The sequence below is a fragment of the Pseudomonas sp. Pseusp9 genome (assembly GCF_059491265.1).
The window spans coordinates 3,579,387-3,637,057 of record NZ_CP168500.1 but is presented as its reverse complement, the minus strand read 5'-3'; the positions used below and the strand labels follow the sequence as shown (position 1 = coordinate 3,637,057).

The 57,671-nt window shown below is 61.3% G+C and carries 42 protein-coding genes (2 of these 42 cut by a window edge); 13 read left to right on the top strand and 29 right to left on the bottom strand.

What is annotated here, in order from left to right:
- From ACEN8E_RS16215 to ACEN8E_RS16175, 9 genes are all read right to left on the bottom strand, one after another.
- Positions 1–1,113 carry the 5' portion of an AAA family ATPase gene (locus ACEN8E_RS16215; RefSeq protein ID WP_495588965.1) on the bottom strand. Its footprint begins 2,529 nt before the window's first position, so only the first 1,113 of its 3,642 coding nucleotides appear in the window; its start codon is at positions 1,111–1,113; the stop codon falls past the left edge of the window.
- Positions 1,110–2,354, bottom strand: coding sequence for an exonuclease SbcCD subunit D C-terminal domain-containing protein (locus ACEN8E_RS16210; RefSeq protein WP_495588964.1), 1,245 nt, complete (start codon positions 2,352–2,354; stop codon positions 1,110–1,112). Before ACEN8E_RS16210 ends, ACEN8E_RS16215 begins: the two co-directional genes overlap by 4 nt.
- Positions 2,355–2,500: 146 nt before the next feature.
- The gene (locus tag ACEN8E_RS16205; RefSeq protein ID WP_495588963.1) at positions 2,501–4,150 is read right to left on the bottom strand and encodes a BatD family protein; all 1,650 of its coding nucleotides are present in this window, start codon (positions 4,148–4,150) and stop codon (positions 2,501–2,503) included.
- Complete coding sequence (locus ACEN8E_RS16200; protein ID WP_495588962.1) at positions 4,147–5,880, bottom strand: vWA domain-containing protein; 1,734 nt, start codon at positions 5,878–5,880, stop codon at positions 4,147–4,149. Before ACEN8E_RS16200 ends, ACEN8E_RS16205 begins: the two co-directional genes overlap by 4 nt.
- Positions 5,877–6,959, bottom strand: a complete 1,083-nt coding sequence (locus tag ACEN8E_RS16195; RefSeq protein ID WP_495588961.1) for a vWA domain-containing protein — start codon at positions 6,957–6,959, stop codon at positions 5,877–5,879. Before ACEN8E_RS16195 ends, ACEN8E_RS16200 begins: the two co-directional genes overlap by 4 nt.
- Positions 6,952–7,446: a DUF4381 domain-containing protein gene (locus tag ACEN8E_RS16190; RefSeq protein WP_495588960.1), complete on the bottom strand. Its 495-nt coding sequence runs from the start codon at positions 7,444–7,446 to the stop codon at positions 6,952–6,954. Before ACEN8E_RS16190 ends, ACEN8E_RS16195 begins: the two co-directional genes overlap by 8 nt.
- Positions 7,443–8,387 (bottom strand): DUF58 domain-containing protein, encoded by a 945-nt coding sequence (locus ACEN8E_RS16185; RefSeq protein ID WP_495588959.1) that lies wholly within the window; start codon positions 8,385–8,387, stop codon positions 7,443–7,445. The genes ACEN8E_RS16190 and ACEN8E_RS16185 overlap by 4 nt, the downstream gene beginning before the upstream one ends.
- A gap of 5 nt (positions 8,388–8,392) precedes the next feature.
- On the bottom strand, positions 8,393–9,352 hold the full coding sequence (locus ACEN8E_RS16180; RefSeq protein WP_421140906.1) for an AAA family ATPase: 960 nt from the start codon (positions 9,350–9,352) through the stop codon (positions 8,393–8,395).
- 288 nt (positions 9,353–9,640) lie between these two features.
- Entirely contained in the window at positions 9,641–9,994 is a 354-nt protein-coding gene (locus ACEN8E_RS16175) for a hypothetical protein (RefSeq protein WP_495588958.1), read from the bottom strand.
- A 504-nt stretch (positions 9,995–10,498) separates the two neighbouring features.
- Between ACEN8E_RS16175 and ACEN8E_RS16170 the strand changes: the two genes are divergently transcribed.
- The gene (locus tag ACEN8E_RS16170; protein WP_495588957.1) at positions 10,499–15,391 is read left to right on the top strand and encodes an NAD-glutamate dehydrogenase; all 4,893 of its coding nucleotides are present in this window, start codon (positions 10,499–10,501) and stop codon (positions 15,389–15,391) included.
- An 84-nt stretch (positions 15,392–15,475) separates the two neighbouring features.
- Here ACEN8E_RS16170 and ACEN8E_RS16165 read toward each other — a convergent pair whose 3' ends face one another.
- The 5 genes from ACEN8E_RS16165 to pdxR all read right to left on the bottom strand — a co-directional run bounded on the left by ACEN8E_RS16165 (position 15,476) and on the right by pdxR (position 19,729).
- Positions 15,476–16,051 (bottom strand): hypothetical protein, encoded by a 576-nt coding sequence (locus ACEN8E_RS16165; RefSeq protein ID WP_495588956.1) that lies wholly within the window; start codon positions 16,049–16,051, stop codon positions 15,476–15,478.
- 143 nt (positions 16,052–16,194) lie between these two features.
- Positions 16,195–16,905, bottom strand: coding sequence for an ATPase (locus tag ACEN8E_RS16160; protein ID WP_495588955.1), 711 nt, complete (start codon positions 16,903–16,905; stop codon positions 16,195–16,197).
- A 228-nt stretch (positions 16,906–17,133) separates the two neighbouring features.
- Positions 17,134–17,544, bottom strand: a complete 411-nt coding sequence (locus ACEN8E_RS16155; RefSeq protein ID WP_495588954.1) for a cupin domain-containing protein — start codon at positions 17,542–17,544, stop codon at positions 17,134–17,136.
- A 334-nt stretch (positions 17,545–17,878) separates the two neighbouring features.
- On the bottom strand, positions 17,879–18,172 hold the full coding sequence (locus ACEN8E_RS16150; protein ID WP_495588953.1) for a putative quinol monooxygenase: 294 nt from the start codon (positions 18,170–18,172) through the stop codon (positions 17,879–17,881).
- Between the two features lie 123 nt (positions 18,173–18,295).
- Complete coding sequence (pdxR, locus tag ACEN8E_RS16145) at positions 18,296–19,729, bottom strand: MocR-like pyridoxine biosynthesis transcription factor PdxR (protein WP_495588952.1); 1,434 nt, start codon at positions 19,727–19,729, stop codon at positions 18,296–18,298.
- Positions 19,730–19,932: 203 nt separating this feature from the next.
- Between pdxR and ACEN8E_RS16140 the strand changes: the two genes are divergently transcribed.
- The 3 genes from ACEN8E_RS16140 (at position 19,933) to ACEN8E_RS16130 (ending at position 22,033) form a co-directional block, all read left to right on the top strand.
- Positions 19,933–20,373 (top strand): carboxymuconolactone decarboxylase family protein, encoded by a 441-nt coding sequence (locus ACEN8E_RS16140; RefSeq protein ID WP_495588951.1) that lies wholly within the window; start codon positions 19,933–19,935, stop codon positions 20,371–20,373.
- A 73-nt stretch (positions 20,374–20,446) separates the two neighbouring features.
- Entirely contained in the window at positions 20,447–21,427 is a 981-nt protein-coding gene (locus ACEN8E_RS16135; protein WP_495588950.1) for a LysR substrate-binding domain-containing protein, read from the top strand.
- An 84-nt stretch (positions 21,428–21,511) separates the two neighbouring features.
- Positions 21,512–22,033, top strand: coding sequence for a GNAT family N-acetyltransferase (locus ACEN8E_RS16130; RefSeq protein ID WP_495588949.1), 522 nt, complete (start codon positions 21,512–21,514; stop codon positions 22,031–22,033).
- Between the two features lies 1 nt (position 22,034).
- Here ACEN8E_RS16130 and ACEN8E_RS16125 read toward each other — a convergent pair whose 3' ends face one another.
- A complete protein-coding gene (locus tag ACEN8E_RS16125; protein ID WP_495588948.1) occupies positions 22,035–22,727 on the bottom strand; it encodes an aspartate/glutamate racemase family protein in 693 nt (230 codons plus the stop codon).
- A 158-nt stretch (positions 22,728–22,885) separates the two neighbouring features.
- Between ACEN8E_RS16125 and ACEN8E_RS16120 the strand changes: the two genes are divergently transcribed.
- Positions 22,886–23,380 carry a hypothetical protein gene (locus tag ACEN8E_RS16120; protein ID WP_495588947.1) on the top strand — a complete coding sequence of 165 codons (495 nt, stop codon included), beginning with the start codon at positions 22,886–22,888 and terminating at the stop codon, positions 23,378–23,380.
- 106 nt (positions 23,381–23,486) lie between these two features.
- Here ACEN8E_RS16120 and ACEN8E_RS16115 read toward each other — a convergent pair whose 3' ends face one another.
- From ACEN8E_RS16115 to ACEN8E_RS16060, 12 genes are all read right to left on the bottom strand, one after another.
- Complete coding sequence (locus tag ACEN8E_RS16115) at positions 23,487–25,853, bottom strand: tetratricopeptide repeat protein (protein ID WP_495588946.1); 2,367 nt, start codon at positions 25,851–25,853, stop codon at positions 23,487–23,489.
- Between the two features lie 157 nt (positions 25,854–26,010).
- Complete coding sequence (locus ACEN8E_RS16110) at positions 26,011–28,524, bottom strand: fused MFS/spermidine synthase (protein WP_495588945.1); 2,514 nt, start codon at positions 28,522–28,524, stop codon at positions 26,011–26,013.
- A 185-nt stretch (positions 28,525–28,709) separates the two neighbouring features.
- Positions 28,710–30,284: an arylsulfatase gene (locus tag ACEN8E_RS16105; RefSeq protein WP_495588944.1), complete on the bottom strand. Its 1,575-nt coding sequence runs from the start codon at positions 30,282–30,284 to the stop codon at positions 28,710–28,712.
- Positions 30,285–30,356: 72 nt separating this feature from the next.
- Positions 30,357–31,385 carry an HAD family hydrolase gene (locus tag ACEN8E_RS16100; RefSeq protein WP_495588943.1) on the bottom strand — a complete coding sequence of 343 codons (1,029 nt, stop codon included), beginning with the start codon at positions 31,383–31,385 and terminating at the stop codon, positions 30,357–30,359.
- The gene (locus ACEN8E_RS16095) at positions 31,382–32,809 is read right to left on the bottom strand and encodes a BatD family protein (RefSeq protein WP_495588942.1); all 1,428 of its coding nucleotides are present in this window, start codon (positions 32,807–32,809) and stop codon (positions 31,382–31,384) included. The genes ACEN8E_RS16100 and ACEN8E_RS16095 overlap by 4 nt, the downstream gene beginning before the upstream one ends.
- Positions 32,806–34,386: a VWA domain-containing protein gene (locus ACEN8E_RS16090; protein ID WP_495588941.1), complete on the bottom strand. Its 1,581-nt coding sequence runs from the start codon at positions 34,384–34,386 to the stop codon at positions 32,806–32,808. Before ACEN8E_RS16090 ends, ACEN8E_RS16095 begins: the two co-directional genes overlap by 4 nt.
- Position 34,387: 1 nt before the next feature.
- The gene (locus tag ACEN8E_RS16085; RefSeq protein WP_495588940.1) at positions 34,388–35,380 is read right to left on the bottom strand and encodes a vWA domain-containing protein; all 993 of its coding nucleotides are present in this window, start codon (positions 35,378–35,380) and stop codon (positions 34,388–34,390) included.
- Positions 35,367–35,936: a DUF4381 domain-containing protein gene (locus tag ACEN8E_RS16080; protein ID WP_495588939.1), complete on the bottom strand. Its 570-nt coding sequence runs from the start codon at positions 35,934–35,936 to the stop codon at positions 35,367–35,369. Before ACEN8E_RS16080 ends, ACEN8E_RS16085 begins: the two co-directional genes overlap by 14 nt.
- Positions 35,933–36,877 carry a DUF58 domain-containing protein gene (locus tag ACEN8E_RS16075; RefSeq protein WP_495588938.1) on the bottom strand — a complete coding sequence of 315 codons (945 nt, stop codon included), beginning with the start codon at positions 36,875–36,877 and terminating at the stop codon, positions 35,933–35,935. Before ACEN8E_RS16075 ends, ACEN8E_RS16080 begins: the two co-directional genes overlap by 4 nt.
- Complete coding sequence (locus ACEN8E_RS16070; protein ID WP_495588937.1) at positions 36,877–37,857, bottom strand: AAA family ATPase; 981 nt, start codon at positions 37,855–37,857, stop codon at positions 36,877–36,879. Before ACEN8E_RS16070 ends, ACEN8E_RS16075 begins: the two co-directional genes overlap by 1 nt.
- 93 nt (positions 37,858–37,950) lie before the next feature.
- Entirely contained in the window at positions 37,951–38,898 is a 948-nt protein-coding gene (locus ACEN8E_RS16065) for a SphA family protein (RefSeq protein ID WP_495588936.1), read from the bottom strand.
- Positions 38,899–39,533: 635 nt separating this feature from the next.
- A complete protein-coding gene (locus ACEN8E_RS16060; RefSeq protein ID WP_495588935.1) occupies positions 39,534–39,959 on the bottom strand; it encodes a YciI family protein in 426 nt (141 codons plus the stop codon).
- Positions 39,960–40,271: 312 nt separating this feature from the next.
- Between ACEN8E_RS16060 and tpx the strand changes: the two genes are divergently transcribed.
- The 7 genes from tpx to ACEN8E_RS16025 all read left to right on the top strand — a co-directional run bounded on the left by tpx (position 40,272) and on the right by ACEN8E_RS16025 (position 53,186).
- Positions 40,272–40,772, top strand: a complete 501-nt coding sequence (gene tpx, locus ACEN8E_RS16055) for a thiol peroxidase (RefSeq protein WP_495588934.1) — start codon at positions 40,272–40,274, stop codon at positions 40,770–40,772.
- Positions 40,773–40,950: 178 nt separating this feature from the next.
- Positions 40,951–42,267, top strand: a complete 1,317-nt coding sequence (locus ACEN8E_RS16050; protein WP_495588933.1) for an MdtA/MuxA family multidrug efflux RND transporter periplasmic adaptor subunit — start codon at positions 40,951–40,953, stop codon at positions 42,265–42,267.
- Positions 42,264–45,368, top strand: a complete 3,105-nt coding sequence (locus ACEN8E_RS16045) for an MdtB/MuxB family multidrug efflux RND transporter permease subunit (RefSeq protein ID WP_495588932.1) — start codon at positions 42,264–42,266, stop codon at positions 45,366–45,368. Before ACEN8E_RS16050 ends, ACEN8E_RS16045 begins: the two co-directional genes overlap by 4 nt.
- On the top strand, positions 45,365–48,472 hold the full coding sequence (locus tag ACEN8E_RS16040) for an efflux RND transporter permease subunit (protein ID WP_495588931.1): 3,108 nt from the start codon (positions 45,365–45,367) through the stop codon (positions 48,470–48,472). Before ACEN8E_RS16045 ends, ACEN8E_RS16040 begins: the two co-directional genes overlap by 4 nt.
- On the top strand, positions 48,469–49,950 hold the full coding sequence (locus ACEN8E_RS16035) for an efflux transporter outer membrane subunit (RefSeq protein ID WP_495588930.1): 1,482 nt from the start codon (positions 48,469–48,471) through the stop codon (positions 49,948–49,950). Before ACEN8E_RS16040 ends, ACEN8E_RS16035 begins: the two co-directional genes overlap by 4 nt.
- A gap of 286 nt (positions 49,951–50,236) precedes the next feature.
- Positions 50,237–52,354 carry a putative bifunctional diguanylate cyclase/phosphodiesterase gene (locus tag ACEN8E_RS16030; protein ID WP_495588929.1) on the top strand — a complete coding sequence of 706 codons (2,118 nt, stop codon included), beginning with the start codon at positions 50,237–50,239 and terminating at the stop codon, positions 52,352–52,354.
- 85 nt (positions 52,355–52,439) lie between these two features.
- A complete protein-coding gene (locus ACEN8E_RS16025) occupies positions 52,440–53,186 on the top strand; it encodes an SDR family oxidoreductase (protein ID WP_495588928.1) in 747 nt (248 codons plus the stop codon).
- A gap of 147 nt (positions 53,187–53,333) precedes the next feature.
- Here ACEN8E_RS16025 and mapR read toward each other — a convergent pair whose 3' ends face one another.
- Positions 53,334–54,743, bottom strand: a complete 1,410-nt coding sequence (gene mapR / locus ACEN8E_RS16020) for a GntR family transcriptional regulator MpaR (RefSeq protein WP_495588927.1) — start codon at positions 54,741–54,743, stop codon at positions 53,334–53,336.
- Positions 54,744–54,873: 130 nt separating this feature from the next.
- Entirely contained in the window at positions 54,874–56,286 is a 1,413-nt protein-coding gene (gene ccoG / locus ACEN8E_RS16015) for a cytochrome c oxidase accessory protein CcoG (RefSeq protein ID WP_495588926.1), read from the bottom strand.
- A 628-nt stretch (positions 56,287–56,914) separates the two neighbouring features.
- On the opposite strand from ccoG, the gene ACEN8E_RS16010 reads away from it, so the two are divergent.
- On the top strand, positions 56,915–57,671 hold the 5' portion of the coding sequence (locus tag ACEN8E_RS16010) for an alpha-1,4-glucan--maltose-1-phosphate maltosyltransferase (protein ID WP_495588925.1). Its footprint extends 1,238 nt past the window's final position; 757 of the gene's 1,995 nt are visible here — the first part of the coding sequence; its start codon is at positions 56,915–56,917; the stop codon falls past the right edge of the window.

Below are 57,671 nucleotides of genomic sequence, written 5' to 3'. Positions count from 1 at the left end.
ACGTAACAGTGGCGTGCTGTGGCTGAGTTGGCCCTGCGCCGTGGCCAGTGCCGTTTTCGCCGCGCTCAGGCTGTGTTCGAGCTGAGCCTGACGCGCGTTCAGTCCGGTTTGCTGTTGAACATGCTGTTGAATGTGTGCCGCCAGCGGTGTGAGCTGGGCGGAGAGTTCGGCCTTGCGTGCAAACTGGTGCCGTTGCGGGGCCAGTTGTTCCAGACGAGTCAGTTTCAAACGCTCGCCGGTCAGGCCGTCCCAGTGTTGTTGGGCCGATTGCAGTTGTTCGGTTGCGCTCTGTTGTGCGTCCTGCAACTGCTGCAAGACCTTGAGCCAGGTGTGTTGCAACTCCAACTGTTTGAGCTGCGCCTGGTGGGTTTTAAGTTGCCGCTGGGCTTCATTGAAGCGCTCATCGAGCTCGGCTCGGGCTTCAGGCGGCAGTGGCGTCACTCCGCTGGCCTGGTCCTGCAGCAACTTGTGAGCCTCGCGAGCCTCCTTGGTCTTGTCGAAGGCCCGACGACCGAGGCGCGTGTAGAGCGCCGTGTCAGTGAGCTTCTCCAGCAGTTCGCTACGGTCATTGTCGTCGGCCTTGAGGAACGCGCTGAACTCGCTTTGCGCCAGTAGCACGGCGCGGGTGAACTGCTCGAAGTTCAGCCCCAGCGCGGCTTCGAGCTGAGTCTTGTATTCGCCTTTCTGGCTGGCGAGCAATTGATCCTGATCGATGTCACGCAAGCTCTGGCGGCTGGCCTGCAGCTTTCCGGCGGCCTTGTCCCGGGCGCGATTGGCTTCCCAGCGGGCGCGGTAACGACGGCCGTCGACACCGACGAAATCCACTTCCGCATAACCTTCGCCCGTGCCGCGACGCAGCAGGTTCCGCGGGTCACCCGTGCCGATTTCGCCATCGGCGTCCGGCACCTTGGCGTCGCGGCCGGTGTTGTTCAGGCGTGGCACGGCGCCAAACAGCGCCAGGCACAGGGCATCGAGCAGGGTGCTTTTTCCGGCACCGGTCGGCCCGGTGATGGCGAACAGTCCGGCACTGGCCAGGGGTTCGGCAGTAAAGTCGATTTCAAACGGCCCGGCCAGCGAGGCGAGGTTCTTCAGGCGGATCGCGAGGATTTTCATGGCTGTTCGCTCTCCATCTGTACGTCCTGCAACAGTTCGGCAAAGTCCTTGAGGGTCTGCTCGTCGACCTCGCTGCCGTAGTTGTCCTGCCAGGCGCGGCTGAACAGTTCCTGAGGCGTGAGCTGGTCCAGCTCGATCAGCGTGTTGCCGTCCTCGTTACCGTTTCGGCTGCCATTGCCGGCGTATTCCGCGGCGATGCGCACCAGGCGCACGGCCTTGCCTTGCAGGGCGGTTTCCACTTGATTGCGCAGATCAGGCTGGGGTTCGTCGAGGCGAACCCGCACCTCCAGCCACGGCTGGCGCTGGATATCGGCCAACAGATCGATGTTCGGCAGATCCGCCAGTTGCAGCAGGATCTCGCTCAATGGTGCCGGGCCGATGCGTTGCAGGTTGACCGAACGGGGGATCAGCTTCGGCTCGACGCTGACCAGGGTTTCGCCGTCGAGCCTGATGTCCAGTATCTGGTGTTGATAGCTGATTTCGGAGAACGACAGCGGAATCGGCGAGCCGCTGTAGCGGATGCGCTCCTCGCCGTTGACCTTCTGCGGTTTGTGCAAATGACCGAGGGCAACGTAGCTGATGCTCGGCCCAAACAGGCTGGCGGGCAGGGCTTCGGCATTGCCGATGATCAGGCTGCGCTCGGAGTCTTCCGACACCGAACCACCCGCCATGTGCGCATGGCTGATGGCGATCAATGCCTGGCCTTTCTTGCGTTTTGCGTTCGCCGCCTCGATCAGCCATTCATGGACCTGGCCAATGCCACGCAGGTAGTTGTCGCCCAGATGCGCGCCGGTGACTTCGGCAGGGCGCAGGAAGGGCAGCGCCAGGCACCAGGCGACGGTTTTGCCCTTGGCGTCCGGCAGCGGCAACAGCAAGCGCTCGGCATCCAGTTGCCCGTCATCCAGCCACAGCACACGACCGAGCGCATGGGTGCGCAGGCGGCGCATCAGCGGCGCGGGTAGCTCGATCCGCGAGCCGGAATCGTGGTTGCCGGCGATCATCACGATGGTCAGCAACGGCTGCTGTTCATGAGCGCTGACGATGAAGTCGTAGAGGCGTTCCTGGGCTTTGACCGGCGGATTCACCGTGTCGAAGATATCGCCGGCAATCAACAGCACATCCGGCTGATCGAGCTTCAATTGACGCAGCAGCCAGTCGAGAAAACAGCCGTGTTCGAAATCGCGATCCTGGCCGTGCAGGTTCTGCCCAAGGTGCCAGTCGGAGGTGTGAAACAAGCGCAAGGCGGACTCCGCTACAAAATAGGTAATGGCCGCGTGAAAAATGAAGGCGGCGAAAGGGGGGGAGAGTTTACTGGCAAAAATGCCCGGTAGCGCGATGGAATGTTTTGTGGAGAGGGAGCAAGCCCCCTCGCCACAAGGATCAGTGTTTACTTCGGATAAAGCGGCGGCAACCCACTATCACCGACCACGTCCTGAACCCGTTCGGCCATCGGGATCGCCTTGATCGCCCGCCACAATTCGTCGCCTTGCCAGTGCTGGCCGGTTTCGCTGTACAACGCGCCGTTCAGGCCGTCGAGGGCGTTGGACAGCGGCACGAAGCGGGCAGCCATGTCGGCCAGGGTTTCCGGTTGTTGGCGGGCCCAGGCGTCGAGGGCCTGGCGAGTGGCGTGGGAGTCGTTGGCCTGGCAGGCGCGTTTGAGGTCGTCGAGTACGGTGCGCGGGCTCGGGCCGGTTTGAGCGACACGCATCACCGCCGGTTGCCAGCGGCCACGCCACCAGAGGCCGAAGCCGAGCAGGGTGGTGCAGGCCAGAATCAGGGTGCTGAGCTTCCAGCGCCAGAGCGCTTGGCTATCGGCGCTGGCATCGACCGGTGAGGCGCCGACCGGGGTGTCGGCCACCAGGCTCGGGTTGGTGGCCACATGCAGCGTGCGAGCGGGCAGGCTGCTGTGTTCCAGATGGTCTTCGAAGGTGTTCCACCAGACCACGTCGACGGTGGGCAGCTCGATGGCACCGGTCCGTGTCGGCACCAGGGCCTCGCGGTCTTCACGACTGCCGACCAGGCCGCGTTCGCTGTTCTGGTTGCCGAGCACCGGTTGATCGGGGTAGCGGCGCAGACCGCCGACATCGGTGCCGGGCATCGGTGGCAGCTGGGTGCTGGACAAGCCTTCGGCCTTCACCGTCAGGCTACGGGTCAGGGAGTCGCCAACCTGGGCATGATCGGGCTCCGGGTTCCAGCTTTCGCTCAGGGACAGGCTGCGCGCGGGCAGCCAGGGGGCGTCGGCCGGATAGGTGATGGGTTTGGCCTTGACCGTCAACAGCAGTTCGGCCGAGGTGACACGCATCAGCTTGCCGGATTTCGGTCCCTGGGCGGTGTCCTGTACCGGCTGTGCATCGACTAGCGCGGCGTTGAAAACCTGCGCAGGAATGATCAGTTCGCCGCTGTGTTGCGGGTAGATCGCGTAGCGCATTTCGATCACGCCATGGCGCAGGCCGTCGATGTCTTTTTCGTAGGTGCGTGAGTCGCCCAGTTGTTCGATGCGTGCATCAGTTATCTGCAAGGGTGGCAGGCTGCTGTCGTCGTACAGCGACACCGAATGGTAGATGCGCAGGGTCAGGATCGCCTGGGCCTGAACGTACACGCTGGATTGATCGAGGCTGGCATCAATGAACACCGCGGCCCGCTTGTTCGGGTTGTCCGGTGTTTCGCTCTCGACCACTTGCAGGGTGATCGGCTGGCTCTGCAGTTCGCCCAGTTGCAGCGGCGGAATCACCACGCTGCCGTTTTGCCGGGGCAGCAGGGTGACGATCCAGCGGGTGGTGGCCCGGTTTTCGCCACTGAGGGTGTTCAACTGGTTGACCTGGCGTGTGCCGCGCACTTCGAACAACGGCTCCAGCGGAGTCATGTCGGGTTTGCCGAACTGTGTCACGTCGGTGGATTCCAGGGTCAGCTCGACCGTCTCGCCCGAGCTCAGGCGACTGCGGTCCACACTGGCGACCAGCTCTGCTGCCTGCGCCTGAGCGGTGCAGAACAACAGGCCATGCAGCAGCGCGAGCAATACTACGGTGAAGCGGGTCATCGAGTTTTTTCCTGATCCTGATGTTGTTGCTGTTCGTACCAGAATTTGCGCCGCAGCAGCTCACCGGGGTCATCCGGGATCTGCCGCAACCACTGCTCCAGTGCCTGGCGCTGTTCACCTTCGATGCTGTCGGTGGCCGGGCGCAGGGGCGGCGTCGTGTGCTGCTCGTCACCCAGCTCGCTGCCCGGCACTTCATTGGTTCCGGACTTGTGCGGCGATGTGGGCGGATGTCTGGTGTCGGCGCCAGCCTGCGGTTCTTGTGCCTGCGGTTCGCCGCCGTCCGAAGGCTGCGTCGTGGCGCCGGGCGGTGTTTGCTGTTCATTGGCCTGGGGTTCGTCGCTTCTGGCCGGTTCCGGTGCGGGCGGGTTGTTTTTCTGCTTGAGCAATTCCTCCACCAGCGCCTTGTTGGTCAGTGCCGGGCGCAAATCCGGTTGGCGTTCCAGTGCCTGTTCGTAAGCGTCCAGGGCGGCCTCCAATTCACCATTTTTGGCCAGGGCATTGCCTCGATTGTAGTGGGCATGGGCATCGTTGCCCTCGGCAAACCGCTCGGCGGCGCCGGCGTAGTCTCCGGCCTCATAGAGCGCCACGCCTTGCCACTGATGGTCTTCGAAGCGCCGCGCGGCCTCGGCCGGACGCTTGAGCTTGAGTAATTGCACGCCCTGTTGATCAGGGCGCAGCCACAGGTCGGCGAGGTCGAAGGCGTAGCCGGGTTGCGGCAACGCCAACAGCAGCGGCAGGCAGAGCAGCCAGCCGCGACGTCCCGCGCAGGCCGCGAGCAGCAACAGTGGCAGCAGCAGCCAGTAACCCTGGTCGGCCCAGGTGTCGAGACGTAGCGTCTGGCCGTCATTGCGCAAGTGACGCGGACCGTCGAGCAGGCCGAGGGCGCTCAGGTCACTGTCGTCCAGGCGGGCGTGGCGATAGCGTCCGTCGAGGTCACGGGCGAAGCCTTTCAGGCCGGGCTCGTCCAGGCGCGGTACGAGGATCGCGCCCTGTTCGTCCTTGAGGAAACTGCCGTCTTCCTGGGTGATTGGCGAGCCTTCGGCGGTGCCGATGCCGAGCATCAGCCATTGCGTGGGTTTGCCTGCCATGGCGCGGCGAATCCCCAGACGTTCGTCTTCCGTCAGGGACGAGCCGATCAACAGGATCCGCCCGTCACCGAGCGCGCCCTGTTCCAGCAGGGCCAAGGCCTTGATGACCGCCAGATCGGCACGATGGCCGGCCTCGGGCATCAAGGACGGCTTGAGGGCGTCGAGCAGGTTGCGGCTGGTGGACAGGTCATCGGAGAGCGGCACCAGCGTATGCGCGCTGCCGGCGTAGACGACGATCGCAGTCTGCGCATCGCTGCGAACCTGCAGCAGGTCGAACAGCTTGCGCCGGGCCTGTTCCAGGCGATTGGGCGCGACGTCGGTGGCGAGCATCTCCGGGGTCAGTTCAAGAATCACCACCAACGGGTCGGCGGGCTTCTGGCTGGTTTGCTCGACGCGTTCCCAGCTCGGGCCCAGCAGCGCGAGCACGGTCAACAGCCACGCCACGCCGAGCGCGACCCAGGGCAATTTACTGTCGCGACCACTGCCACCGCTGAGCAGTGCTGCGTGAAAGGCTGGCGGTAGAATCATCTGCCAGCGCCCGGCGCGCTTCTTGCGGTGCCAGAGTTGCCAGAGCAACCAGCCAAGCATCGGCAGCAACAGTAGCCACCATGGACGGAACCAGTAGGGCCACAGCGCACTCATCGGCGCCTCCGCAGGCGCAGGCGTTTGAGGCGCTGGCGCCAGTCAGGCAACAATTGCGTTTGCAAAAACAGATCCTTGGTAAACAGCCGTTGCAACGGGTTATCCGGCCAGAGTACGGGGGCCACCAGCAGCATGCTCAACAGCAGTGCCAGCGCCAGCGGCCATTGATACAGCGCCTGGGCCGGACGGGCCTGGGTCGGTTGCTGGGCCACGGGCTCCAGTTGATCGAGGGTTTCCTTGATCGCTTGCAGTTCCTTGCCATCGTGGGCGCGGAAATACTGGCCGCCGGTGGCTTCGGCAATGGCTTTCAGGGACGGCTCGTCCAGGTCCAGGCTCGGATTGACGCCGAGAAAGCCGACCGTGCCACTTTGCTCCGGATCGGCACCGATGCCGATCGGGTAGATCTTCACATCTTCCTTGCCCGCCAGTCGAGCGGCGGTGAGCGGATCGATTTCACCGGCATTGTTGGCTCCGTCGGTGACCAGAATCAGCACGCGGCTCTGTGCCGGACGTTGGCGCAGGCGCTTGAGGGCGAGGCCGATGGCGTCGCCGATGGCGGTGTTTTTTCCGGCAATACCAATGCGGGCCTCATCGAGCCAGACGCGCACGGTGTGGCGGTCGAAGGTCAGCGGCGCCTGCACGTAGGCCTGGCTGCCGAACAGGATCAGGCCGACCCGGTCACCTTCGCGGCTTTCAAGAAAGTCTCCGAGCAGATGCTGGACCAGCGAAAGGCGGCTGACGTCTTCGTCCTGCCACTGCATGTCGGGAAAATCCATCGAGCCCGAAACATCCACTGCGACCAGCAAGTCGCGGCCACTGGCGGCGATCGGTAACGGTTCACCCAGCCACTGCGGGCGCGCGGCGGCCATCAGCAGCAGCAACCACAGCAGAATGAACGGCGACTGCTGACGCCAGGCCGGCAGATTGGCGCGAGCGCGGCGACCGGCAAGCCCCTCCAGATCGTTTAGGAAACTGACTTTGAGCGCCGGTTCGCCACTGTCAGCGACCGGCAAGACGAGGCGCATCAACCACGGCAAGGGCAACAGGGCGAAGATCCACGGCCAGGCGAACTCAAACATGCTTGCGAATCCATGTTTCGACGGCTTGGGTCAAGCCGGCGATGGCCTTGTCATCGAGTTTGCATTCGGGTTTGTAGGCGCCTTCCACGAGTACCATCCAGCGAGTCAGGCCGGCTGCCGGGCAGCGGTTGTCGAGGAACGCCAGCCACTTGCGGCCGTTGAGGGTATGGCTCTGGCTGTAGGGATAGTGGTTGCGGCACAGGCGCTTGAGCAAACCGTTGAGTTGCTGCAGCCAGGCGCCGGCCGGCGCACCGTCATACGGCTTGGGCATCAGCGCCAATTCGGCCAGCGCGGCCAGGCGAACCGGGTCCAGCGGCTGCTCGGCGCGCACCACGGGGCGTTTGCGGGGAATGAAGCGCCGCAGGTTCCACAGCCCGAAACCGAGTAGTGGCAGCAACAGCAACAGTAACCACCAGCCCGGCGCAGGCGGCCAAAAGTCGATCGGCGGCGGAGAAATCAGCGGTTGCAGTTGTTCCAGTCCGTTCATCGACCTTTCCCCGGCTTCTGTGGGTTCAGGTACTCGCGCAGTTGTTCGACCATCTCGCTCTGGGTACTCAGGGGCATCAGCAACACGCCCAGCTTCTGCGCGAGCAGCTCCCAGCGCGCGATGCGTGCTTCGGCCTGGGCCCGGTAAGTCTGGCGCAGTTCGAAATTCAGCGTGTCGAGCTCCAGTTGCGCGCCGCGTTCGGCGAAACGCAACAGGCCGGCGGCGGGCAGGGCATGATCCAGCGGATCGGACAACGGCAGCAGCAACAGGTCGCAATGGCGCGATAGCAGGCTCAGCTGTTGTTCGGCACTTGCCGAAAGGGCGCGTTCGTCGCAGATCACGATCACCAGGCTACCCGGGCGTGACACTTCCCGGGCACGGCGCAGGGCGATACCGAAGGCGTCACGGTCCGGCTCGACCTCGCTGTTGAGCGACTGATTGACCCGCACCAGCCGATTGAGCAACTGCAGCAGGCTTTGCTTGCTGCGCCGAGGCTTGATTTCGTAGTGCACATTGTCGCCGTACACCAGCCCGCCGACCCGATCGTTGTGGCCCAGGGCCGCCCAGCCGATCAGGCTCGCGGCCTGTGCGGCGAGTACCGACTTGAACATCTGGCCCGAGCCGAAAAACAACCGGCGGCTTTGTTCGACCATGATGTAAATCGGCCGCTCGCGTTCTTCGTGGAACAGCTTGGTGTGGGGCTCCTGGGTGCGCGCCGTCACGCGCCAGTCAATGGTGCGCACATCGTCGCCGGCCTGATAGACCCGCACCTGGTCGAAGTCGACGCCACGGCCGCGCAATTTGGAGTGGTGCAGGCCAATCAGCGGGCTGCGCTGGCTCGGCGTGGAAAACAGCTGCACTTCGCGCACGCGATGACGCATCTCGATCAGGTCGGCGAGGCTGACACGGATGCCCGGCTCGGGCGGCAGGCTGGCGTTCATCGGGGTCAAGCGACGGCTACGACGTCGAGAATCCGCTGGACCACCCGGTCCTGGTCGATGCCGGCGGCTTCGGCTTCAAAGGAAAGAATGATGCGGTGGCGCAGCACGTCGAACAGCACGGCCTGGATATCTTCGGGGCTGACAAAATCACGCCCGGCGAGCCAGGCGTGGGCGCGGGCGCAGCGGTCCAGGGCAATCGATCCGCGCGGGCTCGCGCCGTAGGCGATCCATTCGGCCATTTCCGGGTCGAACTTGGCGGGGGTGCGGGTGGCCATGACCAGTTGCACCAGGTATTCCTCCACGGCGTCGGCCATGTACAGGCCGAGGATTTCCTTGCGCGCTGCAAAAATGGCCTGCTGGCTGACCCGGCGCTCGGGCTTGGTTTCGCCATTGAGCGCTTCGCCACGGGCCTGTTGCAGGATCTTGCGTTCAACCGTCGCGTCCGGGAAGCCGATCTTCACGTGCATCAGGAAGCGGTCGAGCTGGGCTTCCGGCAGCGGGTAGGTGCCTTCCTGCTCGATCGGGTTCTGCGTGGCCATCACCAGAAACAGGGGCGACAGCTCGTAGGTGCTGCGCCCGACACTGACCTGACGCTCGGCCATGGCCTCGAGCAGTGCCGACTGGACCTTGGCCGGGGCGCGGTTGATTTCGTCCGCCAATACCAGGTTGTGGAAGATAGGCCCTTGCTGGAACACGAAACTACCGGTTTCCGGGCGGTAGATTTCCGTACCGGTAATGTCGGCCGGCAACAGGTCAGGGGTGAACTGGATGCGGTGGAACTGGGCTTCGATGCCTTCGGCGAGTTCTTTGATGGCCTTGGTCTTGGCCAGGCCAGGAGCGCCCTCGACCAGCATGTGGCCGTCGGCGAGCAGGGCGATGAGCAAGCGCTCGATGAGTTTTTCCTGGCCGAGAATCTGCGTTGAAAGAAAGGTTCGCAGCGCGAGCAGCGCTTCACGATGTTCCATCGATGACTGTTCCTGCAAAAGGGTGGCCGAGGACGTTCGAAATGCGCCAGGGCTGGGGGCGTTACTTTAATCCATCGTGGGGGGCGGCGACTAACGGCATTTTGTGCAAAGTGCGGGAAATGATTGGCAAAGTTGCTGGAAGTTTGCACTGCTTGTTGGGTGGCGGTGTTTCTCCGGGCCTCTTCGCGAGCAGGCTCGCTCCCACAGGTAACCGGGTTCCTTCAGAAAAGACGCGATCAATTGTGGGAGCGAGCCTGCTCGCGAAGAGGCCGGCACAGCTGTTGAAGTCTAGAGCTGGCGGATATAAGTCCCGGTGCCGTTGAGAATGTTCTGCAACGTTTCTTCCAGCTCGGCCAGATCGGTCATGTCGGCATCAAAGGTGATCTCCAGCACATCATCCCCATTCAACGCATCAGCATCCGCCGCCGCAATTTCGATCTTCAGCAGGGAAGGACTCAGGGTGACTTTCACGCCGTCCAGGGTCGAGGGTTCGCCGTCGAGGGTGATCTCCAGCTCGTCCTCATCGGGGTAGCGGCTCATCAGGAACATTTCGCCCTGTTCGCTGTGGCAGCACAGCATGGCCATGTTGTCTTCTTCATCATCACAAGGGTTGACGATCAAGAGGGCGGTTTTCATTTTCATGAGTAATTCCTGGCTCGACGGGCGTGGTAAACGCAACAAACAGCGATTCTGCCAGCCCGAGAGCATTTCTGCTCGTCCACGTGTCAATGACCGGGTCGCGAACGGGCAGAGTGTTACTGGTCATTTCTGGTACGTATGTCCCGTAAAACCGGACGGAAAACCGTCATTTTTCTGTGCGGATGCTAGTGTTGTTCGATGCGCATGCCTTGAGCTGCGTGCCGATGACCGAATATGTCGCAGCACCGCAAGCACGGGCCTTGCCGCACTCGTTAAGCTGCGCAACGGATGAGCACCCGTAAAGACATTGCGCTGCACGCAGCCCAGTCGTTTTTGCAGATGCCCATTCACGGAAGGTGAATGTGACCTGAGTGTCTCGTCCGGCTTCACCCACCTGTCGCCCTGTTTCCTCTGCCCGAGAATCAGGAACAGGGTGACGGGTAGCCCCTGAACGGGGTTTTGCACGCGACGCTTTCATCAATAACAAGCCCAAGCGGAGTACCACAGATGGCGTTCTTCACCGCAGCCAGCAAAGCCGACTTCCAGCACCAACTGCAAGCGGCACTGGCGCAGCACATCAGTGAACAGGCACTGCCACAAGTGGCGCTGTTCGCTGAACAATTCTTCGGCATCATTTCCCTTGACGAGCTGACCCAGCGTCGGTTGTCCGACCTTGCTGGCTGCACCCTTTCTGCATGGCGCCTGCTTGAGCGCTTCGATCACGCGCAACCGCAAGTGCGCGTCTTCAACCCCGATTACGAACGCCACGGCTGGCAGTCGACCCACACGGCGGTCGAAGTGCTGCACCACGACCTGCCATTCCTGGTGGATTCGGTGCGTACCGAGCTCAATCGCCGCGGCTACAGCATCCATACCCTGCAAACCACCGTGCTGAGCGTGCGTCGTGGCAGCAAGGGCGAGTTGCTGGAAATCCTGCCCAAGGGCACCCAGGGCGACGACATTCTGCAAGAGTCGTTGATGTACCTGGAAATCGACCGCTGCGCCAACACCGCCGAGCTCAATGTCCTGAGCAAAGAGCTGGAGCAGGTGCTCGGTGAAGTTCGCGTTGCCGTCGGCGATTTCGAACCGATGAAGACCAAGGTCCAGGACATCCTGACCAAGCTGGACAACAGCCAGTTCGCCATCGACGCCGACGAAAAGAGCGAAATCAAGAGCTTCCTGGAATGGCTGGTGGGCAACCACTTCACCTTCCTCGGCTACGAAGAGTTCGTGGTCAGCGACGAAGCCGATGGCGGCCACATCGTCTACGACAAGGATTCCTTCCTTGGCCTGACCAAACTGCTGCGTGCCGGCCTGACCTACGATGACCTGCGCATCGAAGACTACGCCGTGAACTACCTGCGCGAACCAACCCTGTTGTCGTTCGCCAAGGCCGCGCACCCAAGCCGTGTACACCGTCCGGCTTACCCGGATTACGTGTCGATCCGCGAAATCGATGCCAACGGCAAGGTCATCAAGGAATGCCGTTTCATGGGTCTGTACACCTCGTCGGTGTATGGCGAGAGCGTGCGGGTGATCCCGTACATCCGCCGCAAGGTCGAGGAAATCGAACGCCGCTCCGGCTTCCAGGCCAAGGCTCACCTGGGCAAGGAACTGGCGCAGGTGCTCGAAGTGCTGCCGCGCGACGATCTGTTCCAGACTCCGGTGGACGAGCTGTTCAGCACCGTGATGTCGATCGTGCAGATCCAGGAACGCAACAAGATTCGCGTGTTCCTGCGCAAAGACCCGTACGGCCGTTTCTGCTACTGCCTGGCCTACGTGCCGCGTGACATCTATTCCACCGAAGTGCGGCAGAAGATCCAGCAAGTACTGATGGATCGCCTGAAAGCGACCGATTGCGAGTTCTGGACCTTCTTCTCCGAGTCCGTACTGGCCCGCGTGCAGTTGATCCTGCGAGTCGACCCGAAAAACCGCCTCGACATCGACCCGCTGCTGCTGGAACGAGAAGTGGTGCAGGCCTGCCGCAGCTGGCAGGACGATTACGCCGCGCTGACCGTCGAAAGCTTCGGCGAAGCCCAGGGCACCAACGTACTGGCCGATTTCCCGAAAGGCTTCCCGGCCGGTTACCGCGAGCGCTTCGCCGCGCATTCGGCTGTGGTCGACATGCAGCACCTGTTGAGCCTGAGCGACAAAAACCCGCTGGTGATGAGCTTCTATCAGCCGCTGGGCCAGACCGCCGGTCAGCGCCAGCTGCATTGCAAGCTATACCACGCTGATACCCCGCTGGCACTGTCCGACGTCCTGCCGATCCTGGAAAACCTCGGCCTGCGCGTGCTGGGCGAGTTCCCGTATCACCTGCGTCACAGTAATGGCCGCGAGTTCTGGATTCACGACTTTGCGTTCACCGCCGCCGAAGGCCTGGAACTCGACATCCAGCAGCTTAACGACACCCTGCAGGACGCCTTTGTCCACATCGTGCGTGGCGAAGCCGAGAACGATGCGTTCAACCGTCTGGTACTGACCGCCGGCCTGCCATGGCGCGACGTGGCGCTGCTGCGTGCCTACGCCCGCTACATGAAGCAGATCCGTCTGGGCTTCGACCTGGGCTATATCGCCAGCACCCTGAACAACCACACCGACATCGCCCGCGAGCTGACGCGGTTGTTCAAGACCCGCTTCTACCTGGCGCGCAAGCTGTCCGGCGACGATCTGGAAGACAAGCAGCAACGTCTGGAACAGGCGATTCACAGCGCCCTGGACGACGTACAGGTACTGAACGAAGACCGCATCCTGCGTCGCTACCTGGACCTGATCAAGGCCACCCTGCGCACCAACTTCTACCAGACCGATGCCAACGGCCATAACAAGTCGTACTTCAGCTTCAAGTTCAACCCGCACTTGATTCCCGAGCTGCCGAAGCCGGTACCGAAGTTCGAAATCTTCGTGTACTCGCCGCGCGTCGAAGGCGTGCACCTGCGCTTCGGCAACGTTGCGCGTGGCGGCCTACGCTGGTCCGACCGTGAAGAAGACTTCCGTACCGAAGTCCTGGGCCTGGTAAAAGCCCAGCAAGTGAAGAACTCGGTCATCGTGCCGGTGGGGGCGAAGGGCGGCTTCCTGCCGCGTCGCCTGCCACTGGGCGGCAGCCGTGACGAGATCGCGGCCGAGGGCATCGCCTGCTACCGCATCTTCATTTCGGGCCTGCTGGACATCACCGACAACCTGAAAGACGGCGCCCTGGTGCCGCCGGCCAACGTCGTGCGCCATGACGACGATGACCCGTACCTGGTAGTGGCCGCCGACAAAGGCACCGCGACCTTCTCCGACATCGCCAACGGCATTGCCATCGATTACGGCTTCTGGCTGGGTGATGCGTTTGCGTCCGGCGGTTCGGCCGGTTACGACCACAAGAAAATGGGCATCACCGCCAAGGGCGCGTGGGTCGGCGTACAGCGCCACTTCCGCGAGCGCGGCATCAATGTCCAGGAAGACAGCATCACCGTGGTCGGTGTCGGCGACATGGCCGGTGACGTGTTCGGTAACGGCTTGCTGATGTCCGACAAGCTGCAACTGGTTGCAGCCTTCAACCACCTGCACATCTTCATCGACCCGAATCCGGATCCGGCATCGAGCTTCGCCGAGCGCCAGCGCATGTTCGACCTGCCACGTTCGGCCTGGTCGGATTACGACACCAGCATCATGTCCGAAGGCGGCGGCATCTTCTCGCGCAGCGCGAAGAGCATCGCGATCTCCCCGCAGATGCAAGAGCGCTTCGACATCGAAGCCGACAAGCTGACCCCGACCGAACTGCTCAACGCCTTGCTCAAGGCGCCGGTGGATCTGCTGTGGAACGGCGGTATCGGTACTTACGTCAAGGCCAGCAGCGAAAGCCACGCCGATGTCGGCGACAAGGCCAACGATGCACTGCGCGTGAACGGCAACGAACTGCGCTGCAAAGTGGTGGGCGAGGGCGGTAACCTCGGCATGACCCAACTGGGTCGTGTGGAGTTCGGCCTCAATGGCGGCGGTTCCAACACCGACTTCATCGACAACGCCGGTGGCGTGGACTGCTCCGACCACGAAGTGAACATCAAGATCCTGCTCAACGAAGTGGTTCAGGCCGGCGACATGACCGCCAAGCAACGCAACGAGTTGCTGGCGAGCATGACCGACGAAGTCGGTGGCCTGGTGTTGGGCAACAACTACAAGCAGACTCAGGCCCTGTCCCTGGCCGCTCGTCGTGCCTTGCCGCGGATTGCCGAATACAAGCGCCTGATGAACGACCTGGAAGGCCGTGGCAAGCTGGATCGCGCCATCGAGTTCCTGCCGGCTGAAGACGCGATCAACGAGCGTATCGCTGAAGGCCATGGCCTGACCCGTCCCGAGCTGTCGGTGCTGATCTCGTACAGCAAGATCGACCTCAAGGAGCAGTTGCTGGGTTCCCTGGTGCCGGACGACGATTACCTGACCCGCGACATGGAAACCGCTTTCCCGCCGACCCTGGTGAGCAAGTTCTCCGCGGCGATGCGTCGTCACCGCCTGAAGCGCGAAATCGTCAGCACCCAGATCGCCAACGATCTGGTCAACCACATGGGTATCACCTTCGTTCAACGACTCAAAGAGTCGACCGGCATGAGCCCGGCGAACGTGGCTGGCGCTTATGTGATCGTGCGTGACATTTTCCACCTCCCGCACTGGTTCCGTCAGATCGAAAACCTCGACTACAAGGTTTCCGCCGACGTGCAACTGGAGCTGATGGACGAGCTGATGCGCCTGGGCCGTCGTGCCACGCGCTGGTTCCTGCGTGCCCGTCGCAACGAGCAGAACGCTGCCCGTGACGTCGCGCACTTCGGTCCGCATCTGGCGGCGTTGGGTCTCAAGCTCGACGAATTGCTCAGTGGCGAGATCCGTGAAACCTGGCAGACCCGTTACCAGGCGTACGTCGAAGCCGGTGTGCCGGAGTTGCTGGCACGCATGGTGGCTGGCACCACGCACCTGTATACGCTGCTGCCGATCATCGAGGCTTCCGACGTGACCGGCCAGGATCCTGCCGACGTGGCCAAGGCGTATTTCGCCGTGGGCAGCGCACTGGATATCACCTGGTACCTGCAACAGATCAGTGCCCTGCCGGTTGAAAACAACTGGCAGGCCCTGGCCCGTGAAGCGTTCCGCGATGACGTCGACTGGCAGCAACGTGCGATCACCATCTCGGTCCTGCAACAGGGCAACGGCACGCTGGACGTCGAAACACGTCTGGAGCTGTGGATGGCGCAGCACGAAGGCATGATTGAGCGCTGGCGCGCCATGCTGGTGGAGATCCGTGCCGCCAGCGGCACCGACTACGCCATGTACGCGGTGGCCAACCGTGAACTGCTGGACCTGGCGTTGAGCGGTCAAGCAGTGGTGCCTGCCGCTGCCGCCGCCGAGCTGGAACCGGCTTGATCAGGCGTTGAATGAAAAAAACCCGCATCGAGAGATGCGGGTTTTTTTTTAAGTGTCACGATGGTTGGCCCATGAATTGATCAATCAAGTGTAAGGTAATGAACTTTGTGGAGACACGGTATGCCTTTCCAGAATCTCCAGTTTGAACGTTGCGATGTCTCCGGTTTTATCGGTAAAGCAAGTGCTGTAGGCCGGATCTCGCCAGATTTCTTTTCTGATTATTCCGGCGTTACGTGCTTTTAAATGAACGGTCGCTTTAGAAGCGTTCAAATCATCCAGTGTAATGATCTGGTGATTGCTATCCAGCAAATTGAAGGAGGTGGTATCACCGCCAGCAGCCGGGAAGGCGCCCAGGACACCTTGTCCATCCTTGCTGAAATATTTTTGATAGTAGGCTTCGCTTAGAATTTGCATGTTGTAGTAGTCGTCATAACACTTGAAGTGTATGACCACGGTTGTTGTATTGCCAGCGATTATACTAGTCTCATCTAGGTCGAACGGGTCACGGACCTCAAAGGTAGTCACTATATTTGGTGGTAGGCGAGGTGTTATTCTATTATATGCAAAGTGACCAGGGTTTAATATCTGGTCAAAAAATGTCATGTCGATTCCATTGCAAGTTATACGCGCAATGAAAGATCTTTCCTCGTTTTTAGTCATGAAGACGTCCTTTGTCTACAGATGGTTGTTGGTGCTGTTGCGCTAAGCGAAAGATACCGCCATTTAAAAAATATTATTTTGATTATTTGTGAGCAAACCCTTCGCCTCCCGGTCCGGGTTTGCTCGCAATGATTGCTGCGGTTTCAATACGATGTATGCTCTTTCGCCTTGTAGATCATTGAGGCGTTACTTGTTGGCGTGGTCAATAGATTGTTGAGCGACTGGTCAAATTTTTGCAGTGCCCTGACTTGCACATTCTGTTGTTCATTAATATCGGCAACGATCTCTTCACTGCGCTTGTAGTCGGCCCACACCGGACTGAGTGCCTTGGCGTCATGGCCTTGTGCAGTGCCGATGTAGTTAAGGTGCTTGTCGTAAAAATCCGCACTGACATCCGCCTGAATATCCGAACTGCGCGACGTCATCAGTTGGCTGCGAGTGTCGACCACCGCCATTACGTCCGGTTTTGCCGCCTTGAGGCTTTGCATGTCCGGATAAACCGTGACCGAGCCGAACTGGCGTTGCAGTGAGGCCTTGACCCAGTCCACCGCCAGATCGGGCCTGGAGGTGGCAACGTAGGCATCATGAATCGGCTGCACCAGCAGGCTCTGGCCGAAGCCGGTGCCGGCGTTGGCCTGATAATCCTGCAGGTAAGCACGGTTAGTCTGGGTGTTTTGGCTGTAGACAACCCCCAGCGAGACATGGCTGCCGTTGGGAACACTCGTAGCGCTGCTGCGGCCAACCGGCTCGCTAAAGAGGCCATTCAATGCAGATACGGATGAAGGTGCGGTGGGAATCGAGCAGCCGGTTATCAATACAGTCATCGTCAAGGTACTGGCAAGCGCAAGTTTCATGGTGTTTCTCCAGTGAAACAACTTGAGTCGGGAAGTTTTAGTTGCCGGGGTGTCCGGCAGTTGTTCCAGACTAAACCTCGAATGCTCGATTGAAATAGCCAATTTCTGTAGTTGTCGGGTGGCCAATAGTTTGATTGGGTTTAAATATGTGCGGTTAATTGCCGTGAGAAATAAAAAGGCCCGATTCAATGATTCGGGCCTTTTTATTTATGGATGTACGTTTAGCCATCAGTTTTCCAATGGGATCAGTACTTTCTCGTCCGGCGACAGCACCATGAACACCAACAGTCTGGCAGGCTTGGTGGCGCTGGCATTTTTCGAGACCAGGTGTTCCGAGCCGGCAGGCTCGTACCAATACTGACCTGCCTTGTAGGTGACCGCTTTTTCACCCTTTACCTGGGAAGTGATTGCTCCTGAAAGAACGTAGGCCATGGCTGTGCCCTCGTGCTTGTGAGCGATGGACGACTGGCCGGGCTTGTAGTCGACTTCGATCATCAAGGCTTTTTTGCCCGGGACATTTTTCAACATCTGGTCCTGCAGCACCGTGACCTTTTCCGAGGGGTCGTGGGCAAATGCCGAAGCGGAAGCGGTCAGGGTCAGGGCAACAAGGGAAGCGGCACAGAAGCGCAAAACATTCATGTTCATTACCTGCGTTGGATGAGTTGTCAGGGACAAATCTAGTCCGCTGCGGGTGACAAACAAACAGCCAATATTCGGGAAGGCCAGGGGACCAATGAATGTAGGAGCGAGCTCGCTCGCGATGGATTCAGAAATGCCGCGTTCTATCAGTCAGCACGCGTTATCGTTGACGACCATCGCGAGCGAGCTCGCTCCTACAGGGGAAGGGGTATTCAGCGGGGGACCAATGTAGGAGCGAGCCTGCTCGCGATGGATTCAGAAACACCGCGTTTCATCTGCAAGCACGCGTTATCGTTGACGACCATCGCGAGCGGGCTCGCTCCTACAGGGGGGCTTAGCGGATTGGAAAGCTGTTGAAGTCGACGGCGCTGGCCAATTGGCAATCGATCAAGTCGATGAAGCCCTGAGCCCGAGGATTGTTGAAATGCGATTGCATGGCCGCTTCCGACTGCCAGTGGGCGCTGACCGTCCAGCGATTGCTGTCCTCGGGGCAGCGGTCGACCATATAGGACTCGCACCCCGGCAGTTCGCGCAGGGTTTCGACGATCTTTTGCAGTTGCCTGCCCAGTTCGTCCGAGCGGCCGGCGACAGCCTGCACCTCTACGGTATTGATCGCTTTGTTGAACATTGCTCACACTCCTGAATCAGGCCGGACGTATCCTGCTCATTGAGGGATAACACCTGAGCAGGATAGGCCTGCACCCCGGGACCACCAATAGCCAATCGCCGGATAAAGCCGCAGACCAATCTGTCAGGCAACCTGTTGCAAAATGTCCCGCAAACGATCCAGGGCGATGTCGATGTCCAGGGTTTCTATGGCGCCGAAACCGAGGAAAAACCCGGCCTGGGGGGCTTGCTGATAGAAAAAGCTGTCGATGGCATAGAGCCCGACTTCGACTTTTTTCGCCAGATCGATCACCAATGGAATATCGATCGGCACTTTGCACATCACCACCATGTGAAAACCGGCCATGGTCGGTACCGCTTCAAACCATGGCGATAGATCACCGGCCATGCGTGCCAGAATCCGATCGCGTCGACCGGCGTAGATCGTGTGGCAACGCCGGATGTGCTTGAGCAGGCAGCCTTCGGCGATGAACTTGGCCAGCGCCCATTGGGGCAGGGTGGAGGTGTGCAGGTCAGTGAGCTGCTTGGCGCGCACCACCGCATCGAGAATGGCCGGCGGCAGGATCGCGTAGCCCAGGCGCAGCTCCGGCAGCAGGGTTTTCGAGAAGGTCCCGACGTAGGCGACAATCCCGCGCTCATCCATGCTTTGCAGCGAGTCAGTCGGACGGCCTTCGTAGCGGAATTCGCTGTCGTAGTCGTCCTCGATGATGATCGCACCCAGTTCATGGGCCCTGGCCAGCAGCGCAACGCGGCGCTCCTGGCTCATCGGCATGCCCAGCGGGAATTGGTGGGAAGGGGTGACGTAAATCAGCCGTGTCCCGAGGGGAATCCTGTCCACCTGGATGCCCTCGGCGTCCACCGGCACTCCGATCACCGTGGCACCGTGGGTGCCGAACAACAGGCGTGCCGGCGGATAACCGGGATCCTCCATGGCGACGATGCTGCCCGGCCGGGTCAGCACCCGGGAAATCAGGTCCAGGGCCTGCTGTGCGCCGTTGCACACCACCACGTCTTCGTCCTCGCAGTTGACCCCGCGAGAGAAGGCGATATGCCGGGCGATGGCATTGCGCAGGGCCGGCAAACCCTCCGGCAGGCTGTAGAAGCCTTTGGACGCGGCGATCTGGCGCAAGGCGTGGGAAGTGCAGCGCCGCCAGTCGTCCTGGGGGAATTGGCCCTTGCTGGTGGCGCCACCAATAAAGTCGTAGCGCAGCGAGCCTTCCAGTGTCGGGTGACGCAGGAACACCGGCAGGTTGCGCCAGGATTCGATCACTTCGTAACCGGCCAGCTCCGAGGGGTTCTGCTTGCGCTCGACTTTCGACACCCGCGCGTTGACGTAGGTGCCTTTGCCGATCACGCCGGTGAGGAAGTTTTCGTAGGTCAGTTGGGCGTAGGTATCGGAAATGGTCTTGCGCGAAATGCCCAGCTGTTCGGCCAGCAAGCGGCTCGGTGGAAGTTGCGTCCCTGCTGCCAGACGACCGGATTCAATGGCGCTGCGCAGTTGGTTGTACAACTGGCCCGCCAGATCCTTGCGGCCGTTGATGACAACATGTAGTTCCATACCGGCAAGGCTCCTTGGGTGAACGAGGCAAAGACTGTGCGCCAGATTACCCGCATGAGCTGCAGCGCAGAAGTTGCGTGGCGCAAAAACCGCCAATTGGCGTGCTTTTCGCTGGTCCACGGATTTTTCGCCGAATTGGATCTGTAACCTTGCTGTGCCAACCCCTACCTTGGACAAACCTGTCCGATCCATGAGGCCGCGCCATGACCCCCCGTCTGGATTACTACAGCGCTTCCCCCAAAGCGATGAAAGCCATGATCGCCATGGAGGCCCTGACCAGCAGTTTGAGTATCGAACCGGCGCTGCTGCACCTGATCAAGATCCGCGCTTCGCAGCTCAACGGCTGCGCGTTCTGCACCGACATGCACTCGGTGGATGCACGGCGCCTGGGCGAAAGCGACCGGCGTCTGTATTCCATTGTGGTCTGGCGCGACAGCAATTTTTTCAATCCCCGGGAAAGAGCCGCGCTGGCCTGGACCGAGGCGGTCACCTTGCTCTCGGAAAGCCGCGTGCCGGACGATGTCTACGCCCAGGCCCGAGAGCAGTTCAGTGAAAGCGAAATGGTCGATTTGACCATCGCCGTCACCACCATCAACAGCTGGAATCGCCTGGCGGTGAGCTTTCGGCAAACACCCAGCGCCTGAGTCCCTGTCACAGCAGTTTCACGAACGATCCGCAGGATAGAGCGGTCATTGTCAGATCGACAGGGAGTCCTCGATGTCATTCATGGAAACCAGCACCCACCAGGAGGCTGCCAAGTATCGTGCAGTCGTTGATAAAACCACATCCTGGCGTCAGTTGGCAGCGGCTATCGACCCTGAACTGGCGCAGTGTTTCATCGTCAGCGCCCGTTGCGGTTGCTTCATGCAGGCTGCCCGCAGTCTCAATATCAAGGCCACGCGCCTGCGCAGGCAACTGGTGCTGCTGGAGACACAGCTGCAGTGCTCACTGTTCAATCATTCAGACAATGGTTTCAGCCTCAGTCGCGATGGCTTGCGCTTGCACGCACAAATGATCGCCCTGGCCCATGAGCGGAATTTGCCGGTGATCGAACAGCCGTTGATTCGGCTGGCCGTGGCGGATTCGATTCTGCATGACATTCTCGGACGTGATCTGGTGGCACTGCTGCGGCGCAATGCCAGCGTGCGGCTGGACATCATCACGCTCGACAGCGAATTGTCGTTGCAAGCGGTCAGCGCCGACGTGGTGGTATGGCTGGGCGAGAGCGGATCGCCGTTACCGGGGCCGAGCTTTGCCACCACTGAACCACGGCTTCTGGCGCGACTGGATTACCTGCCGCACGTTGCCAAGCGCTACTCGCGGGTTACTTCCAGGCCGGAATGCCTGGATGACCTGGCCGATTTTCTCCTGGTGCAATGGCGGCAGGACTGCCAGGTTGAAAGCTTCCGGCCATGGAATGCACTGGTCGACCAGCGCCTGGCTGGAGCGGTGCAGCTGCAATCCTACGAGTTGATGCTGGAGATGATCCGTTGCAGTGCCTGCATCGGCCTGCTGCCGCACTACATGAGCCATTTCGACCGCGGCCTGATTGCCTTGCCGGGCTTGTTTGGCCAGCCGATGCAGCGTCAGGTGTGGATGGCGCTCAACGCCCATTCCGAGGGCGACGCGCAGGTACGGATGCTCGTCGAGTTGATTGAAAACACCTTCAGCGAGCGCCGGGAGTGGTTCGACAGCTGAGCGCGATCCCACATCGGTTCTCGCCACAGCCGAAGGTATCGTTATAGAGTGAACGGCCATGTCTGCTTCAAGGATGATCCACCCATGCCAGCCACTGAACCTGTCATCACGCTCGAACGTTTCAACGAGTCCCATATCGAAGGCATCACGGCGCTGTACAACGACCCGCAGATCGCCCGGCAGACCCTGCAAATGCCGTTTCAGTCCAGCGAACTCTGGCGCAGCCGCCTGGCGCTGGATAACGAACGCCTGGTGAAACTGGTGGCCCTGCATCAAGGCACGGTCATCGGCAACATCGGCCTGGAGCAGTTCTCGCGCATTCGTCGCAGCCATGCCGGCAGTTTCGGCATGGGCGTTTCGGTGGAGTGGCAGGGCAAGGGCGTGGGCTCGAAGCTGCTCGCGACGGCGCTGGATATCGCCGACAACTGGATGAATCTGCAGCGCATCGAGCTTTCGGTGTATGCCGACAACGAAGCGGCCATTGCGCTGTATCGCAAGTTCGGCTTCGAAACCGAAGGCCTGTTGCGTGATTACGCCGTACGCGACGGCGTGCTGGTGGACACCTTGAGCATGGCGCGCCTGCGTCGCCCGCCCAAGGCCGGGTGAGTCACTCGCCCAGGGCGAACGCCACCGCCGCCTGCGCATGCAGTCCGGTGGTGTCGAGCAAGGGCAGGGGGCTGTGTTCGGGCTTGATCAGCATGCCGATCTCCGTGCAACCAAGGATGATCGCCTGGGCGCCACGCTGCTCCAGCGCCGCGATGACCTGTTGATACACCCGGCGTGAAGCTTCGCTGATGACGCCGACGCACAATTCGTCGTAGATGATCCGGTGCACGGCCTGGCGTTCTTCGGCCTGCGGCACCAGTACGGTCAAGCCCCGGGCCGCGAGGCGTTCCTTGAGGAAGTCCTGCTCCATGGTGAACGCGGTGCCCAGCAAGCCTACCTTCAACGCGTCGGCCTCGACCGCGGCCTGAGCGGCCGGATCGGCGATGTGCAGGAAGGGGATGTCGATGGCGGCCTGAATCTGCCCGGCAACCTTGTGCATGGTGTTGGTGCATAACACCACGCAATCGGCTCCGCCTGCCTGCAAGCGCTGCGCGGCATCCACCAGGATCAGCGCTGCATCGTCCCAGCGACCGGCGTGCTGGGCCTGTTCGACAGGGCCGAAGTCGACGCTGTACATGAGCAATTTCGCTGAACGCAACGGCCCGAGGCGGTCACGAACCTGCTGGTTGATCAGACGGTAATATTCGGCGCTGGATTCCCAGCTCATGCCGCCGATTAGGCCGATGGTGCGCATGCTGTGCTCCTGTTCAGGGCTGACGGGTGACTACAGTGCCCGCGAACAGGCCATTGCGTAAACCCCCGACATACCTCCTGGCTGTTAGTCGCACACCGGCATCACGCATCTGCCATGCTGAATGTCCGTAGTACCGCTGCAATCAAAGGAACACGGCAATGGATGACGTACAGCAACTGGGCGAAATGCTTCGCCACTATGCAGAAAGCGAAGCCCACAAGAAACAAGTGTTTGAGTCGCAGTCGGCCGAATGGGCGACACGCATCGGTGACCTGTTCGATCAGATCCAGCAGTGGCTGGAGCCGGTGCAGGCGCCCAACCTGCTGGCGCTGAGCCGTGAAGCCTATGTCGCCTCGGGACCGAGCATTCCCGTCGAGACATCGACATTCAAGACCGAGAAGCTGTCCATCGTGATTGTTGGCAAACCGGTGGAGTTCGTACCGGATGTGATGGGGGCCGGCGGGCAGATCTCGGTGGCCGTGATGGGCTTTACGGCTGCGCGATATGGCAGTGTTTCGCTGGTGTGCCTGCCACCGTTCAATGCCTGGCAATGGCGCAAGACCAACGGTTTGAAAGATCCGGACACCTTTGTCTTCGATGGGGATTTCCTCGCGCAGCAGTTGCAGAGTCTGATTCCTCGGGAGCGCGGATAACCCAACCCCCGTGGGAACGAGTTTGCTCGCGATAGCTGTCAGTCAACATGGATGTTGAAGATCAGTCGCTCATCGCGAGCAAGCTCGCTCCTACAGGAATCTCCCGTCACTTCAACGCCGGGTCCCCCATGTTCATTCTCTTCCAGCCCTGCAACAGCACTTGCGCCTTGGGCTCCTGGCCGCTGTCGAGGTAATACTGGATCAGCGACAGCCGTGCGTTGCGGTTGGCCGGTTGTTCTTTCAACAACCGCTCCAGTTCTGCGCACGCTTGGTCAATCTTGCCGCTGTCATGCAGGGCCACCGCCAGTACGTAGCCGAACTGTCCGCTCTGTGGTTCCAATTGCGCGGCCTTGCGCAGGTATGGCATGGCTTGCGCGGCCTGGCCCGCACGAATCAATGCCAGGCCCTGGGTGTGTTGCAGCAGGCCTGAGTCGGGATGGTCCTTGAGGCTTTGCCCCAGCAGGGCATGGCCTTCCTGACTGCGTCCGTTGGCCTCCAGCCATTGCACCAGGGTGACCAGCGCCGGGAGAAAATCCGGATCGCGTTGCAGGGCTGTGCGCAGCAATCCTTCGACTTCGGCATTGCGACCACTGGCCTGATACAGCATCGCCAGATTGAGGTTGGCTTCGGCGCGTTCGAGCAGGTTTTTCTGTACGGTCTCGTATTCGCCGATGGCGGCATTCCAGCTGTCCTGGGCCGTACCCAGGCCGTTGCGCGCCACGCTGAGCAGGTCCCGGGCGGCGGCAATGCGCACGGCTCTCACAGGGTCGCTCAACAACGGCGTCAGCAGCGGTGCGCGTTCCGGTGGCGGCAGGAATGCGCTGAGCGCACGTATGGCGCTCTCACGTACTTGCGGCGCCGCGTTTTTCAGGTCCCTGGTGGCCAGTTTCAACGCCTGTTCGCTCGGATACAGCGACAATTCGCCGAGCAGCGTCGCGCGCTGGATCGCCGGCAGATTGCTGCGTTGCAGTTGCTCGAACAGCGCCTGCGCCGCACCGGCTTGACCGGTACGAATCAGCCACAGGCTTTCGTCGTAGCGAGGGGCTTGAACGGCGCTGGCGTTGGCGGTGTTCCACAGCTTGAACTGCTCGGTGACCTTGTCACCCGTCTTGCCCTGATGGCAGGTCAGGCAGGCGTCGGGCGTGCCGAGTTTTTTCGCCCGCTCGGGGTTGGGAATGCTGAAGCTGTGGTCATGCCGAAAGTCGTTGCCCATGTAGAACTTGCCGGGCATGTGGCAATCCACGCATTGCGAACCCGGTTGGCCCATGGTGTGACGGGTGTGTTCGATGGAATCGTAGTTTTTCGCTTGCAGACCCTTGCCGTCGACGCCTTCCACCGCCGTCTTGCCGGCGGTGTTGTGGCATTGCAGGCAGACGCCGTTGCCGGGTGCCTTCAATTGAGTGCTATGGGGATTGTGGCAGTTGCTGCAGCGCACACCCTTGTCGAACATTTTGCTCTGGGCGAAGGAACCGTGTTCGAACACTTCGTCCTTGATCTTGCCGTCCAGTGCGTACAGCTCACGGGTCAGGGTGCTTGGCAGGTAATCATCCATCAGGCGCTTGCCGACCGTGAACCCGTCCCCCAGCGGTGCACGGCGCGAGTGGCAGCGGGCGCAGGTTTCGATTTCGACGGTGGCGTTCTTGTCCTTGAGGTCGACGGCAAATCCGGCATGGATCAGATCGCCTTTCTTCGCCGTCCACTCCAGATGGTTGGAGGCCGGGCCGTGGCAGGCCTGGCAGCCGACACCGAGGCTGTTCCACCGGCTGTCGAAGGTGTTTTTCGCCGCGTCGAAATTGCGCTTGTAACCGGTGGTGTGGCACTCGACACACATGAAATTGGCATTCTGGCTCGGTTTGCTCCAGTGCAGCGGGTCCTTGAAGGTCACGCCCTGGCCCGGATAGAGGTGAAACCAGCGCTGCTTCTCGGTATCCCAGGCCACGCCCAGGGCTTGCAGGCGACCGTCGCCCACCTCGATCAGGTATTGCTGCAAGGGGGCGATGCCAAAGGTGTAGGCGACTTTGAAATCCGCGTTTTTGCCATCGATGCCGGGGGTGTTGACCCAGAACCCGTCGTCCTTGCGCGAGAAACGGGTGGTTTCGTTTTCCGCCTTGAAGGTGACGTTGTTGAAGTCGCCCAGCAGGGTTTCGGCGTTGGCCTCCTGCATCGCCAATTGGTGATGGGAGCCTTGCCAGTCCTTGACCTGCGCACTGTGGCAGCCCTGACACTGTTGCTCGTCGACCATTGTCGCCGGCACCACGGCAACCGGTTGGGGTTGTGGTTTGGCGGGTTGAACGGCGGGTGCAGTCGCTGGCGCGTAGGCCACGGGGGCTGGCTTGCTGCCGAGCAAGAACCAGCCGATGCCCACGACCGCCAGCAGCAGGATGCCGATGGTGACGGGGAACAGATAACGGTTGATCAGGGTCGGTTGCGAATCAGGGTTTGGGCTTGCAGCTTTATTTTTATGGTTCGGCATTGCGACTTCCATGGTCCATGTGCGATTGCCTTGCGGTGCGCGTTGAAGCTCGATGCAGCTTTGCCGGATGGCTGGTGTGTGTCAAATGGCATTGCTTTGGGCTGATGGCCCCATCGCGTTCTCCTGTGGGAGCGAGCCTGCTCGCGATGGCATCAACTCATTCACCGCCAAACCACCGGAAGTACGGATTCCCGCCATCCCCGCGCATCACCTCACGCATGTCCCTGGCCCAGGCATCCCGGTCGCCATCATAGGCATGCAGGCTCGCCTGGTAGAACTGCATCAGGCGTTGCTGGTGCGTGTTCATCCGTTCGATGAACCCGGCGTCGGCATTCACCAGCGGCGGGGCGATGTGCAGGTCCAGCAGCGCCGGCAGCACGCGGGTGATCTCCCTGGCCCGCACCCAGGGTGCGTATTCGATGCGCGGTTGATCGTCGGTCACCGGTTGTGCGTCCGCGGCGAAGCGTTCCAGGCCGTTGCGATCGGTTACCCAGGTCGCGAGCAGTGCGGCGGCCGAGCCAATGCCGACATCCTGCAAGGTGCTGCGAACCGTGTCCTGCTGGAAGCGTTGGCTGATTTTCGCCGCATCCAGTTCGATCGGCTCGAGTGAGCCCACCAGCAGCATCTCGTGGAACTCGCTGGTCCACACGCTGGCGTAGGGGAAGGCATCGAGGAAACTGCGCACCAGCGAGCGCGAATCGTCGATGTTCTGTGTGGGCAGTGGCAGCCACTGGGCGACCAGGCCCTGTTTCTGCAAACGACTGGCCGCCAATTGGTAGAAGTCCCGGGAATACAGGTTGACCACGCCGGCTGCGGAGGGCGGCGGTGGTTCGAGGGTGATCAGGTCATAGCGTTGCGGGTTGCGCAGCAGTTCCTGGCGACCGTCGCGCAGGCGCACGTCCACGCCGGGATCCGTGGCGGCATTGAAGTTGCCCTTGAACAGCGGCGCGGCCTTGACCACCGAAGGCAGCAGTTCGGCGACCACGCGATGTTCGAGGCCGGGATAACGGGTCAGGGCGCCGGCCGTGATGCCGGTGCCAAAACCGATCACCAGCGCCGAGCGCGGCTCACCGTTGTGTATCAGCAGCGGCAGGAGCGCTTGAATCCGCATGTAACGCAGCGAAGGCATGGCGTCGCCGGTATTCGATACGCCCTGAATGTACAAGCGTTGGAATGCCTTCTGCCCCTTGCCTTGGGTGACCACGGCGACGGTGCCGCCGCGCCCCTCCTCGTAGAAGGCCAGGGTGCCGTTGCGCGCGCCGGGCAGCAGGCTGGCCAGTTTGCCCACCGGCGTCAGCAGCGCCACGGCCACCGACAGCAGACCGACCGCGATGACGCCTTGACGGCGTCCTTTCTTGACCCCATGGCCCTTGCGCACGGCCAAATAGCCAATCCCGGCAGCGATGATCGCCAGCAGCCCCAACGTACGCACCAGCCCCAGCAGCGGGATGAGCACGAAGCCGCAGAGCATCACGCCAATGATCCCGCCCAGGGTATTGAACGCCACGACTTCACCGACATTGCGCCCCACATGGTCACGACCGACGCACAAGCGCAGGGCCACGGGGAACGCCGCGCCAAGCAGTACGGTCGGCACAAACACGATGCTCAATGCCGCCACCGCGAAGCGTGCACTCATGCCGAGCAACTCACTGGCACCCAGCGACAACACCCACGCTTCGACCACGCTTTGGGCCAATACCAGCCAGCGCCCGAGCAAGGCGATTTCCAGCAGTGCGATCAAACCGGCGCTGGCAATCAGCAGACCGAATACACCCCAGGGATCGCGCAGGCGATCGACCCGGCGGGCGAGCAGGGCGCTGCCGAGAAACAGCCCGGTGAGATAGGTCGCCAGCACCACGGCGAAGGCATAGGTGCGGGTGCTCATGAACTGCACGATCGATTGCGACCAGACCACTTCGTAACCGAGGGCCACGCCACCGGCAATCGAATACAGCCACAACGCCAGGCGATCCGGCGCTTTGTCGGCGTGGTGCTTGAGCGGCGCATCGCCCGCAGGCGAACGACGGCGCTGGAACCACAGGGCGCCAGCGGCGGCCAGCAGGTTGAGCATGGCGGCGGCCAGGGCACTGCCGCGTACACCGAAAGTGGCAATCAGCACGAACCCGGCGAGCAGGGTGCCGGCGATGGCCCCGGCAGTGTTCGCGGCGTACAGCTGTCCTCCGGCCTTGCCCAGGTGTTGCGGGGCAGAAGCCAGGGAGCGAACCAGCACGGGTAAGGTGCCGCCCATCAGCAACGCCGGAATGCCGACCAGAGTGAATGGCAACACCCAGGCCAGCAGGCCGATCTGCTGTTCCAGCCAGGCAAACGGGCTGGCCGCCAGGCTCATGGCGAAAGTCGCGCCAACCCCCAGCAACGCGACCGCTACTTCCAGCCCGGCGTACAGCAGCACCGGCTGCTGCAAGCGGTCCGCCCAACGACCGAAAAGCAGTCCACCCAGGGCCAGCCCGGCAAAAAAAGCGCTGATGCCGGTCGTGATGGCGTACACCTCGACGCCCACTACCAGAGACAGCTGCTTGATCCACAGCACCTGGTACACCAGCGCCGCGGCACCGGAGACGAACAGCAACAGGGCGGGGATCAACAGCGCAGGGGAGGTGGCGTGGTGGACAGGTATGGCCGACGACTTGCTGGCGACACGTGAGGTCATTGCGGGTTGCCTTGTTCCGGTTCGAAAAAACCTGTGACCTTGTCGGCCCCTTCGCGAGCAGGCTCGCTCCTACATCTGGAATGCGAGCCCCTGTAGGAGCGAGCCTGCTCGCGAATAAAGCCGACGCAGTCACAAGTCAAAAACAGGGCCGCTCGCCGCTGAGGGCGAGCGGCGGTCGAGCAGCCTTACTTGGCGTTTTTCATTTTTTCCTCGATTTTCTTGTCAACATCCTCGCGGATCTGGTCGATGCTGAAGCTCGCCGGGCGTTGGCTTGGCGGGTAGTCGACAAAGGTCTGCAGGAACGCTGCAGCTTTCATGGTTCCCTGGAATAGCAGATAGTCGTTCTTCGCCAGCCAGTCATAGTATTGGTCAGACACGGTATCGGCACGTTCGTAGGGGTCCATGCGCAAGTTGAAAAGCTTGGGCACACGCAGGCAGGTAAACGGTTCGCTCCAGACCTTGAAGCCGCCCGGTGCACGTTGCTCGCAGAAGACGAACTTCCAGTCGTTGTAACGCATGCTCACCAGCGCACCGTCATCGTTGAAATAGTAGAACTCGGTACGAGCACTCTTGTCGGTCTTGCCGGTCAGGTAATCGAGCTGGTTGTAACCGTCCAGATGCACCTTGAAGTTTTTCCCGCCGACATCGGCACCCTTGAGCAGGCGGTCCTTGATATCGGCATCGCCAACCGCGGCCAGCAACGTCGGGAACCAGTCCAGTCCGGAAAACATTTGATTGGACACTTCTCCCGGCTTGATCTTCCCGGGCCAGCGGACAATCGCCGGAACCCGGTAAGCGCCTTCCCAGTTGGAGTTCTTCTCATTGCGGAACGGGGTGGTCGCCGCATCCGGCCAAGACCATTGGTTCGGGCCGTTGTCGGTGGTGTAGACGACGATGGTGTTGTCGGTGATCTTCAGGTCATCCAGCGTCTTCAACAGCTTGCCCACGTCGCCATCATGCTCGAGCATGCCGTCGGCATACTCGTTGCCAGGCATGCCGCTTTGACCTTGCATGGATTCACGCACATGGGTGAAGGCATGCATGCGGGTAGTGTTCATCCAGACGAAGAACGGTTTGTCCGCCTTGGCCTGTTTCTCGATGAACGCCTGGGCGGCTGCCGTGGTTTCGTCGTCAATGGTTTCCATGCGCTTTTTGTTCAGCGCGCCGGTGTCTTCGATCTTGCCATCGGCAAAGCTGTGGATCACACCCCGGGGAGTGGCCGCCTTGAGGAATGCGGGATCATCTTTCGGCCAGTACGGGCGCTCGGGTTCTTCTTCGGCATTGAGGTGGTACAGGTTGCCGAAGAACTCGTCAAAGCCATGGTTGGTGGGCAGGTACTCGTCCTTGTCCCCCAAGTGGTTCTTGCCAAACTGCCCCGTTGCATAGCCATGAGCCTTGAGCGCCTGGGCAATGGTCACATCCCGTGGCTGCAAACCGACCGGCGCGCCCGGCACACCCACCTTGGAAAGGCCGGTGCGCAGTGCGGACTGCCCGGTAATGAATGTCGAGCGACCCGCGGTGCAGCTGTTCTCCGCGTAGTAGTCGGTGAACATCATGCCTTCTTTGGCAATCCGGTCGATATTCGGGGTCTTGTAGCCGACCACGCCCATGGAATAGGCGCTGATATTGGTCTGGCCGATGTCGTCACCGAAGATAACGAGGATGTTGGGTTTATCGGCGGCCCCGGCAGTTGCCGAGAACGCCATCACCGAAGCCGCCAGCAATGCCGCCTTCGGTAACCATTTGCGTATGCCAGTCATATGACTTGCTCCTTTTGCTCGCTTGCGTCGCGTGCTGCGACAATCGTTCGTTGCTGTCCTGCCTAACGCTTTTTACTGCACTTGCTCGGTGGTGGCGGCATCGAAGGGATAGATCCGGCGCCACTCGGCAGCCATGTCCACGACGGTCCAGCCACGTTTGCCTGCTTCATCCAGGGCCTTGTCCAGACGGCCGATCTGCGACTGGCGGTCATAGGCCCATTCGCGTTTGGCGTCGGTGTGATGCACCAGCCCCATGAATCGTTTGCCCGACCCTGCGGCTGTCCACTGCAGCATTTGCAGGTCGCCGTCAGAGTTGCCGAAGGCCAGAATCGGCCGACGTCCGATCACGGTTTCAATGCTGACCGGCTTGCCCGGCCCGTCATCGTTGTGCGCCAGTTTTGGCGTGCGGACGATCGACGCCTTGCCATCCTTGTATTCAAAGGTGGTGACAAACGTCGTGCCGATGACCTGCTCGGGCGGAATGCCGTAGACCTTCTCGGCAAACGCCCGCATGAACCCGGTTTCACCACCGGAAACGATGTAGGTCTTGAAGTCCTGGCTGCGCAGGTAGTCGAGCATTTCCAGCATCGGCTGGAAGATCATTTCGGTGTAGGGCTTGCCGGTTTTCGGATGGCGAGCCTGGGCCAGCCAGGTCCTGGCGTAGTCGTCGAAGGTTTCGCTGGTCATGCCGGTATGGGTGGCGGCGAAAATCTTCATGATGCCGTCCATGCCGGTGGCGGCCAGTGCCTTGTGATCGTTTTCCAGCACGGCCTGGAACGGTTGGGTGGTTTTCCATTCCGGATGCTGCGCCTGGTTGCGCTTGACCTCATCGAGGGAGAACAGCAATTCGAAGTACATCGGCTGCTCGCTCCACAGGGTGCCGTCGTTATCGAACACGGCGATGCGCTCCTCGGGTTTGACGAAGTCCTTGCTGCCTTGATCGGTCACGGCCTGGACGAACTCGATGATGCTCTTTTTCGACGGACCCTCGTTCCACGATGGCAGCGGTGAGGCGGCCTGGACCAACAGCGGCAGGCTCAGGACCAGTGCCAGCAAGAGCTTTAACCCCGCGTGCTGGCGAATCGATATTGGGCTTGTCATGGGAAATCCTTCTCGTGAACGGGGTTCAAGGGCCGCAGCGTGGGAGCGACTGATTCTCTGTTGTGTTCGACCTGACTATGCAGCGTAGTCAAGGATTGCTTGAGTTGTAGCAATGCCTGATCTCTGGTTGGCTCACGGCCGTAACAGGCGCGTAACAGTGCTTGCAGACGCGGGCCGAGGCCGGTCAGTTGCAGGCCTTTGCGACTGCGCCGGGTCCACAGGTACAGGGCACTCAACTGCGGTGGCTGGCCGTCGAGCTGGGGAGGGATCTGCTGCCAGGCATGGTCGGCCGATTGCCGCCAGGCGGCGCGTATTGCCTGGCGTCGGGCCTGCCAGCTCATGCAGGCACGGTGAACGTACGGGCGGGCAAACCACACCAGCAGCGCCGCGCCCAGTAACAGGGCCACCAGGCCAATCCCGTACCGCGAGAGGTGCAGGCGGCTTTGCTGGCCGAGTTTTTTCAGGTCTTCGCTGATCGAAAATACCGGCTGATAAGTACTGTTGGCAGCAGCGTCGAAATCCACGGCGGGCACTTGAGCGGTACGTGTCTGTTGGCTGCCGGCGTCCCACCACTTCAGCTCGATAGCCGGCAGGGTGTGATGGCCCTGCGTGTCGATGCGGTAGGTGACCGTGTCGATGCGCTGGCCACCGGTAAAGTGGCCGCGACCATCGTCCAGGGTGCTGACCTGCGGGTTTTTCAGGTAGCGGCTCAGGCCGCTGACCTCACCCAGTGCAGGCGTTGGCAACGACATGGCCAGGGCGCCGTCGGCTTGCAGGGTCAGTTGGCGGGTGAGGCTGTCGCCGACTTTCAGCGGTGTCGCAGAATTGATGACTTTCTGGGTCAAACGCAGTCCCTGCGCGACCAGTACCGGCTCACCGGGCTGGAACCCCGGCGGTTGAGTCACGACAAAATGTAGCGGCAGGCTTTGCGCGCTGAGTTCGCTGCTGGCTTGGCCGGGCGTGGCGCGAACGGTCAGGGCCGGGATGTCGAAAGCCTTCGCTGCATTCGGGGTGATGAGATAGCTGTAGCGCATGCCGCTGAAGGATTTGCCGTCGAGGGTCTGGTTCAGGTGTTCGGCATGGCCGTCCGGTGGCATCACCAGCGCGCCCGACAATTTGAGGTCGGGCAGGGTGGGGGCGCTGGTGAACCAGGTGTCGGTAAGGACATCGAGCTGCAGCTCGACAAGGCTGCCGACCATGACCTGACCGGTGGGTTGCAGGGTGACCTGGACTCGCAGCTCGGGTTCGGCGGCGAGGGTGCAAGTGCTGATCAGGCAAATGAGCAAGGAACACAGAGTTGTGGTGAATGATCTGACGCTTTCGCGAGCAGGCTCGCTCCCACAGGGGGCTTGCGGCACCCATAGATCCAATGTGGGAGCGAGCCTGCTCGCGAAGGCCGCGACCCGGTTTGTCAGGCTGATCATGGCTTGGCCTCTGCCTGATCCTGCAAACTGAATTTCTGTTTGAGGAATTTCGCTGGCGATGTGCTCAGGTTCTGTAGCCACTGTTCATCCGATGCCGCCTGTTCGGTCTGCAGCGCTTTGCTCTGGCCTTTGCCCGGCGCCTTGTCCATCTTGATTTCGTCGGGTTTGGTTTGCGGGGCGTTCTGTTCGGCGCTTTCGGTGTCTTTCTGCAAGGCGATGGCCAGGGCCAGGTTGGCTGTGGCTTCAGGGAACTGCGGTTTCAGCTTCAGCGCCTGGGTGTAGGCGGCGATGGCCTGGTCGAACTTGAAGCGGCGTACGTAAATGTTGCCCAGATAGAAATACGCCTCGGGCGTTTGCAGCCTCGCAAAGCTGGCCAGCGCCAAGTCGAAATCGGCAGCGTTGTAGGCGGCGATGCCTTTCCAGTAAGGGTCGACGAAGTGCGCGGCGGCCTGCGGGTAGTGCTCATGCTCGAAGGCCCAGCGACCTTGCTGGTCCGGGGTAAAGAAGGCATCGGTCAGTGCGTTCGCTTGTGCGGGTGCCGGTTGCAAACCAAGGCCTGCGGCGAGCAGCAAACCGCCCATCCAGTTCAGGCTCCAGCCCTTGCGCACGCTGAAGAACGCGAGCAACAACAGCGGCCAGCACAGCCAGTAGCCAGCGTCTTTCCAGTGCAATTCGCGCTGTTCGAAGCTGGCCGTCTGGAAGTGCTGTTGAGCGTGCAGTTCGACCCAGTCGAGGTCATCGTCATTGAGCGTCAGGCTGCCCAGGGGCGCATCCAGCGTTGACCCAAGCTGCTTGAGCGCAGCCGAATCAAAACTGCCCAGTGCCGGACGGCCGTTGCTGTCCGTGCGTGGCTGGCCGCTGGCATCGTGGATGATGCCGCCATCCTCGCTGCCCACCGCCAGGATCAGCACTTGCAAATTGCTGTCGGCCAGTCGCCGGTCCAGGCCGGCGAGTGTCGTGGTATCGGCACCGTCGGTGATCAGCAACAGGCTGCCGGGGGACTTTTCAGCGGCAAGCATGCGTTTGGCCTGATCGATGACCGCCGCGACGTTTTTCCCGGGTTTGCCGATCAAGTCGGTGCCCAGGGCCTGGATGAACGTATCGAGCAACGCCGGGTCGTCGGTGGGCGGCAATACCAGATGGGCACTGCCGGCGTAGGCAATCAACCCATTGCGCGCACCGCTGCGGCGCTGGATCAGGTCATGCAATTTGTGTTTGGCCGCTTCCAGGCGACTGGGCTGGACATCCGTGGCATCCATCGAAGGCGACAAATCAACGGCAATGATCAGTGGTGCGCGGTTTTCCAGAAAGTCCGGTCGATCCTGTTCCCAGGTCGGCCCGGCGGCGGCCAGTGCGCCAAGCAGCAATAACACACAAACCAGATGCACCGGGCGTAGCCAGTGCGGGTCTTGCGGGGTCACCAGCAGGTGCGGCAACAAGTGCCCGGCGATATTGCTGCGCAACCGCCGTTGCAGGTCGCGGCTGCGGCGCCAGATCAATGGCAGCAGGGCGGCGAAGGGCAGTAGCAACAGCCAGAGCGGGCGCAGGAAATGAAAGTCGCTGAGGTTGATCTCCATCTCAAGCCTCCTGCCGCTGACGTGTGAGGGACAGGCGAGGGCGCAGCAGGGCACACAAGTGGTAGAACGCAAGTACCGCTATCGCTGCGCCCAGCGGCCACCAGAACAGGTCCCGTTTGGGCTGATGGCTGAGGGTGTTCACTTGATGCGGGGTGAGTGTATCGAGGGTGTTGTAGACCTGATCCAGTGCAGTGCGGTCTTCGGCACGGAAGAATTTGCCGCCAGTGGTCTCGGCGATCTGTTGCAGGCTTTGCAGATTGACCCTGGCTTCGCCGGAGGCATCCGGATCGCCAATGCCGATGGTGTGAATCACCACGCCCTTGGCCGCCGCCATGGCCGCCGCGTGATCCGGTGTGATTGCGCTGCTGGTGTCGTTGCCGTCGGTGAGCAGGATCACCACTTTCTCTTGTTCGTGAGCCTGGTCGAGCAGCTTCAGGCTCAAGCCGATGGCATCGCCAATGGCCGTGTTGGGCCCGGCCATGCCAATGCCGGTGTCGTCCAGCAACAGCGCCAGACTGGCATGATCGAGCGTCAACGGCGCCTGCGGATAGGCGCCGCTGCCGAACACGATCAGGCCCAGGCGATCTTCCTTGCGCTTGTCGATAAAGCCGTGGACCACCTCCTTGACTGCCGCCAGGCGATTGATTTTCTGGCCGCTGGCGTCGGTGAAATCGGTGGTTTCCATGGACTGGGACAGGTCAATGGCCAGCAACAGGTCACGCACCGGTTGCTGGCGTTCAATGGGTTTTTCCACGTACACCGGTCGCGCAGCCGCCAGCAGCAACAGCGCCCAGACCAACAGGTTCAGCCACAACTGCCAATGGTTGCTGCTGGCACCGGCCTGGCTCGGTGCCTGACCGACTGCGCGGCTCATGGCCGTGAAAAACGGTACGCGCACCGCGCTGCGAGCCTCGCGGTAGTCGGGCAGGTAGCGATAACCGAGCCATGGCAACGGCAACAGCAGGAGCAGCCAGGGGTAATCAAACTGCCACATGGTGATGCTCCACCCAGTGTTTGCAGGTCTCGAACAGGTGCTGGCGTTGTTCGATTGGCAAGGCTTGCAGCGTTTCGTCCGGGGCGTAGGCCAGCAGTGCCAGCTGTGCGCTGAAGTCGGCGGGCAGGGGATGGGTACTGTGCCGCTGCAAAAAGGCCTGCCAATCGCCTTTACCTAACGCAGCGGGACCCTGTGGGAGCGAGCCTGCTCGCGAAAGCGTCCGGTCAGTCGACATCGAAATTGAATGTAAGGCCCCCTTCGCGAGCAGGCTCGCTCCCACAGGCATCGAGAGGGCGACTCGCTTCAGGAGCTCCGGCAGTTCGCGCAGCGCATTCAGGTCACCGCTGCGCTGCTGCAACTGCGCCAGCCTTGCCAGCGCTTCGCGACGGTAGCGATCACGCCGCCACTGCCAATAGCGTCGGGCGGCGACGATCAACGCCGTCATCACCAGCAAACCGAGCAGCAACCACCAGCCCCAGGTCTGCGGTGCATAACTGACAGGCGCCGGCAGCGCCATCTCCTTGAGCTGTTCGATGCTCGGGATGTTCGGGTTCATCGCTGCGTTCCCGCCCGCTTGCCTAACTCGGCCCGCAGTTGTTCATGGGCTTGCGTGGCGGTGCTGAACATCATCAACGGCACCTGACTGCGGCGCAGCAACGTGGCAACGTCCTTGAGCCGACCGCTGAGAAAATCGCCCAATGGCTGGTGCACCTGACGACGCTCCACGGCCAGCTCCACCTGCAACTGGCCCTGGGTGACCAGTAGCCGGCCATTTTTCGGCAGGTTCAGCGCCAGGGGGTCGTAGACCTGCATGGCGATCACGTCATTGTGTGCCGCCAACTGCCGCATCAACTGCAAGGTGCGCTCCCCGGCGCCGGCGAAGTCGCTGATGATGCAGATCAGGTGATCGTGCCCCGCCAGAGCCAGGCAACGCTGCAAGACCTTGTCGAGCTGGTCTTCGCCTTCGGCGTCGGGGCTGGCTGCGTTCAGTTCCCGGTTCTGCTCGACGATGCGGCTGCACAGCGCCTCGATCCGTTTGCGGCTGCGCAACGGGGCAATGCTGTCGATCCGCTGGTCGTTGAACACCAGCCCGCCCACCCGGTCACCGGCGTTGAACACCATCCACGCCGCGAGAGCGCCGAGTTCGGCGGCGACCGCGGATTTGAAGCTGCGTTGTGAGCCGAAGAACATCGACATGCGCTGGTCCACGAGTATCAGGGCCGGGCGGTCGCGCTCTTCGGTGAAGGTGCGCACCACCGGTTTTCCGGTGCGCAGGGAGGCACGCCAATCAAGGTGGCGCAAATCGTCCCCTGGCTGGTAGCGCCGCAGTTCGTCGAAGTTCAAGCCACGACCCCGCAGACGCGACGCATGGTTGCCGGCGAGGATGCTGCCCTGGGGCTGACGCGCGAGAAAACTCAGGTCGCGGGCCTTGAATTCCAGGGCCATCAACTGCGCCAGGGAGACATAGACCAGACCGTCATCGCTCTTCATGAACATCAGGCGGGAATCGCCACTTTATCGAGCAGGCGATCGAGCACCTGATCGGCCGTCACGCCGTCGGCCACCGCGTCATAGCTCAATTGCAGACGATGGCGCAGCACGGGATGGACCACGGCCCGCACGTTGTCCGGCGACACGAAGTCCTGGCCCTGCAACCAGGCATCGGCCCGCGCGCACCGGTCCAGGCCGATGCCACCCCGTGGGCTGGCCCCCAGGGCGATCCAGCGACCGAGGTCGGCGTCGTAGTCGGCCGGGTGGCGCGTGGCGTTGATCAGGTCGATCAGGTAGCGGTCGATAGCTGGAGAGACATGCACGGCGCTGACTTCACGGCGCGCGGCGAAGATCACGTCCTGGGCCAATGCAAAGCCTGGAACGGCCAAGGTGTTGACGCCGAGCGCCTGTTCCTCTTCGCGCAACAGGCGCAGTACCTGACTTTCGTTGTCTGCACTCGGGTAGTCCAGCAGCACCTTCATCAGGAAGCGGTCCATCTGCGCTTCCGGCAGCGGGTAAGTGCCTTCCTGCTCGATGGGGTTCTGGGTCGCGACCACGATAAACAGCGGCGGCAGCGCGTGGCTGTTGCCGGCCACGGTGATCTGCCGTTCCTCCATGGCTTCGAGCAGCGCTGCCTGGACCTTGGCCGGGGCGCGGTTGATTTCGTCGGCCAGAATCAGGTTGCCGAACAGCGGCCCGGGCTGGAAGCGGATTTCATTTTTGCCCTCGACCTGGTGCAGCACCTCGGCGCCGGTGATGTCCGACGGCAGCAGGTCCGGGGTGAACTGGATACGGCTCATTTTTGCGTCCAGATGCCGGGACAGCGCCTTGACCGTGCGAGTCTTGGCCAGGCCCGGCAAGCTCTCCAGCAGCAGATGCCCGTTGGCCAGCAGGCCGAGGAGAATTTGCCGGATCACCTGGTCCTGGCCAAGCACCGCTTCGGCGATGCTGGCTTGCAGGGCATTGAGGTCACTGAGTGCGGTCATGGGATACCCCTCGCGCTAAACATGGAGGTCGCAATGACCGGAATGAATGACAAATGGCAGTCGGCAGGGGTAATCGCCATCCGTGGCCACCTCTCAGAAAAACGCCAGTGTCAGGTTGATGCTGAAACCGTTGCCTTCGGGACGGTTCTTGGTGTCGAACTCCGGTATCCAGCGCGCGCTCAGGTTGGCCTGGGCGTCGGCAAACTTGCCGGTCCAGCCCACCGCGGGACCTGCGCCGACGGAGCGTCCGCGAAAGCCACTGTTGGCGCCACTACCCGAATCATCGGTGACCTGCTGGATGTAACCGGCTGCCATGCCGGCGTTCCAGCCATTGCCGAAGCCGTGGGTCCAGAGTGCGTCGAGGGTGAAAATGTTGCCGTTGCGATAATTCGTTTCGTTGTTTTCGGTATAGAACTCAAGGCTGCTCATCAGGGTGAATTCACCGCCCTTGCCGTCCAGGTGCGAGAACGCCACGGTGGGCATGAAGGTGTAGTTGTTCTGCCCGGGGTTGGCCAGGCGATCGACGTTGTAGGCGCCGGTCGGCACGTAGATCGGCAGTGAAAACGCAATGTGGTTGAGCTCGTCGAAGTGGTAGCCGGCGGCAATCGGTGTCACCAGCATGTCGGCGAATTGGGTGCCGGTGTCCTCGGTACCCAGCGTCCTGCCACGGGGGCCGGTGATGCTCGCGGTCACATCGGTGTACTGCACCGGCACGCCGATGGCTGACGCGTAGTTCCAGGCGCCCGGGCCCGTATCCCAGACATGGGTGAAGTTGGCGATCGTGTAGGAAACCTTCATGCCCACGCCTGTACTCAAGTCGCCCCCGATCGGCACCTGTACGTTGCCCTTGAGGTCGCCGTCGTACCAGAAGCTGGTCAACGACATCACCCAGCCGGGTGCCGGCGGCACCACCCCGGCATTGGAAAACACCTGCAGGCCGGTAATCGGTCGGCCGACGCCACCTTCGGCGGCCAGTGCGAAGGGGGTGGCGCCGACCATGCACAGCGCCAACAGGGGGCGCACTACGTAAGGCCTGATCATGACGGACTCCGTTTATTGACTTGAGGTAACAGGCGTCAACAGCGGCATGTTCCATTGGCCGTTGGCGGCTTTCGGTTTGGGTTCGACGAACTTGTAATGTACCCGGCAGTTTTTTGCGGTTCGCTAAAGGCGTTGACGTTATTGGGCGCAGATTGCCAGGCGTAGTCACCACCCGATCCGAGTGGGGGTGTCTTTGGGGTGGCTATTCGGAATACCTGGAGGGTGGCGGGAGTCGTGCGAGTTATTGCCTGTATTGGCCGTGCAGGCCGAAACAACAGGCGCAACCGAAGTCGCCAGAAAAGAGGCGTGCATCCTGTAGTGTTCAACATGATTCCCCCTGTTCCCTGGTGGCTCATTCTGGACGACTCGGCACTTGGCGGCCGTTACGGCGTAATCCCTTTCTTATCAAGCCTGTAGGACACATCTGATGACCCTAGCAGCTAACTACCGTTTAGCCAGTCGAAGGGGCTGATTCTTTGAATTTGCCTACGAATGCTCATTTGTTTTGTGTACTAAAAATTTAATACACAACTGGAGGTCGGGAGGGGATTGCTGCTGCAATGAAAAACCCGCCCTCTGCGCAAGCATGAACGGCGGGTTTTGCAGGATTCAGGTCCTCGTCGTGGATTCGCTACTCAGCAGTTCTTCCCCCGGCCGAACGCTCGCTCTTCCTGCTCACGCAGTTCCGGGGTGAGTTCGGCGCCAAAATCTTCCATTTCAAACACCTGGCGAATCTCGATCTCGGCTTCGGTACCCGGCATCGGGTTGGGGCAGCGCTTGACCCATTCGATGGCTTCTTCTTTTGATTTCACCTGCCATAGCCAGAAGCCGGCGATCAGTTCCCTGGTTTCGATGAACGGGCCGTCGATCACCGTGCGCTTGTCGCCGGAGAAGCGCACGCGGGCGCCTTTGCTGCTGGGGTGCAGGCCTTCGCCGGCAAGGAGGATGCCGGCCTTGGCCAGTTCCTCGTTGTAATTGCCCATGGCGGTCAGCAGTTCCTGGCTGGGCATTACGCCGGCTTCGGAGTCCTGGCTGGCTTTGATGATGATCATGAATCGCATGTTGTCGTCTCCGTTGCAGTTGAGTGGTTCGATTTATAGTCGAACGACGGTGGAGCAATTCGACAGAGTGTTAACAAAAGTTTTCGTCGATGACGTGTCGTGTGCCTTTCGTCATGAACATCGGGTAGCAGCAGGTGAGGGGGGTACGCTGGATTGCGATCACTCACGAAACATATGACCATTGTGGGTTGTATCCAGTTTTGTGTCCTGATACATGACAATTTATGTTTGACCATAGGTCGTCGGACAATTTCGTGGTTAACTTCGGCCTCGTCAAAACTCTCTACAACAACGTTCAGAAGGACTCCGTTCATGGCTCAAGTCACTCTCAAAGGCACTCCTGTTCAAGTCAACGGCCAACTGCCACAAGCCGGTTCCAAGGCGCCAGCCTTTTCCCTGGTTGCCGGCAATCTGTCCGACGTCACCCTGAAAGACTTTTCCGGCAAGCGCAAAGTGCTGAACATCTTCCCAAGCATCGACACCCCGACCTGCGCCAAGTCTGTGCGCCAGTTCAACGCCCAGGCCAATGACGTCGCCAACACCGTTGTACTGTGCATTTCCGCTGACCTGCCGTTCGCCCAGGCGCGTTTCTGCGGTGCCGAAGGCCTGGAAAACGTACAGAACCTGTCGACCCTGCGCGGTGCCGAGTTCATCCAGAACTACGGCGTAGCCATCGCTGACGGCCCGCTCAAGGGCCTGACCGCCCGTGCCGTGGTGGTACTGGACGAAAACGACAATGTGCTGCACAGCGAACTGGTTGGCGAAATCGCTGACGAGCCGAACTACGAAGCGGCGCTCGCTGTTCTGAAATAAGCGTACCTTTACACTTATTAACGGCCTGGCCCTGTCCAGGCCGTTTTCATTTGTGTTTCAGTGTCTTGGATAATTCTCCTGTTACGTAAGCCAAAGGTAAATTGCCGGTAAAGGCGCTTTGCTTAAAACCCGCCAGTGCTTATCGTTCAGTCTCATGCAAAAAAAGCCCACGCGCCCAATGGTTGGTCACTCAATGCAATCCTCCGCTTCCCGTAGTCCCCGTCGCTGGCTGTTCGGCCTGCTTGTCCTGTTGGTCATCGCCGCTCTGTGCTGGAAATTCTGGCCCGGCAGCGCTGCACCCAAGGAGGCAGTGGGGCAGAAAGCCGTCGCCGGGCATACCGGCCGGGCAGGGGGGATGCGTCCGGGTTTCGGCGGGGCTTCCGGGCCGGTGCCGGTGCGAGTGGCCCCGGCAGTTACCGGTGACTTCCCGCTGTATTTCAAGGCGCTGGGCACGGTCACGGCGCTGAACACCATCAATGTCCGCAGCCGCGTCGGCGGTGAGCTGGTGAAGATCTATTTCGAAGAGGGGCAGATGGTCAAGGCGGGCGACCTGCTGGCCGAAATCGACCCGCGTCCTTACCAGAACGCCTTGCTTCAGGCCGAAGGCACCTTGCTGCAGAATCAGGCGCAGCTGAAAAACGCTCAGGTTGACGTCGAGCGCTATCGCGGCCTGTACCGCGAGGACAGCATTGCCAAGCAGACCCTGGACACCGCCGAAGCGCTGGTCGGTCAGTTCCAGGGCACGGTCAAGACCAATCAGGCAGCGGTCAACGACGCCAGGCTCAACCTCGAATTCACCAGGATCCGCGCCCCGATCACCGGTCGCGTCGGCCTGCGTCAACTGGACGTCGGCAACCTGGTAGCCGCCAACGACACCACCGCATTGGCGATCATCACCCAGACGCAGCCGATCAGCGTGGCCTTCACCCTTCCGGAAAACAGCCTCGACACCGTGCTCGCCCGTTATCGCAGTGGCGCCACGCTGCCGGCTGAAGCCTGGGATCGCGGTGATACCAAATTGCAAGCCACCGGCGTGTTGCAGAGCCTGGACAACCAGATCGACGTCACCACCGGCACCCTGAAGTTCAAGGCCCGCTACGAGAACCGTGACCAGTCGCTGTTTCCCAATCAGTTCGTCAACGTGCGCCTGTTGGCCGACACCCTCAAACGCGTAGTGCTCGCGCCTTCCGCCGCAATCCAGTTCGGCACCAACGGCACGTTCGTCTATGCCCTGGACGGTGACAAGAAGGTCAAGATCCGTCAGTTGAAAGTCGGCGCCAGCGATGGCCTGAACACCGTGGTCACCGAAGGCCTGTCGGCGGGTGAGCGGGTTGTCCTGGAAGGTACCGACCGCCTGAAAGACGGTAGTGACGTGGAGGTGGTCAACGACAGTCAGGAGGTGCCGGCCACGCCGACCGAACACCTGCAAGGCAAGTCGGCGGCAGACGCGGCAGAGCCCGTGACCACTGACAAGGCGAAAAAGGGCGGCGCATGAATCTCTCGCGGCTGTTCATCCTTCGCCCGGTAGCCACCACGCTGAGCATGCTGGCCATTGTTCTGGCCGGTTTGATCGCTTATCGGCTGCTGCCGGTTTCGGCGCTGCCTCAGGTCGATTACCCGACCATTCGCGTCATGACCCTGTATCCCGGCGCGAGCCCGGACGTCATGACCAGCGCAGTGACTGCGCCACTTGAACGGCAGTTCGGGCAGATGCCCGGCCTGACGCAAATGGCCTCGACCAGTTCGGGCGGTGCCTCGGTGCTGACCCTGCGCTTCAGCCTCGACATCAACATGGACGTTGCCGAGCAACAGGTGCAGGCGGCAATCAACGCCGCCACCAACCTGTTGCCCAAGGACTTGCCGGCACCGCCGGTGTACAACAAGGTCAACCCGGCCGATACACCGGTGCTGACACTGGCTATCACCTCCAAGACCATGCTGCTGCCCAAGCTCAATGATCTGGTCGATACGCGCATGGCGCAGAAAATCGCCCAGATCAGCGGTGTCGGCATGGTCAGCATTGCCGGCGGCCAGCGCCAGGCCGTGCGGATCAAGGTCAACCCCGAGGCCCTGGCGGCCAACGGCTTGAACCTGTCGGACGTGCGCACGCTGATCGGCGCCTCCAACGTCAACCAGCCCAAGGGCAACTTCGATGGCCCGACCCGGGTCTCGATGCTCGACGCCAACGATCAGCTGACGTCGCCCAAGGACTACGCCAACCTGATTCTGGCCTACGCCAACGGTGCGCCGTTGCGGCTCAAGGACGTGGCGGAAATCGTCGACGGCGCCGAGAACGAGCGGCTCGCTGCGTGGGCCAACGAGAACCAGGCGGTGCTGCTGAACATCCAGCGCCAGCCCGGCGCCAACGTGATCGAGGTGGTGGACCGGATCAAGGCCCTGCTACCGAGCATCACCGATAACCTGCCGGCCGGCCTCGACGTGGTGGTGCTGACCGACCGCACCCAGACCATCCGCGCCTCGGTCAAGGACGTGCAGCACGAATTGCTGATCGCCATCGCCCTGGTGGTCATGGTCACCTTCCTGTTCCTGCGTCGCGCCAGCGCCACGATCATTCCTTCGGTGGCCGTGCCACTGTCGCTGATCGGTACGTTCGGCGTGATGTACCTGGCAGGGTTCTCGGTCAACAACCTGACCTTGATGGCCCTGACCATCGCCACCGGTTTCGTGGTGGACGATGCGATCGTCATGCTCGAGAACATTGCGCGTTTCATCGAGGAGGGCGACAGCCCGCTGAACGCAGCACTCAAAGGCGCCAAACAGATCGGTTTCACCCTGATCTCCCTGACCTTGTCGCTGATCGCCGTACTGATCCCGCTGCTGTTCATGGCAGATGTGGTCGGGCGCTTGTTCCGCGAGTTCGCCATCACCCTGGCGGTGGCGATCCTGATTTCCCTGGTCGTCTCCCTGACCCTGACGCCGATGATGTGCGCACGGTTGCTCAAACGAGAACCCAAGGAAGCCGAGCAGGGCCGGTTCTACCGGGCCAGCGGTGCGTTCATCGACTGGATGATCGCCGCCTACGGGCGCAAGTTGCAGTGGGTACTCAAGCACCAGCCGCTGACCCTGATGGTGGCCATTGGCACCTTGGCGCTGACGGTATTCCTGTACATGGTGGTGCCCAAGGGCTTCTTCCCGGTGCAGGACACCGGCGTCATCCAGGGTATTTCCGAAGCGCCGCAATCGATTTCCTTTGCGGCCATGAGCGAGCGCCAGCAGGAACTGGCCAAGGTCATTCTGGCTGACCCGGCCGTCGAGAGCCTGTCCTCCTACATTGGCGTGGATGGCGACAACTCGACCCTCAACAGCGGGCGATTGCTGATCAATCTCAAGTCGCATCACGACCGCAACCTGAGCGCAACGCAGGTGATTGCCCGCCTGCAACCAGAGCTGGACAAGCTGGTTGGCATCCGTCTGTTCATGCAGCCGGTGCAGGACCTGACCATTGAAGACCGGGTCAGCCGCACGCAGTACCAGTTCAGCATGTCGTCACCGGACTCGGAGTTGCTGAGCCTGTGGAGCGGGCGTCTGGTCGAGGCCTTGGCCGACCGTCCCGAACTGACCGACGTAGCCAGCGATTTGCAGGACAAGGGCTTGCAGGTCTATCTGGTGATCGACCGCGATGCGGCGTCGCGGGTCGGGGTGTCGGTGTCGAACATCACCGATGCGCTCTACGACGCCTTCGGCCAGCGGCAAATTTCCACGATTTATACCCAGGCGAGCCAGTACCGCGTGGTCCTGCAATCGCAGTCCGGCGAGAAGATCGGCCCGGATGCGTTGAACCAGATCCACGTCAAGACCACCGATGGCGGTCAGGTGCGATTGTCCAGCCTGGCGCATATCGAAGAACGCCAGGCGCAACTGGCGATCACCCACATCGGCCAGTTCCCGGCGGTGATGATGTCGTTCAACCTGGCGCCCGGCGTGGCGTTGGGGCATGCGGTGCAAATCATCGAGCAGGTGCAGAAGGACATCGGCATGCCGATTGGCGTGCAGACCCAGTTCCAGGGCGCGGCCGAAGCCTTCCAGGCCTCGTTGTCGAGCACGCTGCTGCTGATTCTCGCGGCGGTGGTGACCATGTACATCGTGCTGGGGGTGCTCTACGAGAGCTATATCCACCCGATCACCATTCTGTCGACCTTGCCTTCGGCGGCGGTGGGCGCCTTGCTGGCGTTGATCCTCAGCGGCAATGACCTGGGGATGATCGCGATCATCGGCATCATTCTGCTGATCGGCATCGTGAAGAAGAACGCGATCATGATGATCGACTTCGCCCTCGACGCCGAGCGCAATCAGGGCATGGACCCGCAGACGGCCATCTACCAGGCGGCCTTGCTGCGTTTCCGGCCGATTCTGATGACCACCCTGGCGGCCTTGTTCGGTGCCGTGCCGCTGATGCTGGCCACCGGATCCGGCGCGGAACTGCGCCAGCCGCTGGGTCTGGTGATGGTTGGTGGCCTGCTGCTGAGCCAGATCCTGACGTTGTTCACCACGCCTGTGATCTACCTCTACTTCGACCGTCTCGGTCGGCGCTGGGGCCGCAAGCCTGAGTCCGTGGAAGCGGTTGAGCAGCCATGAACCTTTCAGGACCTTTCATCAAGCGCCCGGTCGCGACCATGTTGCTGAGCCTGGCAATCATGCTCTTGGGCGGCGTGAGTTTCGGTTTGCTGCCCGTATCGCCGCTGCCGCAAATGGACTTTCCGGTGATCGTGGTCCAGGCCAGCCTGCCCGGGGCCAGCCCCGAGGTGATGGCGTCGACGGTGGCCACGCCGCTGGAACGTTCCTTCGGCGCCATTGCCGGGGTCAACACCATGAGCAGCCGGTCCAGCCAGGGATCGACCCGGGTGATCCTGCAGTTCGACCTGGATCGCGACATCAACGGTGCGGCGCGGGAAGTGCAAGCGGCCATCAACGCCTCGCGCAACCTGCTGCCGAGCGGGATGCGCAGCATGCCGACCTACAAGAAGGTCAACCCGTCCCAGGCGCCGATCATGGTGCTGTCGCTGACGTCGGATGTGCTGGAAAAAGGCCAGCTCTACGACCTCGCCTCGACGATCCTGTCCCAGAGCCTGTCCCAGGTGCAGGGCGTCGGCGAGGTGCAGATCGGCGGCAGTTCCCTGCCGGCGGTACGTATCGAGCTGGAGCCGCAGTCGCTGAACCAGTACGGCGTGGCCCTGGACGATGTGCGCAACACCATCGCCAATGCCAACGTGCGCCGGCCCAAGGGCTCGGTGGAAGACGATCAACGGCTGTGGCAGGTCCAGGCCAACGACCAGTTGGAAAAAGCCAAGGACTACGAGTCGCTGATCATCCACTACAACGGCGGCGCGGCCCTGCGCCTGAAGGATGTGGCGAAAGTCAGCGATGGCGTCGAGGACCGCTACAACAGTGGTTTCTTCAACGACGACGCCGCGGTGCTGCTGGTGATCAACCGCCAGGCGGGCGCCAACATCATCGAGACGGTCAACGAGATCAAGGCCCAGTTGCCGGCGTTGCAGGCGGTGTTGCCGGCCAGCGTCAAGCTGAACCTGGCCATGGACCGCTCGCCCGTCATCAAGGCGACGCTGCACGAAGCGGAAATGACCCTGCTGATCGCCGTGGCGCTGGTGATTCTGGTGGTGTTCCTGTTCCTCGGTAACTTCCGCGCCTCGTTGATCCCGACCCTGGCCGTGCCGGTGTCGCTGGTTGGCACCTTTGCCGTGATGTACCTCTACGGCTTTTCGTTGAACAACCTGTCGCTCATGGCGCTGATTCTGGCCACCGGGCTGGTGGTGGACGATGCCATCGTGGTGCTGGAGAACATCTCCCGGCACATCGACAAAGGCGTACGGCCGATGAGGGCCGCGTACCTCGGTGCCCAGGAAGTCGGTTTTACCTTGTTGTCGATGAACGTGTCGCTGGTGGCGGTGTTCCTGTCGATCCTGTTCATGGGCGGGATCATTGAAAGCCTGTTCCGCGAATTCTCCATCACCCTGGCGGCGGCCATCGTGGTCTCTTTGCTGGTCTCGCTGACCCTGACCCCAATGCTCTGCGCACGCTGGCTCAAACCGCATACGCCCGGGCAGGAGAACCGCCTGCAACGCTGGAGCCAGCGGACCAACGACTGGATGGTCGGCAAATACGCCACCAGCCTCGACTGGGTGCTGCGTCACAAGCGCCTGACCTTGCTCAGTCTGTTCGTGACAATTGGGGTGAACATTGCCTTGTATATTGTTGTTCCTAAAACATTTATGCCGCAGCAGGATACCGGTCAACTGATCGGTTTCGTGCGCGGCGACGACGGTCTTTCGTTCAGTGTGATGCAGCCGAAGATGGAGATTTTCCGTCGGGCCGTGTTGAAGGATGAGGCGGTCGAAAGCGTCGCCGGGTTCATCGGCGGTACCAACGGCACCAACAACGCCTTCATGCTGGTGCGCCTGAAGCCGATCAAGGAACGCAACATTTCCGCGCAGAAAGTCATCGAGCGCCTGCGCAAGGAAATGCCCAAGGTCCCCGGTGCACAACTGATGCTCATGGCGGACCAGGACCTGCAATTCGGCGGTGGCCGTGAGCAGACCACCTCGCAATACTCGTACATCCTGCAAAGCGGGGATCTGGGGGCGTTGCGCGAGTGGTATCCGAAGGTCGTCACCGCGCTCCGGGCCTTGCCGGAGCTGACGGCGATCGATGCACGGGAAGGCCGGGGTGCCCGGCAGGTGACCCTGATCGTCGACCGTGACCAGGCCAAGCGCCTGGGTGTCGACATGGACATGGTCACGGCGGTGCTGAACAACGCCTACAGCCAGCGGCAGATTTCGACCATCTACGACAGTCTCAACCAATATCAGGTGGTGATGGAGGTCAATCCGAAGTACGCCCAGGACCCGATCACCCTGAAGCAGGTCCAGGTGATCACCGCTGACGGCGCGCGGATCCCGCTGTCGACCATCGCGCATTACGAAAACAGCCTGGAAGACGATCGGGTCAGCCACGAAGGCCAGTTTGCTTCGGAAAGCATTTCCTTCGACATGGCCGAAGGTGTGACGGTGGAGCAGGGTACCGCCGCCATCGAGCGGGCGATTGCCAAGGTGGGCTTGCCGGAAGACGTGATCGTGAAAATGGCCGGCACCGCCGATGCCTTTGCCGCCACGCAGAAAAGCCAGCCGTTCATGATTCTCGGCGCGCTGGTGGCGGTGTATCTGGTGCTGGGGGTGCTGTACGAGAGCTACATTCATCCGCTGACCATCCTGTCCACCCTGCCGTCGGCCGGGGTCGGCGCATTGCTGTCGATCTATGCGCTGGGCGGCGAGTTCAGCCTGATTTCCTTGCTGGGGCTGTTTCTGTTGATCGGCGTGGTGAAGAAAAACGCCATTCTGATGATCGACCTGGCGCTGCAACTGGAACGCCACCAGGGCATGGCACCGCTGGAGTCGATTCGCAACGCCTGCCTGCAACGTTTGCGACCCATCCTGATGACCACCCTGGCGGCGATCCTCGGTGCCTTGCCGTTGCTGCTGAGCCGCGCCGAAGGGGCGGAAATGCGCCAGCCGCTGGGCCTGACCATCATCGGCGGGCTGATCTTCAGCCAGGTGCTGACGCTTTACACCACCCCGGTGGTTTACCTCTATCTCGACAAACTGCGCCATCGCTTCAATAAATGGCGTGGGGTGCGTACCGATGCTGCTCTGGAAACTCCGCTATGACTGAACGTTCGCTTTTCAACCTGGCTGCACCGCTGCTCACGGCTCGAGGCTCGCGTCTGTTGAGCCTGTCACTGTGCGTGGCGATGCTCAGTGCCTGCGCCGTCGGCCAGGATTACCAGCGCCCGCAAACCGCTGAGCCGGCGCAGTACAAGGCGGCAGAGGGCTGGCGCCAGGCCAACCCGAGCGATGCCTTGGCGCGCGGCGCGTGGTGGGAGTTGTATGGTGACCGGCAGCTCAATGGCCTGATCGAAAAACTCAATAGCTCCAACCAGACCGTCGCCCAGTCCGAAGCCCAGTATCGTCAGGCCCAGGCCTTGGTACGTAGCGCACGCGGGGCGTTTTTTCCGACGGTCGACCTGAACGTCAGCAAGAACCGTTCAAGCCAGGGCACCGGCAGCAGCAGCTCCAGCCTGAGCAGTTCGTCCAGTGGTATTCGCAATACCTACTCGGCGCAGGTGGGCGTCAGTTGGGAGGCCGATGTATGGGGCAAGCTGCGCCGCGGCCTCGAAGCCGATACTGCGAATGCCCAGGCCAGCTTTGCCGATCTGGCCGCGATGCGCCTGAGCCAGCAGTCGGAACTGGTGCAGAACTATCTGCAATTGCGCGTGATCGATGGCCAGAAGCGCCTGCTTCAAGACACCGTCGAGGCTTATCAGCGATCGCTGAAGATGACCGAGAACCAGTACCGTGCCGGCGTATCCGGCAAGGACGCGGTGGCCCAGGCCCAGACGCAGCTCAAGAGCACCGAAGCCGATATGGTCGACCTGATCTGGCAACGCGCCCAGTTCGAGAACGCCATCGCCGTGCTGATCGGCTTGCCGCCGGCGGAGTTCAGCCTGGCGGAAAGCCAGGACATTCCGCAGTTGCCGCAAGTACCGCCGGCGCTGCCTTCGCAGTTGCTGGAACGTCGCCCGGACATCGCTTCCGCCGAGCGTTCAGTGATGGCCGCCAACGCCAACATCGGTGTGGCCAAGGCCGCCTATTACCCCGACCTGACATTGAACATGAACGGCGGTTACAGCAGCAGCACCTATGCCAACTGGATCAGCCTGCCGAACCGTTTCTGGTCAGTCGGGCCGCAGTTGGCCATGACCCTGTTCGACGGCGGGCAGCGCTCGGCTGAGGTCGACCGCAGTGAGGCGGCCTATGACGAAACAGTGGCCAAATATCGCCAGACCGTGCTGGATGGATTCCGCGAAGTGGAAAACTTCCTGGTGCAGCTCAAGGTGCTTCAGGACGAAGCCGTCGTGCGCCAGCAGGCGCTGGACGCCGCCCGTGAATCGTTGCGCCTGACCCAGAACCAGTACAAGGCCGGTTTGATCGCGTACATCGATGTGGTGGTGACCCAGGCGGCGGCGCTGAGCAATGAGCGTAGCAATCTGGACCTGCTGCAAAGCCGCCTGATTGCCAGCGTGCAATTGATTGCCGCGTTGGGGGGAGGCTGGGATGGGCAGCTTCAGGTGAGCGATAGCCAATAGCGTCGTCGTTGAACGCTGCAATCCCTGCAGGAGCTGGCTTGCCAGCGAAGGCAGTGTGTCAGGCGACAACAATGTTGGACCTGATGACCTCTTCGTTGGCAAGCCAGCTCCTACAGGGTTTTGCGCTCGACGAGAGTTAATGTTTAACCTTAAAACAAGCGTTTCATCGGACTGATGGCCTTTTGCTTATTTTCTGAGTGCGTTCTTAATCGGAATCAGTACAATCGCCGCATTTTCCCCCAGCGAGAATCAATAACATTAAAGGGGGCATTCGCGAGAAGTCCCCATGCTCATCGGTAGCTATTCCCCCACCCTGGTCATCATTTCCCTCTGCGTAGCGATTCTCGCGTCCTATACCGCACTCGACCTGACCGGACGCATTGCCACGGCCAAAGGCCGCGCCGTGCATTTGTGGACCGCGGGCGGAGCCATTGCCATGGGCATCGGCATCTGGTCGATGCACTTTATCGGCATGCTCGCGTTCAAGTTACCGATCGACCTGGGGTACGACGGCGCGATCACCTTGTTGTCGCTGCTGATCGGAGTGCTCTCCAGCGGTTTTGCGCTGTGGCTGGTCAGCCAACCACAATTGCCGGCCTGGCAATTGGCCTTCGGCGCGTTGGTCATGGGCGCCGGCATCAGCGCGATGCACTACACCGGCATGGCCGCCATGCTTTTGCAACCGGGCATCGACTACGATCCGACGCTGTTCGGCGCCTCGCTGCTGATCGCGGTCGCTGCATCGGGTGCGGCATTGTGGATCGCTTTCCATTTGCGCCAGCACACGCCTTATGTCCGTCTGATCCGTGGCGGGGCCGCCGTGATCATGGGCATCGCCATCGTCGGCATGCACTACACCGGGATGGCCGCCGCGCGCTTTGCCGATGGCAGTTTTTGCGGGGCGGCGGTCAATGGCCTGACCGGCAATGGCCTGGACAACCTGGTGCTGGTCACCACGCTGGCGGTGCTGAGCATTGCCTTGCTGACCTCGATCCTCGATGCGCGCCTGGAAGCCCGCACCGCGAGCCTGGCTCAGTCGCTGACCGAGGCCAACCGTGAACTGACCCAACTGGCCCTGCACGACACCCTGACCGGGTTGCCGAACCGGATGCTGCTGGCCGATCGTATCGATCAGGCGATGTCGCGGGTCCGGGAAGAGGGGGGCTGCTTTGCCCTGATGTTCATCGATCTGGACGGCTTCAAACCGGTCAACGATGCCTTTGGCCACCATATGGGTGATCTGCTGTTGCGTGAAGTGGCCCAGCGCCTGCGCGAAGACCTGCGCAGCCAGGACACCCTGGCGCGGATCGGCGGTGACGAGTTCGTGTTGCTGGTGCAATTGACCGAACAGAACGACGCCTTGAACCTCGCGGCCCGCCAGGTCGGCTTGATTGCGCGGGCGTTCCGGGTTGCCGAACATGATTTGCACATTTCCGCCAGTGTCGGCATCGCGCTCTACCCGGGTAACGGGCAGTCCGCCCACGAATTGCTGATGAACGCCGACGCGGCGATGTATCACGCCAAGGGTTCGGGTAAAAACGGCTACAGCTTTTTCGATGCCTCGATGAACAGTAACGCCCGCAAACAGCTGCAATTGCTGCAGGACCTGCGCAATGCCCTGGAACATCAGCAATTCAGCCTGCATTACCAGCCCAAGTTCGACGCGGCCAATGGCCGGCCGGTGGGCGCCGAAGCCTTGTTGCGCTGGGAGCATCCGACGCACGGGATGCTGTTGCCGGACAAATTCATCGAGCTGGCGGAAAAGACCGGGCTGATCATTCCGATCGGTGAGTGGGTGCTCAACGAAGCGTGCCGGCAGATGCGCGATTGGTACGTGCTGGGCTATACCGATTGGCGCATCGCGGTGAACCTTTCGGCCATTCAGTTCTGCCATAGCGGGTTGGTCCAGAGTGTCGCCAAGGCGCTGGCGACTCATCATCTGCCGGCCAACAGCCTGACCCTGGAAATCACTGAAACCACCGCCATGAGCGATGCCGATGCGAGCATGACAGTGCTTCAGGAACTGTCGGAAATGGGCGTCGACCTGTCCATCGACGATTTTGGCACTGGCTATTCGAGTTTGATGTACCTCAAGCGCCTGCCGGCCAACGAACTGAAGATCGATCGCGGTTTTGTCCGCGACCTGGAGCGCGACAGCGATGACGCCGCTATCGTCTCGGCCATCGTGGCCCTCGGCCAGGCGTTGGGGTTGCGCATCGTCGCCGAAGGTGTGGAGACGGGTGTGCAGCAGGACTTTCTGACGAAGCTCGGTTGCGATTCGTTGCAGGGTTACCTGCTGGGGCACCCACTGCCGGCTGCGGGTTTCATGGTGGAAATCCATCGCGGGGAGCAATTGGTCGAGCAGTTGAAAGCCCGTCCCGAGCGCGAAATGTCGATGACATGACAGCTGATGTGTAGCCATGCAAAAACCGCCAATGGCGGTTATTCTTGCCCCGACCGCTTAAGCTTTGAATTGGGGGAAAGCTCGCATGGACAAAGTCATCGTCATCACCGGCGGCAGCCGCGGCATCGGTGCCGCCACCGCCCTGTTGGCCGCCGCGCAGGGCTATCGGATCTGCATCAACTATCAGGCTGATGAACAGGCTGCACTCGGCGTGCTGGAGCAAGTCCGCGCCCTCGGTGCGCAAGCCATTGCGGTGCGGGCCGACGTCAGCATCGAAGACGAAGTCATCGCGCTGTTCCATCGGGTAGACAGTGAACTGGGCCGGGTTACCGCGCTGGTGAACAACGCCGGCACCGTCGGACAAAAGTCCCGGGTCGACGAAATGTCCGAGTTCCGCATTCTGAAAATCATGAAAACCAACGTCCTGGCGCCGATCCTCTGCGCCAAGCACGCGATCCTGCGCATGTCGCCCAAACACGGCGGGCAGGGCGGCAGCATCGTCAACGTGTCCTCGGTGGCCGCGCGTCTGGGCTCGCCCAACGAGTACGTCGACTACGCCGCCTCCAAAGGCGCGCTGGACACCTTCACCATCGGCCTGTCCAAGGAAGTGGCAGGCGAGGGGATTCGCGTCAACGCGGTACGCCCCGGCTACATCCATACCGATTTCCATGCCTTGAGCGGCGACCCGGATCGGGTCAGCAAACTGGAATCGGCGATTCCGATGGCGCGGGGCGGCCGGCCGGATGAAGTGGCGGAGGCGATTGTGTGGTTGCTGTCGGACAAGGCGTCTTATGCGACGGGGACGTTTGTCGATTTGGGTGGCGGGCGTTGATCTGAGGTTTGCGTTGTTGGTTCTGGCCCCTTCGCGGGCAAGCCCGCTCCCACAATGAACTGTGTTGATCAAAAAACTTGTGAACGACACAAATCCTGTGGGAGCGGGCTTGCCCGCGAAGACGTCAGCACTGACAACATCTAACCCTCAGAACGAACGCACAATCCGCCCCAGCGTCTCCATCGCCCTCTCCGCAGCCTCATCCCAAGGGCTCCCGTAATTCAACCGAATACAATTCCTGAACCGCTGCGCCGGGGAAAAGATCGGCCCCGGCGCAATGCTGATGCCTTGCGCCAGTGCCATCTGAAACAACTTCAGCGAATCCATCTGCTCCGGCAATTCCAGCCATAAAAAGTACCCGCCCGCCGGCTGACTGACCCGTGTCTGTGCCGGGAAATACCGGGCGATGGCGGCAAGCATGGCGCTTTGCTGGTCTTCCAGTGCGTGACGCAGTTTGCGCAGATGCCGGTCGTAGCCGCCGTGTTGCAGGTAATCGGCGATGGCCGCCTGTGCCGGCATCGACGCACACAGCGAGGTCATGAGTTTCAGTCGTTCGATTTTCTGCGCATAACGCCCGGCGGCGACCCAGCCGATGCGGTAACCGGGGGCCAGGCTCTTGGCGAACGAACCACAGTGCATCACCAGGCCTTCGGTATCGAAGGCCTTGGCCGGTTTCGGTGCTTGCTGGCCGTAATAGAGTTCGGCGTAGACATCGTCTTCGATCAGCGGCACTTGATGGCGGCGCAGCAGTGCCACGAGCTGCTGTTTCTTGGCCTCGGGCAGGGTCGAGCCCATCGGGTTCTGGAAGCTGGTCATGCACCAACAGGCCTTGATCGGGTGGCGCTCCAGGGTTTGTTCGAGCACGCCGAGGTCGATGCCATCGCGCGGGTGCACGGGGATTTCCACGGCTTTGAGTTTCAGCCGTTCAAGCACTTGCAGGCAGGCGTAGAACGCCGGAGCTTCGATGGCCACCAGATCGCCGGGCTGTGTCACCGCTTGCAGGCACAGGTTGAGGGCTTCCAGCGCACCGTTGGTGATCAGCAGTTCCTCCATGGGCAGCATCAGCCCGCCGACCATGTAGCGCAGGGCGATCTGCCGGCGCAATTGCGGGTTGCCGGGCGACATGTCGGTGACCACCATGCGCGGGTCCATTTCGCGGCTGGCGCTGGCCAGGGAGCGGGACAAGCGCTTCAGGGGGAACAACGTCGGGCTGGGGAACGCCGAGCCGAAGGGCACGGTGTTCGGGTCCTTGATCGAGTCGAGTACCGAGAACACCAGTTCGCTGACGTCGACTTCGGTGGACTCGTTGACCTGATTGCTGATCTCCGGTTCGGAAAACGGCCGGGGCGCATGGGCGTTGACGAAGTAACCGGAGCGCGGACGGGCACGGATCAGCCCGCGACGCTCCAGCAGGTAGTAGGCCTGGAACACCGTCGACGGGCTGACACCGTAGGTCTGGCTGGCGTAGCGCACCGATGGCACACGCTGGCCGGGGCCGAGGACGCCGGTGCGGATCAGTTCTGCAATGTCGTCGGCGAATTTTTCGTAGCGTTTCATCAATAGCCCGATTGAGGTCTGACTGGAAATCGAGGTGAATTCATCGCGAGCAGGCTCGCTCCTACAGACATTGCGCTGTTTTTTGTGGGAGCGAGCCTGCTCGCGAATGGCAGCACCGCAGTGTAAAGGCTCAGCGATTCATCGGCGCAACAAACCGGCTCTTCGCCACGCTGTAGACGCCAGGCTCATCGCTGTCGACCACCTTGAAGCTGAGGCTCTGCGAACTGCTGGCCGGACGCTCCGTGAGCATCACCACCGACACCGGCACATCGACGATCTCGCCCGGTGCCAGGCTCAACCCAGTCTTGCCCTGCAACTCGAAGCCGTCGGCATCGACCAGTTGCAATTGATAGTCCTGACGCTGCTGGGTCTTGTTGATCACCTTCAGACTGTAGATGTTTTCGATCTGCCCCTGGCTGTTCTCGCGGAACAGGCCGCGGTCCTTGCTGACGTCGAGCGAGACCATCGGCCGTTCCACCAGTGCCACCACCAGCGCGGCGATCATCACCAGCAGGACGGCGGTGTAGCCGATCAGGCGTGGGCGCAACAGGTGTGTCTTGCCGCCCTGCAACTGGTGCTCGGAGGTGTAGCTGATCAATCCGCGGGCGTAGCCCATTTTGTCCATGATCGAATCGCAGGCGTCGATGCAGGCGGCGCAACCGATGCACTCCATCTGCAAGCCATCGCGGATGTCGATGCCGGTCGGGCAGACCTGTACGCACAGCTGGCAATCGATGCAATCGCCCAGGCCGACTTCGGCGGGCTTGACCTCGCGTTTGCGCGGGCCACGGTTTTCGCCTCGGGCCACGTCGTAGGAAATGGTCAGGGTGTCCTTGTCGAACATCACGCTCTGGAACCGCGCGTAGGGGCACATGTGCATGCACACCGCTTCACGCAGCCAGCCGGCATTGATGTACGTGGCGCCGGTAAAGAACAACACCCAGAACAGGCTGACGCCGCCCATTTGCAAGGTCAGCAGCTCTTCGGCCAACGGCCGGATCGGCGTGAAGTAGCCGACGAAGGTCAGGCCGGTCAGCAGGCTGATGGCCAGCCACAAGGTGTGCTTGGCCGCTCGACGCATCAGTTTGTTCAGGCCCCAGGGCGCAGCTTGCAACTTGATCCGCTGGTTGCGTTCGCCTTCGGTGATCTTCTCGCACCACATGAAGATCCAGGTCCACGAACTTTGCGGGCAGGTGTAGCCGCACCAGACCCGCCCCGCGAACACGGTGATCGCAAACAGACCGAACGCGGCAATGATCAACAACGCCGACAGCAGGATGAAGTCCTGCGGCCAGAAGGTCGCACCAAAGATATGGAATTTGCTTTCGGACAGATCCCAGAGCACCGCCTGGCGACCGCCCCAGTTCAACCACACCGTGCCGAAGAACAGCACAAACAGAAAACCCGCGCCGCTGATGCGCAGGTTGCGAAACAGCCCGGTGAAGCTGCGGGTGTGGATCAGGTTGTCGCTGGTCTTGGCCTTCGTCTTTGGACGCGAAGGCTCGAATGTTTCTACGGTTCGGACGGGGATTCTTTCGCTCATGGTCTTTCGCTCATCAGCCTCCATCAGGCATGAGCACTATGAGCGTCGATCTGTTTGCATAACAGACTCAGGTATGGCGATAAAAAGCGGATCAGATGGCACTGTTTGCCTGACCTGCGACAAGTTGAAGCACCTGCTGCAGCCGGTTCAAAGGGCCTGGCCAAAACAGCGGCGAGGGGTGCAGATCAATCCCGGTCAAATCACCGACTCACTGTAGGAGCGAGCCTGCTCGCGAAAAACTCAAGGGCGACATTGGGCATCAGGGGGGGACGATCACCGGCGGCATAGTCGTCGGTGGCTTTTCCTGTGGCGGTGGGGCGGCGCCTGGTGGATCCTGCTCAGGCACCGGTTACGGATCGGTCGGCAGGATGACCGGGTTGTCGATATTCGGGTCGGGTGTTTCGGCCGGGAATGGATTGGTCATGAATCTAACCTACAGTGGCACATGGCGTGAGTCGTGCTTAAGTTCGTTGACCACAGCGTTTGGGATTTGATTCCAGCCAATTGCTCTGAACTTTGCCGATGTCCATCGCTCGGAACCTAAGTGAGTTCATTCGGCGAAGGATCTACCGATGTCGATGACAACCAGACACAAGCGCGTCCATGGGGCGTAAAGGAGAGAGGCTCGATGACGGCTGAAAAACCGACTGAGTTGAGCTACAACCCGCACATGCCGCTGTCGCAGGCGCTGTTGCTGCCGCGTATCGTCATCGAAAACATCATGCCGACCCTTGAAGGCGGGCAGTTCGCGGTCAAGGCGGTGGTGGGGCAGGATGTGCTGGTGACGGCCAAGGTCTTCGCCGACGGGCATGACAAGCTGGCGGTTCGCGTGCGCTGGCGGGCCGACGACGATGACGTCTGGCAAAGCGCTGTCATGGTCGACCTGGGCAACAACGGTTGGCAAGGGCAGTTCCGTGTCGACAGCCAGGGCCGCTATCTGTTCTGTATCGAAGCCTGGATCGATCAGTTCGCCAGTTTTCGTTATGAGCTGGAAAAGAAACATGCGGCTGCCGTTCCGGTCAGCCTGGAACTGCAGGAAGGGCGGATGCATGTGCAGCAAGCCGCCGAACGCAGCGAAGGGCAGCTCAGCGAGCAATTGGCAGCCTTGCACCATGAATTGTCAGGACTGCTTGAAGCCGAGCAGGTCGCACTGTTTTTGCACCAACGTAGTGCCGACCTCATGGCTCGCGTCGAACATCGTGCGTACTTGAGCCTGAGCCCGGAGTACCCGGTGGATGTGGAGCGCGAACTGGCGCAGTTCGCCAGTTGGTATGAATTGTTCCCGCGTTCGATCACCGACGATCCGGCGCGCCATGGCACTTTCAATGACGTGCATTCACGGCTGGCGATGATCCAGGACATGGGCTTCGATGTGCTGTATTTCC

What these genes read in the sequence shown, in the direction of transcription:
- ACEN8E_RS16195 (WP_495588961.1), bottom strand. Translation starts at nt 6,959, where the DNA reads ATGTTTGAGTTCGCCTGGCCGTGGATCTTCGCCCTGTTGCCCTTGCCG.
- ACEN8E_RS16180 (WP_421140906.1), bottom strand. Translation starts at nt 9,352, where the DNA reads ATGGAACATCGTGAAGCGCTGCTCGCGCTGCGAACCTTTCTTTCAACG.
- ACEN8E_RS16070 (WP_495588937.1), bottom strand. Translation starts at nt 37,857, where the DNA reads ATGACCGCACTCAGTGACCTCAATGCCCTGCAAGCCAGCATCGCCGAA.
- ACEN8E_RS16085 (WP_495588940.1), bottom strand. Translation starts at nt 35,380, where the DNA reads ATGTGGCAGTTTGATTACCCCTGGCTGCTCCTGCTGTTGCCGTTGCCA.
- ACEN8E_RS16080 (WP_495588939.1), bottom strand. Translation starts at nt 35,936, where the DNA reads ATGAACCCGAACATCCCGAGCATCGAACAGCTCAAGGAGATGGCGCTG.
- ACEN8E_RS16090 (WP_495588941.1), bottom strand. Translation starts at nt 34,386, where the DNA reads ATGGAGATCAACCTCAGCGACTTTCATTTCCTGCGCCCGCTCTGGCTG.
- ACEN8E_RS16060 (WP_495588935.1), bottom strand. Translation starts at nt 39,959, where the DNA reads ATGCGATTCATGATCATCATCAAAGCCAGCCAGGACTCCGAAGCCGGC.
- ACEN8E_RS16205 (WP_495588963.1), bottom strand. Translation starts at nt 4,150, where the DNA reads ATGACCCGCTTCACCGTAGTATTGCTCGCGCTGCTGCATGGCCTGTTG.
- ACEN8E_RS16120 (WP_495588947.1), top strand. Translation starts at nt 22,886, where the DNA reads ATGGATGACGTACAGCAACTGGGCGAAATGCTTCGCCACTATGCAGAA.
- ACEN8E_RS16115 (WP_495588946.1), bottom strand. Translation starts at nt 25,853, where the DNA reads ATGCCGAACCATAAAAATAAAGCTGCAAGCCCAAACCCTGATTCGCAA.
- ACEN8E_RS16030 (WP_495588929.1), top strand. Translation starts at nt 50,237, where the DNA reads ATGCTCATCGGTAGCTATTCCCCCACCCTGGTCATCATTTCCCTCTGC.
- ACEN8E_RS16065 (WP_495588936.1), bottom strand. Translation starts at nt 38,898, where the DNA reads ATGATCAGGCCTTACGTAGTGCGCCCCCTGTTGGCGCTGTGCATGGTC.
- ACEN8E_RS16175 (WP_495588958.1), bottom strand. Translation starts at nt 9,994, where the DNA reads ATGAAAATGAAAACCGCCCTCTTGATCGTCAACCCTTGTGATGATGAA.
- ACEN8E_RS16045 (WP_495588932.1), top strand. Translation starts at nt 42,264, where the DNA reads ATGAATCTCTCGCGGCTGTTCATCCTTCGCCCGGTAGCCACCACGCTG.
- ACEN8E_RS16155 (WP_495588954.1), bottom strand. Translation starts at nt 17,544, where the DNA reads ATGAATGTTTTGCGCTTCTGTGCCGCTTCCCTTGTTGCCCTGACCCTG.
- ACEN8E_RS16125 (WP_495588948.1), bottom strand. Translation starts at nt 22,727, where the DNA reads ATGCGCACCATCGGCCTAATCGGCGGCATGAGCTGGGAATCCAGCGCC.
- ACEN8E_RS16100 (WP_495588943.1), bottom strand. Translation starts at nt 31,385, where the DNA reads ATGACAAGCCCAATATCGATTCGCCAGCACGCGGGGTTAAAGCTCTTG.
- ACEN8E_RS16150 (WP_495588953.1), bottom strand. Translation starts at nt 18,172, where the DNA reads ATGTTCAACAAAGCGATCAATACCGTAGAGGTGCAGGCTGTCGCCGGC.
- tpx (WP_495588934.1), top strand. Translation starts at nt 40,272, where the DNA reads ATGGCTCAAGTCACTCTCAAAGGCACTCCTGTTCAAGTCAACGGCCAA.
- ACEN8E_RS16165 (WP_495588956.1), bottom strand. Translation starts at nt 16,051, where the DNA reads ATGACTAAAAACGAGGAAAGATCTTTCATTGCGCGTATAACTTGCAAT.
- ACEN8E_RS16135 (WP_495588950.1), top strand. Translation starts at nt 20,447, where the DNA reads ATGTCATTCATGGAAACCAGCACCCACCAGGAGGCTGCCAAGTATCGT.
- ACEN8E_RS16095 (WP_495588942.1), bottom strand. Translation starts at nt 32,809, where the DNA reads ATGATCAGCCTGACAAACCGGGTCGCGGCCTTCGCGAGCAGGCTCGCT.
- ACEN8E_RS16140 (WP_495588951.1), top strand. Translation starts at nt 19,933, where the DNA reads ATGACCCCCCGTCTGGATTACTACAGCGCTTCCCCCAAAGCGATGAAA.
- ACEN8E_RS16035 (WP_495588930.1), top strand. Translation starts at nt 48,469, where the DNA reads ATGACTGAACGTTCGCTTTTCAACCTGGCTGCACCGCTGCTCACGGCT.
- ACEN8E_RS16025 (WP_495588928.1), top strand. Translation starts at nt 52,440, where the DNA reads ATGGACAAAGTCATCGTCATCACCGGCGGCAGCCGCGGCATCGGTGCC.
- ACEN8E_RS16105 (WP_495588944.1), bottom strand. Translation starts at nt 30,284, where the DNA reads ATGACTGGCATACGCAAATGGTTACCGAAGGCGGCATTGCTGGCGGCT.
- ACEN8E_RS16190 (WP_495588960.1), bottom strand. Translation starts at nt 7,446, where the DNA reads ATGAACGGACTGGAACAACTGCAACCGCTGATTTCTCCGCCGCCGATC.
- ACEN8E_RS16075 (WP_495588938.1), bottom strand. Translation starts at nt 36,877, where the DNA reads ATGTTCATGAAGAGCGATGACGGTCTGGTCTATGTCTCCCTGGCGCAG.
- mapR (WP_495588927.1), bottom strand. Translation starts at nt 54,743, where the DNA reads ATGAAACGCTACGAAAAATTCGCCGACGACATTGCAGAACTGATCCGC.
- ACEN8E_RS16185 (WP_495588959.1), bottom strand. Translation starts at nt 8,387, where the DNA reads ATGAACGCCAGCCTGCCGCCCGAGCCGGGCATCCGTGTCAGCCTCGCC.
- ACEN8E_RS16160 (WP_495588955.1), bottom strand. Translation starts at nt 16,905, where the DNA reads ATGAAACTTGCGCTTGCCAGTACCTTGACGATGACTGTATTGATAACC.
- ccoG (WP_495588926.1), bottom strand. Translation starts at nt 56,286, where the DNA reads ATGAGCGAAAGAATCCCCGTCCGAACCGTAGAAACATTCGAGCCTTCG.
- ACEN8E_RS16130 (WP_495588949.1), top strand. Translation starts at nt 21,512, where the DNA reads ATGCCAGCCACTGAACCTGTCATCACGCTCGAACGTTTCAACGAGTCC.
- ACEN8E_RS16110 (WP_495588945.1), bottom strand. Translation starts at nt 28,524, where the DNA reads ATGACCTCACGTGTCGCCAGCAAGTCGTCGGCCATACCTGTCCACCAC.
- ACEN8E_RS16170 (WP_495588957.1), top strand. Translation starts at nt 10,499, where the DNA reads ATGGCGTTCTTCACCGCAGCCAGCAAAGCCGACTTCCAGCACCAACTG.
- ACEN8E_RS16050 (WP_495588933.1), top strand. Translation starts at nt 40,951, where the DNA reads ATGGTTGGTCACTCAATGCAATCCTCCGCTTCCCGTAGTCCCCGTCGC.
- ACEN8E_RS16040 (WP_495588931.1), top strand. Translation starts at nt 45,365, where the DNA reads ATGAACCTTTCAGGACCTTTCATCAAGCGCCCGGTCGCGACCATGTTG.
- pdxR (WP_495588952.1), bottom strand. Translation starts at nt 19,729, where the DNA reads ATGGAACTACATGTTGTCATCAACGGCCGCAAGGATCTGGCGGGCCAG.
- ACEN8E_RS16200 (WP_495588962.1), bottom strand. Translation starts at nt 5,880, where the DNA reads ATGAGTGCGCTGTGGCCCTACTGGTTCCGTCCATGGTGGCTACTGTTG.